Origin of the sequence: Pseudomonas cichorii, assembly GCF_015471405.1 — a bacterium.
GTDB lineage: Bacteria > Pseudomonadota > Gammaproteobacteria > Pseudomonadales > Pseudomonadaceae > Aquipseudomonas > Aquipseudomonas serbiensis.
The window spans coordinates 286,684-344,354 of sequence record NZ_BLVZ01000006.1 but is presented as its reverse complement, the minus strand read 5'-3'; the positions used below and the strand labels follow the sequence as shown (position 1 = coordinate 344,354).

The 57,671-nt window shown below is 58.7% G+C and carries 46 protein-coding genes and 4 pseudogenes (2 of these 50 only partly in view); 24 read left to right on the top strand and 26 right to left on the bottom strand.

Annotated features, from left to right (window positions below; genetic code table 11):
• Positions 1-119, top strand: the 3' end of a protein-coding gene (locus JL015_RS11635; protein ID WP_201002659.1) for an RNA polymerase factor sigma-70. It extends 412 nt beyond the left edge of the window; only the last 119 of its 531 coding nucleotides appear in the window; its start codon lies off the left edge, out of view; it ends in the stop codon at positions 117-119.
• A 76-nt stretch (positions 120-195) separates the two neighbouring features.
• Here the strand turns inward: JL015_RS11635 and JL015_RS11630 are convergent, their stop codons facing one another.
• On the bottom strand, positions 196-717 hold the full coding sequence (locus tag JL015_RS11630) for an SgcJ/EcaC family oxidoreductase (RefSeq protein ID WP_201002661.1): 522 nt from the start codon (positions 715-717) through the stop codon (positions 196-198).
• A 193-nt stretch (positions 718-910) separates the two neighbouring features.
• Between JL015_RS11630 and JL015_RS11625 the strand changes: the two genes are divergently transcribed.
• The 7 genes and pseudogenes from JL015_RS11625 to JL015_RS11605 all read left to right on the top strand — a co-directional run bounded on the left by JL015_RS11625 (position 911) and on the right by JL015_RS11605 (position 7,185).
• Positions 911-2,095 carry a sensor histidine kinase gene (locus JL015_RS11625; RefSeq protein WP_201018582.1) on the top strand — a complete coding sequence of 395 codons (1,185 nt, stop codon included), beginning with the start codon at positions 911-913 and terminating at the stop codon, positions 2,093-2,095.
• Complete coding sequence (locus JL015_RS11620) at positions 2,092-2,760, top strand: response regulator (protein WP_201002665.1); 669 nt, start codon at positions 2,092-2,094, stop codon at positions 2,758-2,760. The genes JL015_RS11625 and JL015_RS11620 overlap by 4 nt, the downstream gene beginning before the upstream one ends.
• 14 nt (positions 2,761-2,774) lie before the next feature.
• Positions 2,775-3,992, top strand: a pseudogene (locus JL015_RS11615) (PAS domain S-box protein); the annotation flags it as partial.
• Positions 3,990-4,400 (top strand): annotated as a pseudogene (locus JL015_RS27675) (LuxR C-terminal-related transcriptional regulator); the annotation flags it as partial. The pseudogenes JL015_RS11615 and JL015_RS27675, both read left to right, overlap by 3 nt.
• A 14-nt stretch (positions 4,401-4,414) precedes the next feature.
• Positions 4,415-6,269: pseudogene (locus JL015_RS11610) on the top strand (ATP-binding protein); the annotation flags it as partial.
• Between the two features lie 83 nt (positions 6,270-6,352).
• A pseudogene (locus tag JL015_RS28085) lies at positions 6,353-6,724 on the top strand (response regulator); the annotation flags it as partial.
• On the top strand, positions 6,721-7,185 hold the full coding sequence (locus JL015_RS11605; RefSeq protein ID WP_201002667.1) for a response regulator: 465 nt from the start codon (positions 6,721-6,723) through the stop codon (positions 7,183-7,185). The pseudogene JL015_RS28085 and the gene JL015_RS11605, both read left to right, overlap by 4 nt.
• Before the next feature lie 19 nt (positions 7,186-7,204).
• On the opposite strand, the gene JL015_RS11600 is transcribed toward JL015_RS11605, so the two are convergent.
• Both JL015_RS11600 and dusA read right to left on the bottom strand, forming a co-directional pair.
• Entirely contained in the window at positions 7,205-7,636 is a 432-nt protein-coding gene (locus tag JL015_RS11600) for a universal stress protein (protein ID WP_201018581.1), read from the bottom strand.
• A 179-nt stretch (positions 7,637-7,815) separates the two neighbouring features.
• Positions 7,816-8,793, bottom strand: a complete 978-nt coding sequence (gene dusA, locus JL015_RS11595) for a tRNA dihydrouridine(20/20a) synthase DusA (protein ID WP_201018603.1) — start codon at positions 8,791-8,793, stop codon at positions 7,816-7,818.
• A 526-nt stretch (positions 8,794-9,319) separates the two neighbouring features.
• On the opposite strand from dusA, the gene tal reads away from it, so the two are divergent.
• Positions 9,320-10,246, top strand: a complete 927-nt coding sequence (gene tal / locus JL015_RS11590) for a transaldolase (protein WP_201018580.1) — start codon at positions 9,320-9,322, stop codon at positions 10,244-10,246.
• 79 nt (positions 10,247-10,325) lie between these two features.
• Here tal and rssC read toward each other — a convergent pair whose 3' ends face one another.
• A complete protein-coding gene (gene rssC, locus JL015_RS11585) occupies positions 10,326-10,811 on the bottom strand; it encodes an anti-sigma factor antagonist RssC (protein ID WP_004881040.1) in 486 nt (161 codons plus the stop codon).
• The gene (gene rssB, locus JL015_RS11580; RefSeq protein WP_201002673.1) at positions 10,808-11,992 is read right to left on the bottom strand and encodes a two-component system response regulator RssB; all 1,185 of its coding nucleotides are present in this window, start codon (positions 11,990-11,992) and stop codon (positions 10,808-10,810) included. The genes rssC and rssB overlap by 4 nt, the downstream gene beginning before the upstream one ends.
• Before the next feature lie 265 nt (positions 11,993-12,257).
• Between rssB and JL015_RS11575 the strand changes: the two genes are divergently transcribed.
• Complete coding sequence (locus JL015_RS11575; protein ID WP_201002675.1) at positions 12,258-12,557, top strand: PilZ domain-containing protein; 300 nt, start codon at positions 12,258-12,260, stop codon at positions 12,555-12,557.
• 74 nt (positions 12,558-12,631) lie between these two features.
• Here the strand turns inward: JL015_RS11575 and JL015_RS11570 are convergent, their stop codons facing one another.
• Entirely contained in the window at positions 12,632-13,333 is a 702-nt protein-coding gene (locus tag JL015_RS11570; RefSeq protein ID WP_201002677.1) for an MlaA family lipoprotein, read from the bottom strand.
• Between the two features lie 189 nt (positions 13,334-13,522).
• Between JL015_RS11570 and JL015_RS11565 the strand changes: the two genes are divergently transcribed.
• Both JL015_RS11565 and JL015_RS11560 read left to right on the top strand, forming a co-directional pair.
• Entirely contained in the window at positions 13,523-14,128 is a 606-nt protein-coding gene (locus tag JL015_RS11565; protein ID WP_201018579.1) for an HAD family phosphatase, read from the top strand.
• A gap of 106 nt (positions 14,129-14,234) precedes the next feature.
• Complete coding sequence (locus JL015_RS11560; protein ID WP_201002681.1) at positions 14,235-14,498, top strand: DUF4404 family protein; 264 nt, start codon at positions 14,235-14,237, stop codon at positions 14,496-14,498.
• A gap of 66 nt (positions 14,499-14,564) precedes the next feature.
• On the opposite strand, the gene queF is transcribed toward JL015_RS11560, so the two are convergent.
• Positions 14,565-15,395 carry an NADPH-dependent 7-cyano-7-deazaguanine reductase QueF gene (gene queF / locus JL015_RS11555; protein WP_201018578.1) on the bottom strand — a complete coding sequence of 277 codons (831 nt, stop codon included), beginning with the start codon at positions 15,393-15,395 and terminating at the stop codon, positions 14,565-14,567.
• 164 nt (positions 15,396-15,559) lie between these two features.
• Here queF and JL015_RS11550 point away from each other — a divergent pair, with 164 nt between their 5' ends.
• Both JL015_RS11550 and JL015_RS11545 read left to right on the top strand, forming a co-directional pair.
• Positions 15,560-16,240, top strand: a complete 681-nt coding sequence (locus JL015_RS11550; RefSeq protein WP_201018577.1) for a heavy metal response regulator transcription factor — start codon at positions 15,560-15,562, stop codon at positions 16,238-16,240.
• The gene (locus JL015_RS11545) at positions 16,237-17,652 is read left to right on the top strand and encodes a heavy metal sensor histidine kinase (protein ID WP_201018576.1); all 1,416 of its coding nucleotides are present in this window, start codon (positions 16,237-16,239) and stop codon (positions 17,650-17,652) included. Before JL015_RS11550 ends, JL015_RS11545 begins: the two co-directional genes overlap by 4 nt.
• 21 nt (positions 17,653-17,673) lie before the next feature.
• Here the strand turns inward: JL015_RS11545 and JL015_RS11540 are convergent, their stop codons facing one another.
• The 3 genes from JL015_RS11540 to JL015_RS11530 all read right to left on the bottom strand — a co-directional run bounded on the left by JL015_RS11540 (position 17,674) and on the right by JL015_RS11530 (position 20,923).
• A complete protein-coding gene (locus JL015_RS11540; RefSeq protein ID WP_201018575.1) occupies positions 17,674-18,918 on the bottom strand; it encodes a lipoprotein-releasing ABC transporter permease subunit in 1,245 nt (414 codons plus the stop codon).
• A gap of 63 nt (positions 18,919-18,981) precedes the next feature.
• Positions 18,982-19,665 (bottom strand): lipoprotein-releasing ABC transporter ATP-binding protein LolD, encoded by a 684-nt coding sequence (gene lolD, locus JL015_RS11535; protein ID WP_201018574.1) that lies wholly within the window; start codon positions 19,663-19,665, stop codon positions 18,982-18,984.
• Positions 19,666-19,672: 7 nt separating this feature from the next.
• On the bottom strand, positions 19,673-20,923 hold the full coding sequence (locus JL015_RS11530) for a lipoprotein-releasing ABC transporter permease subunit (RefSeq protein ID WP_201002693.1): 1,251 nt from the start codon (positions 20,921-20,923) through the stop codon (positions 19,673-19,675).
• 102 nt (positions 20,924-21,025) lie between these two features.
• On the opposite strand from JL015_RS11530, the gene JL015_RS11525 reads away from it, so the two are divergent.
• Together JL015_RS11525 and JL015_RS11520 are read left to right on the top strand one after the other, a co-directional pair.
• Positions 21,026-21,613: a PilZ domain-containing protein gene (locus JL015_RS11525; protein WP_201002695.1), complete on the top strand. Its 588-nt coding sequence runs from the start codon at positions 21,026-21,028 to the stop codon at positions 21,611-21,613.
• A gap of 62 nt (positions 21,614-21,675) precedes the next feature.
• A complete protein-coding gene (locus JL015_RS11520) occupies positions 21,676-22,398 on the top strand; it encodes a glycerophosphodiester phosphodiesterase (protein ID WP_201018573.1) in 723 nt (240 codons plus the stop codon).
• A gap of 42 nt (positions 22,399-22,440) precedes the next feature.
• On the opposite strand, the gene sthA is transcribed toward JL015_RS11520, so the two are convergent.
• From sthA to JL015_RS11505, 3 genes are all read right to left on the bottom strand, one after another.
• Positions 22,441-23,835 carry a Si-specific NAD(P)(+) transhydrogenase gene (gene sthA / locus JL015_RS11515; RefSeq protein ID WP_201002699.1) on the bottom strand — a complete coding sequence of 465 codons (1,395 nt, stop codon included), beginning with the start codon at positions 23,833-23,835 and terminating at the stop codon, positions 22,441-22,443.
• A gap of 164 nt (positions 23,836-23,999) precedes the next feature.
• Complete coding sequence (locus JL015_RS11510; RefSeq protein ID WP_201018572.1) at positions 24,000-25,019, bottom strand: FAD:protein FMN transferase; 1,020 nt, start codon at positions 25,017-25,019, stop codon at positions 24,000-24,002.
• Positions 25,016-29,587, bottom strand: coding sequence for a dermonecrotic toxin domain-containing protein (locus JL015_RS11505; RefSeq protein ID WP_201018571.1), 4,572 nt, complete (start codon positions 29,585-29,587; stop codon positions 25,016-25,018). Before JL015_RS11505 ends, JL015_RS11510 begins: the two co-directional genes overlap by 4 nt.
• A gap of 294 nt (positions 29,588-29,881) precedes the next feature.
• Between JL015_RS11505 and JL015_RS11500 the strand changes: the two genes are divergently transcribed.
• Positions 29,882-31,174, top strand: a complete 1,293-nt coding sequence (locus JL015_RS11500) for an MFS transporter (protein ID WP_201002705.1) — start codon at positions 29,882-29,884, stop codon at positions 31,172-31,174.
• Between the two features lie 71 nt (positions 31,175-31,245).
• On the opposite strand, the gene JL015_RS11495 is transcribed toward JL015_RS11500, so the two are convergent.
• Together JL015_RS11495 and JL015_RS11490 are read right to left on the bottom strand one after the other, a co-directional pair.
• Positions 31,246-32,511 carry an MFS transporter gene (locus JL015_RS11495; RefSeq protein WP_201018570.1) on the bottom strand — a complete coding sequence of 422 codons (1,266 nt, stop codon included), beginning with the start codon at positions 32,509-32,511 and terminating at the stop codon, positions 31,246-31,248.
• Between the two features lie 95 nt (positions 32,512-32,606).
• Complete coding sequence (locus tag JL015_RS11490; RefSeq protein WP_201018569.1) at positions 32,607-34,070, bottom strand: glyceraldehyde-3-phosphate dehydrogenase; 1,464 nt, start codon at positions 34,068-34,070, stop codon at positions 32,607-32,609.
• A gap of 215 nt (positions 34,071-34,285) precedes the next feature.
• Here JL015_RS11490 and mfd point away from each other — a divergent pair, with 215 nt between their 5' ends.
• The 3 genes from mfd to JL015_RS11475 all read left to right on the top strand — a co-directional run bounded on the left by mfd (position 34,286) and on the right by JL015_RS11475 (position 41,077).
• Positions 34,286-37,738, top strand: a complete 3,453-nt coding sequence (gene mfd / locus JL015_RS11485) for a transcription-repair coupling factor (RefSeq protein WP_201018568.1) — start codon at positions 34,286-34,288, stop codon at positions 37,736-37,738.
• Positions 37,739-37,749: 11 nt separating this feature from the next.
• Positions 37,750-38,274: a CsiV family protein gene (locus tag JL015_RS11480; protein ID WP_201018567.1), complete on the top strand. Its 525-nt coding sequence runs from the start codon at positions 37,750-37,752 to the stop codon at positions 38,272-38,274.
• 67 nt (positions 38,275-38,341) lie between these two features.
• Positions 38,342-41,077: a DEAD/DEAH box helicase gene (locus JL015_RS11475; protein WP_201018566.1), complete on the top strand. Its 2,736-nt coding sequence runs from the start codon at positions 38,342-38,344 to the stop codon at positions 41,075-41,077.
• 126 nt (positions 41,078-41,203) lie between these two features.
• Here the strand turns inward: JL015_RS11475 and JL015_RS11470 are convergent, their stop codons facing one another.
• The 3 genes from JL015_RS11470 to psrA form a co-directional block, all read right to left on the bottom strand.
• On the bottom strand, positions 41,204-41,944 hold the full coding sequence (locus JL015_RS11470) for an S-methyl-5'-thioinosine phosphorylase (RefSeq protein WP_201002733.1): 741 nt from the start codon (positions 41,942-41,944) through the stop codon (positions 41,204-41,206).
• 9 nt (positions 41,945-41,953) lie between these two features.
• Positions 41,954-42,952, bottom strand: coding sequence for a beta-N-acetylhexosaminidase (nagZ, locus tag JL015_RS11465; protein ID WP_201002893.1), 999 nt, complete (start codon positions 42,950-42,952; stop codon positions 41,954-41,956).
• Between the two features lie 101 nt (positions 42,953-43,053).
• Positions 43,054-43,770 (bottom strand): transcriptional regulator PsrA, encoded by a 717-nt coding sequence (psrA, locus tag JL015_RS11460; RefSeq protein WP_201002735.1) that lies wholly within the window; start codon positions 43,768-43,770, stop codon positions 43,054-43,056.
• A 215-nt stretch (positions 43,771-43,985) separates the two neighbouring features.
• On the opposite strand from psrA, the gene lexA reads away from it, so the two are divergent.
• Both lexA and sulA read left to right on the top strand, forming a co-directional pair.
• A complete protein-coding gene (gene lexA, locus JL015_RS11455) occupies positions 43,986-44,594 on the top strand; it encodes a transcriptional repressor LexA (protein WP_025260736.1) in 609 nt (202 codons plus the stop codon).
• A gap of 9 nt (positions 44,595-44,603) precedes the next feature.
• Complete coding sequence (sulA, locus tag JL015_RS11450) at positions 44,604-45,074, top strand: SOS-induced cell division inhibitor SulA (RefSeq protein ID WP_201002737.1); 471 nt, start codon at positions 44,604-44,606, stop codon at positions 45,072-45,074.
• Positions 45,075-45,089: 15 nt separating this feature from the next.
• Here sulA and JL015_RS11445 read toward each other — a convergent pair whose 3' ends face one another.
• The 7 genes from JL015_RS11445 to JL015_RS11415 all read right to left on the bottom strand — a co-directional run bounded on the left by JL015_RS11445 (position 45,090) and on the right by JL015_RS11415 (position 53,496).
• Complete coding sequence (locus tag JL015_RS11445; protein WP_025260738.1) at positions 45,090-45,323, bottom strand: hypothetical protein; 234 nt, start codon at positions 45,321-45,323, stop codon at positions 45,090-45,092.
• Positions 45,324-45,386: 63 nt separating this feature from the next.
• Complete coding sequence (locus tag JL015_RS11440; RefSeq protein ID WP_201002739.1) at positions 45,387-45,908, bottom strand: DUF6586 family protein; 522 nt, start codon at positions 45,906-45,908, stop codon at positions 45,387-45,389.
• Between the two features lie 125 nt (positions 45,909-46,033).
• The gene (topA, locus tag JL015_RS11435; RefSeq protein ID WP_201018565.1) at positions 46,034-48,646 is read right to left on the bottom strand and encodes a type I DNA topoisomerase; all 2,613 of its coding nucleotides are present in this window, start codon (positions 48,644-48,646) and stop codon (positions 46,034-46,036) included.
• 113 nt (positions 48,647-48,759) lie between these two features.
• On the bottom strand, positions 48,760-48,996 hold the full coding sequence (locus JL015_RS11430) for a DUF1653 domain-containing protein (protein ID WP_201018564.1): 237 nt from the start codon (positions 48,994-48,996) through the stop codon (positions 48,760-48,762).
• Between the two features lie 131 nt (positions 48,997-49,127).
• Positions 49,128-50,303 (bottom strand): acetyl-CoA C-acyltransferase FadA, encoded by a 1,176-nt coding sequence (gene fadA / locus JL015_RS11425; protein ID WP_201002745.1) that lies wholly within the window; start codon positions 50,301-50,303, stop codon positions 49,128-49,130.
• Positions 50,304-50,325: 22 nt separating this feature from the next.
• Positions 50,326-52,473, bottom strand: a complete 2,148-nt coding sequence (gene fadB / locus JL015_RS11420) for a fatty acid oxidation complex subunit alpha FadB (protein WP_201018563.1) — start codon at positions 52,471-52,473, stop codon at positions 50,326-50,328.
• A 585-nt stretch (positions 52,474-53,058) separates the two neighbouring features.
• A complete protein-coding gene (locus JL015_RS11415; RefSeq protein WP_201018562.1) occupies positions 53,059-53,496 on the bottom strand; it encodes a hypothetical protein in 438 nt (145 codons plus the stop codon).
• A gap of 386 nt (positions 53,497-53,882) precedes the next feature.
• Here JL015_RS11415 and JL015_RS11410 point away from each other — a divergent pair, with 386 nt between their 5' ends.
• Positions 53,883-54,323 carry a universal stress protein gene (locus tag JL015_RS11410; RefSeq protein WP_201002751.1) on the top strand — a complete coding sequence of 147 codons (441 nt, stop codon included), beginning with the start codon at positions 53,883-53,885 and terminating at the stop codon, positions 54,321-54,323.
• 158 nt (positions 54,324-54,481) lie between these two features.
• On the opposite strand, the gene JL015_RS11405 is transcribed toward JL015_RS11410, so the two are convergent.
• Positions 54,482-56,392: an ATP-binding cassette domain-containing protein gene (locus JL015_RS11405; protein WP_201002753.1), complete on the bottom strand. Its 1,911-nt coding sequence runs from the start codon at positions 56,390-56,392 to the stop codon at positions 54,482-54,484.
• A 208-nt stretch (positions 56,393-56,600) separates the two neighbouring features.
• Between JL015_RS11405 and JL015_RS11400 the strand changes: the two genes are divergently transcribed.
• Positions 56,601-57,671 carry the 5' portion of a transglycosylase SLT domain-containing protein gene (locus JL015_RS11400; protein ID WP_201018561.1) on the top strand. The gene runs 858 nt beyond the window's last position, so 1,071 of the gene's 1,929 nt are visible here — the first part of the coding sequence; the start codon lies at positions 56,601-56,603; its stop codon lies beyond the right edge, outside the window.

Below are 57,671 nucleotides of genomic sequence, written 5' to 3'. Positions count from 1 at the left end.
TGCACGGCGTCCCGCAAAAGGACATCGCCAAGGAGCTGGGCGTCTCCCCTACCCTGGTGAACTTCATGATCCGCGATGCCCTGATTCACTGCCGCAAGGTCAGCGGCGTCAGAAACTGAATCCGGTTTCGAGAACGCAAAAAAGCACATCCGGAGCCAGAGCCCCGGATGTGCTTCAAACGTCAGACTTATCGAATCAACGGCTGACCTGATACTCAGGCTGCACTTCCGGCATGGCCGAGGAGTGGTGGTTGAGGATCTTCCACTGACCGCCTACACGCTCGTACAGGAAGGTGTAACGCGCCTGCACTTTGCTCTTCTTGCCATCGGCAGCGGTCAGGGTGAAGGTGTAGACACCGCTGTCCAGTGCCGCATCCGGGCCAAGGCGACGGATTTCGCGGTAGTTGATCTCACCTACCGGCTTGAGTGCCAGGAAGTGATCGAAGTAGTCCTTGATCTCTGCCGGAGTGGCTCGCACCTTGTTGGAAACCGTTGGCTGCAATACGGCATTTGGCGCATACAGGCTGACAACAGTTTGCGGGTTGCCGGTTTTCAGTGCGTTGTTCCAGCGATCAAACAAACCTGAAATTTCCTGGTCTTTCACATTGGATGGCTGCTCAGCCACCATGCGATAGGTATAAGGTGCTGTATCTGCTGCGTGGACCAGTGGAGCACTCAGAGCAAAAAGCATGACCAGGGCAGTTTTTTTCAGTTTCATCGCAACACTCCTACAAGGATCTGTTCAGGGATTCAGTGAGTGCTACTTTGCCGTTTCGGGTAATGTCCTCCATCGGCCAACCGGGGTTATTTATCTATGCCATTCGGCAGATAGGCACCCCGAGCCATGACAGGTTTTAATGACATCATGTTGTGCCCGCGCGGGCATGAACCCACGCAGGAGCACGCCGCAGATGCAAAGCCCTCCCCATGACCCGGCAAGTGCCCTGGCCATCCGCACGCAGTATCGACAGTCCCAAAGCCGTGCCGCACGCCTTCGTCTGCTGGTGGATACCGGACAGGAACTGACTCAACTGCCTCCCGAGGCCATGCGCCAGCGCGTACTGCAGAGAGCCTGCGCTTTCGTCGCCATGGATCATGGCCTGCTGCTGGAGTGGGACAACGATAATGTCGTGCGCACCACTGCCCTGCATGGCAGTGAAGAGCGTCTGCGCAGCCTGGAAATCGTGGCCGACGCCCTGGCCATCGGGCCGCAATGGCTGGAGCGTGAAAACGCCACTCTGCCCAACGTTCTGATGCTGCCGCTGCGCGGGGCCGATGACGGTTCCTTTGGCACGCTGGTGCTGGCCAACAGCGTGAATATCAGCGCTCCCGACAGCGAAGACATCGAATCTCTGCAACTGCTCGCCACCCTGCTGGCTGCACATCTGGAGAACAACCGCCTGCTCGAAGCACTGGTCGCACGGGAGCGCACCATGTCCGAACTGGTCAATCAGCTGTTCACCGCACAGGAAGATGAACGCAAGCGCATGGCCTACGACCTGCATGACGGACTGGCGCAAACCCTTGCCGGCCTGCATCAGCGCCTGCAAGGCTTTGCCGGTCGCTGCCCGGAGCTGCCTGAACCGCTGGATAACGACCTGCGGGCGATCCTGACCCTTGCCCAGCACTGCGTCGGCGAAGGTCGGCAATTGATCAGTGGCCTGCGTCCCAGCGTACTTGACGATTTCGGTCTGCTTCAGGCCGTCGACAAGGACGCCGACCGTCTACGCGAAGCCGGTATTAACGTACACTGGCGCTCACGCTCCATGACCCGCCTGCCCAGCCACCTGGAAATCGCCCTGTTTCGCATTGCCCAGGAAGGCATCAACAATATTCTCAAGCACGCCAATGCCGCCAACGTGCAGCTGGCGCTCGAGCTGCATGAAACCAATGCCTCGTTAATGATTGAGGACAACGGTTGTGGTTTCATCATTGACCAGCAATCCAGGAGCAACGGCGTTCAGAAGCTGGGACTGGTGGCGATGCAGGAACGAGCCAGCCTCCTGGGCGGCCGACTGACTTGCGTCAGCAGCCCGGAATGCGGCACTCGAATACGCGCTACCGTACCCTTCAACATAGATAAGGCAGCACCATGACGAACACCTTGCGACTGGTCCTGGCAGACGATCATGAAGTGACCCGGACCGGATTCGTCTCGCTTCTGGCCGGACATCCGGAATTCGAGGTGGTCGGCCAGGCCGCCGATGGTCAGCAGGCCATCGAGCTGTGCGAGCAGATGCAACCGGACATCGCGATCCTCGATATCCGCATGCCGGTGCTCAACGGCCTGGGTGCCGCACGAATCCTCCAGCAACGCATGCCGAAACTCAAAGTCGTGATGTTTACCATGGATGACAGCACCGACCACCTGGAGGCTGCCATCAGTGCCGGTGCGGTTGGTTATCTGCTCAAGGACGCCAGCCGCGACGAAGTGATCGCTGCCCTGCAACAGGTGGCGCGTGGCGAAGAAGCCCTCAACAGTGCCGTCAGCGCACGCCTGCTGCGGCGCATGACCGAACGCAACAACAGCCGCACCATCGCGACCGAGGCCCTGACGCCCCGTGAACGTCAGGTACTCGGGCTGGTGGCCAGCGGCTTCAGCAACCGGGAAATCGGCGAAAAGCTCGGTATCACCACCGGCACCGCCAAGGCTCACGTAGAGAAAGTCATCGCCAAGCTCGGTGCGGCTGACCGAACCCAGGCTGCCGTTCGCGGCCTGGCACTGGGCCTGGTAAGTCAGGCATCCGGCGACTGGAGGTGACCTTGCTCAACGTCATGCGCTGGGAAGACCTCCCGCTACGCGGCAAGGCACTGGTGGCTATTTCACTGCCGCTGGTGATTCTGATGCTGTCCCTGATGCTCATCTACGTTGCCGAGCGCCAGACTACGCAAGCCGAAGAAGATGTGCGCAGAGTGCTGCTGGTTCGCGGCGATATCCAGAACGTTCACACCCAGCTCGTCGAAGCGGCAGCCAGCGTACGCGGCTACCTGCAGACCCGGCATGAGGACTTTCTGCCGGCGTATCTGAACGCACAGGCGCAGATCGGAGCGGCACTGGATCGCCTCAATACCAATGTGCGTGACGAAAAGATGCGCGAACACCTCAAGGCCATTACGCTGCAGATCGAAAACAAGATCGATGGCCTGGAAACACTGCACAGCCTGAACAAGGAAGGAAAAGACACGATTGCGACCATCCTGATCGAGAACAAATACATTCTCGACGAGTTGCGTGACCAGATCCGCACCATGCGCGAACGCGAAGACATCCTGCTGGCGGAACGCACGGCTGCCGCCGCCGACAGTCGCGAACGCCTGTTCTGGGCGACACTGCTGGCAGCTGGCTCAGGCCTGATTGGCGCCATCCTTGCGGTATGGGTGCTGTCCACAAGCATAGTGAGCAGAGTGCAACGGGTACAAGGCAATGCACAGCGTCTGGTGCTGGGCCATCCGCTGCTACCACAACCCTCGGAAAACGATGAAGTCGGCCAGTTGGGCACTCGTCTGGTGGAAGCCAGTCAACTGCTCGCCGAACGCGAGCGGGCCTTGCGCGAAAACGAGGAACGTCTGCGACTGCTCATCGAGGGCGCCAGGGACTATGGCATCTTTGCTCTCGATACCAAGGGCCATGTCATCACCTGGAACGCCGGTGCCGAGCGCATCAAAGGCTATACCGAGCAGGAAGTTCTCGGGCAGCATTTCTCTTTGTTCTACCCTCCCGAAGAATGTCCGCAACACCCTGACATGGCCCTGCACGAGGCCTCACGCACCGGGCGCTATATGGAAGAAGGCTGGCGCTGCCGCAGGGATGGCAGCCGTTTCTGGGCCAGCGTGGTCATCACGGCGCAGTACGACAGCAACAATGCCTTGCGAGGCTTTTCCAAGATCACCCGTGACCTCACCGACCGCCGCACTGCCGAGATCGCCCTTGGCACCGCCCGCGAAGAAGTAGAACGCGCCAGCCTTGCCAGGAACGAGTTTCTTTCACGCATGAAAGTGATGGTCTTCACCATGGACGACAGTGCCGAGCAGATCAGTGCCGGTGCAGTCGGTCATCTGCTCAAGGACGCCAGCCGCGACGAAGCGATCGCGGGGCTGCAACATGTGGCCCATGACGAAAAAGTCCTCAACAACGCCCCGCAACGGCGTGTGACCGAACACAACAACAGCCGCACAATCCTGACCGAAACCCTGACGCCTCGTGAGTGCCAGGTGCTCGGGCTGGTGGCCAGCGGTTGTAGCAACCGGGAAATCGGCGAAAAACTCGGCATCACCACTGGCACCGCCAAGTCTCATGTCGAGAAAGTCATCGCCAAGCTCGGTGCCGCCGACCGGACCCAGGCTGCCGTTCGTGGCCTGGCGCTGGGCCTGGTCAATCAGACATCCGGCGACTGGAGGTGACCTTGTTCAACGTCATGCGCTGGGAAGACCTCCCGTTACGCGGCAAGGCGCTGGTCGCCATTTCCTTGCCAATGGTCATTCTGATGCTCTCCCTGACGCTCATCTACATTGCCGAGCGCCAGACCACCCAAGCCGAAGAAGATGTGCGCAGAGTGCTGCTGGTTCAGGGCGATATACAGAGCGTTCACACTCAACTCGCCGAAGCGGCAGCCAGCGTACGCGGTTACCTGCTGACCCGGCGAGAGGACTTTCTGCCGGGGTATCTGAACGCCCATGCGCAGATCGACGCCGCACTGGATCGACTCAACACCAATGTGCGCGACCAGCAGATGCGCGAACACCTCAAGGCCATTGCACCGCTGATCGAAGACAAGGTCGATGGCCTGGAAACCCTGCGCAGCATGAGCCTGGAAAGCAGAGAGTCGATTGCGACCATCCTGATCGAGAACAAGTACATTCTCGATGAGCTGCGTGATCGCATCCGCACCATGCGCGAACGTGAAGACACCTTGCTGGCGGAACGCACGGCTGCCGCCTCCGAGACTCGTGCCCGTCTATTGTGGGCAACGCTGCTGGCTGCGGGCTCAGGCCTGTTTGGTGCCATTCTTGCGGTCTTGATGCTGTCCAGAGGCATCGTGACCAGAGTTCAGCAAGTGCAAGGCAATGCCCAGCGCCTGGCGCTGGGCCATCCGCTGCTACCGCAGCCGCCGGAAAACGATGAGGTCGGCCAACTGGGCACTCGTCTGGTGGAAGCCGGCCAGTTGCTGGCCGAACGCGAGCGGGCCTTGCGCGAAAACGAGGAGCGCCTGCGGCTGATCATCGAAGGCGTGAAGGACTACGGTATCTTCGCTCTCGACGCCCAGGGTTATGTCACTACCTGGAACGCCGGTGCCGAACGTATCAAAGGCTATACCGAGCAGGAAATACTCGGGCAGCATTTCTCTTTGTTCTATCTGCCGGAAGAATGCCCGCAACACCCGGACATGGCTCTGCGCGAGGCCACTCTTCACGGGCGCTATATGGAAGAAGGCTGGCGCTGCCGCAAGGACGGCAGCCGCTTCTGGGCCAGCGTGGTCATCACCGCGCAGTACGACAGCAACAATGCCCTGCGGGGTTTTTCCAAGATCACCCGCGACATCACCGACCGCCGCGCTGCCGAAATCGCCCTTGGTAATGCGCGGGAAGAAGCAGAACGCGCCAGCCGTGCCAAGAGCGAGTTTCTGTCACGCATGAGCCACGAACTGCGCACGCCCCTGAACTCCATTCTGGGTTTCGCCCAGTTGCTGGACATGGACTCCACCAATCACCAGAAACCCCAAGTGGGTCATATCCTGCGGGCCGGACAGCACCTGCTGACCCTGATCAACGAGGTTCTGGATATTGCCCGTATCGAGGCAGGCCATCTGTCGATCAATCTGGAGCCCGTTCTCTTGCCCGAGGTCCTGCAAGAAGCGTTGAGCCTTGTGTGGCCCATGGCGGCGGATGGCGATATCCAGTTGGCAGAACTGCCAGCGCTGGCAAACGACAGCGGTGTCATTGCCGACCGCCAGCGCTTGATTCAGGTGCTGCTGAATCTGCTGTCCAACGCCATCAAGTACAACCGCCCGAAAGGGCTGGTGAAGATAGAGGTCCAGCAGCAGGACGATCGGGTCGCCATAAGCGTCATCGACACAGGCAAAGGGATTGCGCTGGATCGACTCGATCAATTGTTCAAGCCTTTTGAACGTCTCGAAGCCGACGCCAGTGTAGAAGGCACAGGCCTGGGTCTGGCATTGAGCAAAAGCCTGCTGGAAACCATGCATGGCAGCATGACCGTACACAGCACGCCAGGACAGGGCTGCCGGTTTACCTTGGAACTGCCTTATATTCAGGTGCAGAAAGCAGAAGAGGCACCGCTTCGCCGGATCAGTGCGATACCTGCCGAACCGCACCCTGCCCGTGCCGAGCACTACGGCAAAGTGCTGTGTATTGAAGACAACCTGTCGAGCATGGCCCTGATCGAAACCCTGCTGCAACGCAGGCCCGGCATTCAACTGCTGTCCAGCATGCAGGGGCAACTGGGGCTGGACCTGGCCCGTCAGCATGCGCCGCAATTGATTCTGCTGGATGTAAACCTGCCGGACATTACAGGTCGCGATGTATTACAGCGCCTGCGACAATCGCCCAGCACTGCAAACACCCCTGTACTGATGATAACTGCCGACGCCAGTGACGGAACCCACCGCGAGCTGCGGCAAGCCGGGGCTACGGCAATCCTGACCAAACCTATCCAGGTCCCGGCGTTTCTCGCCCATCTGGACCAATATCTACCGGAGCCTGAATGAGCGGCGACTTCCGCATCCTGATTATTGATGACCAGCGGCCCAACCTTGAGCTGATGGAGCAATTGCTCGCCCGGGAAGGCCTGACCAATGTGTTGAGCAGCACAGAGCCGCTGCGAACACTGGACCTGTTCAACAGCTTTGAGCCGGACCTGGTAATTCTCGACCTGCACATGCCGGAATTCGATGGTTTTGCAGTGCTGGAGCAACTGAACCGACGCATCCCGAGCAATGATTATTTGCCCATCATGGTGCTGACCGCCGATGCCACTCGCGACACCCGCCTGCGAGCTCTGGCGCTAGGCGCAAGGGACTTCATCAGCAAGCCGCTGGATGCTCTGGAAACCATGTTGCGGATCTGGAACCTGCTGGAAACCCGCGCGCTGTACAAGACCTTGCGCCAGCTGCTGCCACCGGAAAACATTGAACTGCTGCGCCAGTATCGGGCACCGGCGCAGCCTTGAGCTCAACAGGTGTCGGGCATTACTTGATGAGAATGACCGGCACCGACACTTCATGAATCACGCGATTGGCGACCGAACCCAGCAGAAAGCCACCGAAGCTGCTCAATCCGCGAGTGCCCATCACTACGGTGTCGCAGCCCAGTTGCTTCACAGCCGAACCGACCTGCTCGGCCACATTGCCCAGATCCACATGAGTCTGATGGGCAACATCCGCCGCTTTCAGCAACACCACGGCCTCTGCAAGGACTCGGTTGGCTTCGTTATACAGCCCTGCCTTGACGCCTTCGATCATGTCCGGCGCCAGATAGTCGCTATAAACGACCGGGCTGGCCTGCACGTTGAGCAAATGCACTTGCAGTGGTCGTGCAAGGCTGCCTGACAAGCCAATCACGTACTCCAGAGCATGTTTTGAAGGAACCGATCCGTCGTAAGGAATCAGAACTTTATGCATGACATCTCTCCTTGAATGGGTATGTATTCAACATAGTCCCCTCCAAGGCCAGCAACCATCGCAAAGGCGGCTTTGATTGATCCAGAGCAAATCAGGCGCGATTATTTTTAGCTGCACTTCACGAATGAATTCACTCCTACACCTGTGGGAGCGAATTCATTCGCGAATAAACCAGATTTCTAACGCCCAGCCAGAAACTCCGCAGCCTGATCCAGCAACAGCAACGGGTTTTCTGCCTTGTGGATGTCGACCGACAGCAATTGGCGAAAGCGTCGCGCACCTGGGAAGCCATGGGCCATCCCCAGGATATGCCGCGTGACATGGTGCATGGTGCCACCGCTCTCGATATGCGCGGCGATATAGGGCCGTAGCGCTTGCAGAGCGTCTGAACGACTGATGACCGGCGCGGTGCTACCGAACAGTTCGCGATCCACCTCAGCCAGCAGATAGGGGTTGTGATAAGCCTCACGCCCGAGCATCACACCATCGAAGGTCTGCAAATGCTCCTGGCACTGCTCAAGGGTCTTGATCCCGCCATTGAGAATGATCTCCAGACCAGGAAAATCCCTCTTCAACTGCGCAGCCACGTCATAGCGCAACGGCGGAATATCACGGTTTTCCTTGGGCGAGAGCCCTTCCAGAATCGCAATACGGGCATGCACCGTAAAGCTGTTGCAGCCAGCCTCATGAACCTTGCCGACGAAATCACACAACTCGGCGTAACTGTCACGGCCATTGATCCCGATCCGGTGCTTGACCGTCACCGGAATAGCAACGGCGTCCTGCATGGACTTCACACAATCGGCCACCAGCTCGGGATGCGCCATCAGACATGCGCCAATCATATTGTTCTGCACCCGATCACTCGGGCAGCCCACATTCAGATTGACCTCGTCGTACCCTACTTCCTCAGCCATCCGCGCACAGGTCGCCAGATCAGCAGGATTACTCCCGCCAAGCTGCAAGGCCAGAGGATGCTCGGCTTCGTCGTAACGCAGGAAACGCTCACGATCACCGTGGATCAATGCGCCGGTGGTGACCATCTCGGTGTACAGCAAGGCATTCTTCGACAGGAGGCGCAGGAAATACCGGCAATGGCGGTCAGTCCAGTCCATCATCGGCGCGACGGAGAAGCGGCGGGATGGCGTAGGCTTCATGGAGCGGGCAGTTGAAGCAGTATTCACAGGTATATTCATCGGACGACTGGAACAGGACAGCGAATTCGGTACACCGAGCAAATCATGCCCGAGCGCAAAGGTTGCATAGTCTATCAGGAAGCATCGAGACTGCGGACGAAGCTTGAGACACGCCAAGGGAACAACCAGCCCCAACCACGCTCCAACCCAGTCTGAACCGAGTAATGCCAGTCAGTTAAGAGGCTAATCTTGAAAAACGGGTGCGCCACAATCCGTGGGAGGGGCGTTGGCCGCGACAGCTTCAATGCAAGCGCTGAAAATGTGTTGCCTGTAAGCAGGTCGTCGCGGCCAAGGCCCCTCCCACAGTGACATGTACGCCTTAACTGATCGGTAATTAGTCTGAACCAAGCTTCCATACCTCCGAGCGTCATCTATTGCCTGCGAATGAGGAAAGCACGCCTTCAAACGCAGACATCATGGTCTGCGACCTTGAGTGGCAGGCAACGCTCGGGTAATGTCATCCAACCGCACAGGACAGAGCACGCTCATGACTTCCAAGCTGGATCAACTCAAGAAATTCACAACTGTTGTTGCCGATACCGGCGATTTCGATGCCATTGCCCGCCTCAAGCCGGTGGACGCCACAACCAACCCTTCTCTTCTGCTCAAGGCAGCTTCCAGCGAAAGCAACGCTGAGCTGCTGGCTGAGGCGTTCAGTGGCAGCAAGGGCGATATCGGTCTGGCTTCGGATCGCTTTGCGGTCGCCATTGGCCGCAAGATTCTCGATGTCGTGCCGGGCCGTGTTTCCACCGAGGTGGATGCCCGTCTGTCCTTCGATACCCATGCGATGATCGAGCGCGGCGAGCGTCTGGCCAGTCTGTACGATGCTGCCGGCATTGGTCGTGACCGGATCCTGATCAAGCTGGCTTCTACCTGGGAAGGCATCAGGGCCGCCGAGAAGCTGGAAAAGGACGGCATCCAGACCAACCTGACCCTTCTGTTCTCTTTCGCCCAGGCTGTGGCCTGTGCCGAAGCTGGCGTGTTTCTGATTTCGCCGTTCGTGGGCCGTATCTACGACTGGTACAAGAAGTCGTCGGGCCAGGAGTACACAGGTGCAGAAGATCCGGGCGTGCAGTCCGTGACCCGCATCTACAACTACTACAAGGCCAATGACTTCAAGACCGTGGTCATGGGTGCCAGCTTCCGTAACCTGAGCCAGATCGAGCAACTGGCTGGCTGCGACCGCCTGACCATCAGCCCGGACCTGCTCAAGCAACTGGCAGAAGACAACGGCAGCCTGGAGCAGAAACTGGCACCGGGCAACGCAGGCGAAGCCCGTCAGAGCCTGTCCGAGAAGGAATTCCGCTGGGCTTCCAACGAAGATGCAATGGCCACGGAAAAACTGGCCGAAGGCATTCGTCAGTTTGCTCGCGACCAGGAAAAGCTCGAAGCATTGCTCGCCGCCAAGGCCTGAATGCATTAAAGGGCGACCTCCTCGCGGGGGTCGCCCTTTTTATTGCCCGCCATTCAGCGCGGCAAGGTTGCAGCTCGGCTTATCGCTGCCCTTCGAGGGCATTGACCAGGTCATGGAAAGCTTCACGATTGGAGTCGTTCAACCCCATCAGGATCTTGTGCGCTTCCAGCACCTTGGCCTTGACCACCTCTTCGCACTGATCCTGCGACGGCAGGTCGGTCAGGCATTCAGGGCGCGGGATGGGACGATCGACGATGTTGAACACCTGATCGAAGCCCATCGACTGCAACAGCCGCGTGATGTCTTCATGGGTCGTCACGAGGGTTGGCAGCAACCCTACCTTTTGACGCGACAGGATCGACAGCTTGGCCAGGAGGCCCAGTGTCGTGCTGTCGATGCTGCGGGTTTCGGTCAAATCGATCACCACGGCCGAAAAATTCAGCGCGGTGAAGATTCTCTCGATCGTCGCATCCAAGGCCGAACACAGCGTCAAACGCACTTCGCCCACGAACTTCAGAACGAAGGTGCCTTCCTGCTCGGCGAACTGGATTCTACCGGTACTCATTCAAGATTCCTGCGTAACACTAACAAGGCGATATCATCCGGCATCTCCCCTAGCGTAGCCAATTCAAAAACCTCCTGCAGTCCTTCCAGGCTGCCACCAGCAGTCTTCACCATTTCAGGCAGGACCGCTTCTTTTTCCTTGAGTGTATCACCGGGCAGAAGATCCAGTATGCCATCAGACAACATCGTCAGACTGAAGGACGCTGGCAGTTCCAGTTCATGGTCCTGGTAGGTCGCCTCATTGAACAATCCGACAGGAAGGCCACGACCTTGCAGATAGCGCGCCTCCCCGTCCGTAAACAGCACAGGCAGCGGTAAATGGCCACCGACTGCATAGGTCAGGATGCCCGTGTCTTCGTCGATGACCCCACCGACCATGGTCACATGCTTGCCCAGCTTGCAACTGATCAGGCCACGGTTGATATGCCCCAGCACATCCGACGGCTTGAATTCAGGCAATGTGCCGCCGCGCTTGGACTCGAACAGCAAACGGGTGGTCATGAACTTCAACAACACCGTAATGAATGCAGAAGACGCGCCATGGCCCGATACATCGGCCAGATAGAACGCCACGCGCCGCTCATCGACACGGAAGTAGTCCACAAAGTCGCCGGACAGATACAGTGACGGGATGATCTGGTGGGCGAACTGGAACTCATCAATCGCCCAGGGGCTGATCGGCAGCATGTTCATCTGCACCTGACGACCGGCATCCTGGTCTTCCTGCAACAGATGAAGGCTCGCTTCCAGCTCGCGATTGGCCGTTTCGAGCTTTTCGCGATAGTTCTGGTTTTCCTGGAGCAGGCGGGCACGATCCAGTGCGCGATGCACGGAATGTTCGAGAACGGCCAGGTCTTCCAGCGGCTTGATCAGATAATCGGCAGCTCCAAGGCGCAAGGCCTCGACGGCATCGCTCATGACACCCGCGCCAGAAACGACAATGACCGGCGTCTGAGGAGAAAGGCCTGTCACCTGACGAATCAGCTCAAGCCCTCCCATCTGGGGCATGCGTAGATCGCAAATGACCAGATCAGGCTTTTGCTGCTCGAATATCTGTATTCCCTGCAGGCCATTACTCGCCTGGAGGACGCTGAAGCCACTATCTTCAAGATAGGCGGCAAGACTCGCACGCACTACGTCGTCGTCATCGATAATCAGCAGCGTGGCACTGGTTTTTGGCATGTGGGCAAACGGCGCCAGATCAGGTTGTGTAGGCGGCCCGGCCGTGCCGGAACCTGCTTACTGGATTCGCTTCTAGCCTCTCTGCAACGGCAGGTCCGCAGTCGGACCGGCGATCAAGTTTCAGAGGTGCCCTTCAAGGCGCAGACGGTACTCCCATCCGACGGGCGTTTCAAGCGTACTACCCTGCTCACTTTGCGTCTTTACATCGCAAATCGCCGGGAGTTATAAGAACCTACAAATCAGCAACCAAAACGAAGGGCTAGACATGGGTCAAAATGATCGCAGCTACGAGGAGAAACGAGACTACATTCGCATGCGTATCGATGCAGATATCAACCTGCTTCACGCTGGTCAGGTGATTCCGGCTGTGTGCATCGACCTGTCCAGCAGCGGAATGCAGGTCGAGGCGCCACGCTCCTTCAAGATAGGAGACAAGCTCAGCGTCAGCATCGATTCGGATCATCCGGCGCTCAAGGGGCTGTCGGCCCAGACAGAGGTTGTCTGGCTGACGGATATCGAAGGCGGCGGGCAAAAGCTGGGGCTTTCCATCATTTCAATGAATTGATTGCAAAAACGTTTCCAGAAAAGACAAAGGCGACCAAGGTCGCCTTCATTTATGGGATCAACATTCGGTAACGATTAAAAATCGTCTTCGACCTGTCCATCCTTGACCTTGAATTCGCGGTTCTGCAAATAGGCGTTGCGGATGAAGGTGTATTTGTCACCGCTGACCATGCGCTCTGCCGACAGCAGGCTGGCGCGCATATCGATCAGGTCCGCTGCTCGCAGAGTATTGCGGGTTGGCACATGGTCGATGTAACGGTACGGTTCGGTGTAGGTATCCGGATATTTAGCGATGGCATCACGCACAGTGCTTGGGCCGAAGAACGGCAACACAACGTAAGGACCACTGCTTACACCCCAATACCCCAAGGTCTGGCCGAAATCTTCATCATTGCGCTGCAAGCCCATGTGGGTACCGACGTCAATGACGCCCAGCAGACCGAACGTGGTGTTGACGATAAGACGCGCAGTATCGACACCGGCAGCCGCTGGCTTGGCCTGCAGGATGTTGTTGGCCAGGTTGCTCACGTCACCGATGTTGTTGAAGAAGTTGTGTACGCCATCCTCGACGAACTGCGGTGCTATGTATTGATAGCCCTGCGCAATAGGCTTGAGAGTGTAGGTGTCGACAGTGTCGTTGAAGCGGAAAATGACGCGGTTGACGCCCTCCCACGGATCGTCCTCGGCAGCTTGTGCCACCACCGGAAGCGTGGCCAAACCCACACATACACACAACCGAGCCAGACGCTCGGCAAAGCCTGCACCAATCACGGGCATAGCTGAAACTCCTGATCAAGATTATGACGCGCTACTGCGAGCCCACACGCAAGGACGGGCAGTATAAAGCGTTCCGTTACAAATAAGTCAGATCTGTCAGTGCGCTGACAGTTTAAACGCAGTCACCACATAGTCATCTCAATGTCATAAAACCTCAGTAGCGTGCATGAGTATTTCAGAGAGATCACCATGCTCGCGCCGGTCGCCAACTCCCTGCCAGCCTTCCCTGCCCTGCTTTTCGGCCTTAGCGGCTGCCTGGTGGACTTTGGTGCGCAGGCAGGAATCAGAGCCCAGGAGCCGGACCTGGCTCTCGCCACTCCCGGCGCACTGGAGATTCTGCAAATACTGAGCAGCCAGGGCATGCCTTGCGCCTGGATCGATGAGTTACCCGAAAACCTGAGCCATGCGCTGGCCGAGACCGTCAGCGAATGGATCATTCCCGCCCCCCGACCCACCGCCAAGTGGCCTGCCCCCGACGCCTGCTGGCTGGCCCTGATGGCGCTGAAAGTGGACCAACTGGACGGTTGCGTCTTGATAAGCGGCGACCCGCGCCTGTTGCAATCAGGCCTCAATGCCGGGCTCTGGACCATAGGCCTGGCATCCTGCGGCCCATTGTGCGGCCTGTCTCCCACGCAATGGCAGGCCTTGAGCGATATCGAACGTGAACAACGCCGCGCCCACGCGACACTCAAGCTCTATGCCCAAGGCGTGCATTCGGTCATTGATCATCTGGGCGAACTGGAGTCCTGCCTTGCGGATATCGCCTTGCGCCGCAGCAAAGGCGAAAAGCCCTGATACACATCATGCAGGCAGCTCTGGAGTGGATTAGTCTTAAGCTGTCATGGACCTTTCAGTCGCTATAACAGTCCATGAAACAGACTTATCAACGAAGGAGCACGCCATGCCTGCCCGCGAACTGCAAGAACAACTCAATACCCTGCGCGAGCAACTGGAGCATAATCCGCCGCTGTCCGAAGCCGAGCGTGTCAATCTGCATGAGCTGATGGAACAGATTGAAACAAAAATCCAGCTGGAAAGCGTCACTCAGGACGCAAGCCTGGCAGATGGCGTCAATCTCGCAGTGGAGCGCTTCGAGCTGGAGCACCCGGCCATTGCAGGAACCCTGCGCAATATCGTGCAGACTCTGGGCAATATCGGGATCTGATCTGTAAATTCATTCGCGAAAATACCCGTTCGCGAATGAATTCTCTCCCACAGCGGTTTGTACAGGTTATTGCCGGGCCAGTCGGCGGTTGTCGACCTGCAATGCTTCAGTGCTGCGATAGGGGTTGATATCCAGCCCGCCACGGCGCACATAACGCGCATAGACCGTCAGTTTTTCCGGCTTGAGCAAACGCTGCAGGTCGAGAAAGATTCGCTCCACGCACTGCTCGTGGAAGTCCGAGTGCTGGCGGAAACTGACGATGTAAGCCAGCAGGCTCGCATGATCCAGCGCCGCGCCACGATATTCCACCACCACACTGCCCCAGTCCGGCTGACTGGTCACAGGGCAGTTGGACTTGAGCAAATGGCTGTGCAGGCTTTCCTCGATGACACGGGAATCGTCGCAGCGCAGCAACTCGGGTTGCGGGTGGTCATAACTGGCGATGCTCACATCCAGATCGTCGATGCAGGCACCCGGTAACGTCGCCACACCTTCGCTCTCGATTTCCGCCAGGCTGCTGATGCGCACACCCACTGGTTTGCCTGCGGCTGCCGACAGATCCTTTTCAAGCGTCGCCCGCAACTGGTCACGACTCTCGAACGAGGTCTGGTTCAGCGAATTGAGGTAGAGCTTGAAGGACTTGGACTCGATGATATTGGGCGAGTCGGCCGGAATGCTGAACTCGGCAATGGCCACGACCGGTTTCCCCGAAGGCAACAGCCAGGACAACTCATAGCAATTCCAGAAATCGACACCCTGATAAGGCAACGTCTGAGCCGTCAGCCCCAGCTCGGCCCACTTCGCGGTGCGCGGAATCGGGAACAACAGGGATGGCGTATAAGTGGCGATGTACTCACTGGACTTGCCCAGCGGTGAGTGTTCGGCTGCGGGATGCATGGCGATACCTGGAATCTCATGAATTAACCCGGCGAGTTTATAGGGTTTGCACCGGGCTTTCAGCGACAATATCCGCCGCTGGCTGGATTACAAGGCTGTCAGCTTCAACACCTGCACAGGCCGACGGGCTATAAAGCACGCATTGCAATGCACATGAGATCCCCATGAAATTACTGATCGTCGAAGATCAAGCCAGGACCGGCCACTATCTGCATCAGGGTTTGAGCGAAGCCGGATTCGAGGCGGAGCTGGCAAGCGACGGCACCCTCGGCCAGCAATTGGCCCTGAGCGGTGACTACGCACTGCTGATTCTCGACGTGATGCTGCCGGGGCGCGATGGCTGGCAGATTCTTGAAGCCGTACGCGCTGCCGGGCTGGAGACCCCCGTGTTGTTCTTGAGCGCACGCGATGCGATTGAAGACCGGGTTCATGGCCTGGAGCTGGGTGCCGATGATTATCTGGTCAAGCCCTTCGCGTTTTCCGAATTGCTCGCCAGGGTTCGCAGCCTGTTGCGCAGAGGCACCAGCAGCCCGGCGCAAACCCACCTGCAGGTGGCCGATCTGCGCCTGGACCTGATGCGACGCCAGGTGGAGCGCAGTGGCAAGCGTATCGACCTGACCGCCAAGGAATTCACCCTGCTGGAATTATTGCTGCGGCGCCAGGGCGAAATTCTGCCCAAGTCGCTGCTGGCCTCACAGGTCTGGGACATGCACTTCGACAGCGATACCAATGTGATCGAAGTCGCCATACGCCGATTGCGCCTGAAAATCGATGATGATTTCCCCGACAAGCTGATCCATACCGTACGCGGCATGGGCTACGTGCTTGAAGAACGCGAATCATGACAATGCGCCTGTCCTTTGACCGACTGTCATTGCGCAGCCGTCTGGCGCTGCTGTTCGCCGCCTGCACCGCAGTTGTTTCACTGACCGCCGGGATCGTGTTCAACCATGCCAGCGCCACGCACTTTGTCGAACTGGATCAACAGTTGCTGGATGCCCGGCTGGCCAACCTGCGCGGCACGCTGCACGGCGTTGAAACCCTCGAAGCATTCACACAGCGTAAAGAACACCTGCTCGCCGACCTGAACCATCAACCGGACCTGACAGTTCGCATCAGCGGCTCCGACGGCCAGACATGGTTTGACAATACGCCGCCGTCATCACAGGCCCCGCCCCAGAGCTCAGGCCTGCACACGCTGCACAGCGATCAGGCGTCCTATCGCAGCTTTACGGCGAAGCTACAACCCGGCTCGACACACTCGCCACAGGTTACGCTGCTGCTGGATATCACTCACCATCAGCACTTTTTGCAACGCATGCAGCATTTGATCTGGCTGACCGTCGGGCTTTCGGCACTGGCCACGGCCCTGCTGGGTGCCTGGGCCACACGCAGCGGGCTGAAGCCGCTGCACAGGATGAGCGCCGTTGCCGCTGGTGTGTCGGCCAGCTCATTGACCACTCGCCTGCCCGAAGCAAACATGCCCCGCGAACTGGCAGAGCTGACTCGTGCGTTCAATGCGATGCTGGCCCGTCTGGACGATGGCTTTCAGCGTCTGTCGGCCTTTTCCGCCGATATTGCCCATGAGCTGCGCACACCTCTGTCAAACCTGTTGACCCACACTCAGGTCACCCTGACCCGAACGCGCTCGCTGGAAGATTATCGCGACGCGCTGGCGGGCAACCTCGAAGAGCTGCAAGGCATGGCGCAAATGGTCAATGACATGCTGTTTCTGGCCAAGGCCGAACACGGCCTGCTCATTCCTGCTCGCGAGAGGCTGGCTCTGGAGGATGAGGTCGATGCCGTACTGGAGTTTTTTGCAGCGCTGGCGGAAGACAAGAACATCAACCTGTCCAGGCAAGGCCATGCGAACGTGACCGGTGATCGGACAATGCTGCGTCGTGTGCTTTCCAACCTGCTGGATAACGCCTTGCGCTTCACTCATTCAGGCGGCTACATCAGGATCGACCTGCACGAATCGCCAACCGGCATTGCGCTGAGCGTGGAAAACAATGGCATCTGTATAGAACCCGACGCCCTGCCCCGGCTTTTCGACCGTTTCTATCGAGCTGACCCGGCACGTCAGGAAAGCAGCGAACATGTCGGGCTGGGGTTGGCGATTAGCCAATCGATCATCCGGGCGCATGGAGGGTCGATCAAGTGTGAATCCGCAGAGGGAATAACACGCTTTCGGGTGGAGTTTAACTCTCACACTGTAGGAGCGAATTCATTCGCGAAAATGGCTATTCGCGAATGAATTCGCTCCTACGGGGATTGATTATTCGTAGCGTAGCGCATGCGCTGGCTGCACCTGTGCAGCACGCCAGGCCGGGTAGATGGTGGCCAGGAAACTCAGGATGAATCCGGCACTGCAGATCAGCATCACATCGCCGCCCTGCAACTCCGAAGGCAGGTTGCTGATGAAATACACATCGGAGCTGAAGACGTGCTGGCCGCTGACCCGCTCGAACCAGCCCACCAGACTGCTGACGTTCAGCGCGGCAATCACACCCAGCACGCCGCCGATCAGGGTGCCGACGATACCGATCACCGTGCCCTGAACCATGAAGATCGCCATGATCTGCCGTGGTGTAGCGCCAATGGTGCGCAGGATTGCGATATCCGCACCCTTGTCGTTCACCACCATGATCAGGGTCGCGATGATATTGAACGCCGCTACGGCAACGATCATCAGCAGCAACAGGCCGATCATGGTCTTTTCCATTTTCATGGCACTGAACAGGCTGCCCTGGGTGTGGGTCCAGTCATCGGCACGATAATCGGCGCCCAGGCCCGAGGCGATGGCGGTTGAAACCTGCGGCGCCTTGTACAGATCCTTCAACGCCAGACGCACGCCCTGCACCTGACCGGGCTGCCAGCGTTGCATCTGGGCGGCGTCGGCAATGTTGATCAGCGCCATGGAGCCATCCAGCTCGGCCCCGACCTTGAACACGCCCACCACGGTCAGGCGCTGCAGGCGCGGAGTGATGCCGCCCGGCGCGCTGCTGACTTCAGGCACGATCAGGGTCAGCTTGTCGCCCACGCTCAAGCGAAAGCGGCGAGCGGTGATATCGCCCAGCACTACGCCGAACTCGCCGGGTTTCAGGTCCTGCAGGTTGCCGCGAGTAATGTGTTTGGTGACGATGGAAACCTGATGCTCAAGCGCAGGGTCGATACCGCTGACCTGGATCGGCTGCATGGAGCCCTTGTAGGACAGCATGCCTTCCATCTCGGTGAGCGGCACGGCTGCCGTGACTTCAGGGTTCCTCAGGGCCGCGTCGGCCAGTGGCTTCCAGTCGTCCACCGGCTTGACGCCAGCGATCATCGCATGGGGCACCATGCCGAGAATCCGTGAACTCATTTCACGCTGGAAACCGTTCATGACCGACAGCACCACGATCATTGCCAGCACGCCCAGCGCCAGACCGATCATCGAGGTCATCGAGATGAACGAGATAAAGCTTTTACGGCGTTTTGCGCGGGTATAGCGCGCGCCGATGAAGATGGATAACGGTCTGAACATTCGCGGAGCACCGTAGAAAAAAGTGAAGGCCCCGACGCGATGACTTGCGTCGGGGCGGGTGAATCAGCCAGCGACGAGACGACCGTCTTCCAGGCGCAGGACACGATCCATCTGCCGGGCCAGGTTCATGTCGTGGGTCACCACCAGAAACGCCGTACGCGACGAAGTGCTCAGTTCGCGCATCAGGTCCTGAATACCCTGAGCCGTGTGATGGTCGAGGTTGCCGGTCGGCTCATCGAGCATCACAAGCCCTGGCTGGTTGACCAGCGCACGGGCAATCGCCACACGCTGACGCTCACCACCGGACAACTCCGATGGCTTGTGCGCCAGCCGATGCCCCAGGCCTACGCGCTCCAAGAGTGCCGTAGCTCGCTGACGGGCTTCGGGAATCGGTGTGCTGCCAATCAACAACGGCATGCACACGTTCTCCAGCGCGGTGAACTCGGGTAACAGGTGGTGGAACTGGTAGACGAAACCCAGAGCCCGGTTACGTAACAGGCCGCGGGCCTTTTCATTAAGTGCCGACAGCTCTTCCCCGGCCAGCCAGACGCTGCCCTCGGTAGGCGTGTCCAGGCCACCAAGCAGGTTGAGCAAGGTACTTTTCCCCGAGCCCGAGCTGCCGACAATCGCCACACGCTCACCCGGATGCAGCTCAAGCTGCAGGCCGGACAGCACCACAACAGACTCAGGACCTTCCTCGTAGGACTTACCCAGGTTTCGGCAACTCAATACAGCTTTATCTAACATGCCCGACTCACTCATAACGTAACGCCTCCGCAGGCTGGGTGCGCGCCGCACGCCAGGCTGGATACAGGGTGGCGAGGAAACTCAGGGCCAACGCGGCACCGCAGACCTGGAACACATCCTGGGCCATCAGTTGCGAAGGCAGGTAATCGATGAAGTACACGTCGGCGTTGAGAAACTTGTGGCCGATCAGGCCTTCAAGCGCCGAGATCGCCGAACTGACATTGAGCGCCGCCAGAATGCCCACCGCCGCGCCGATCAAGGTACCGACCACGCCGATTACAGAACCCTGCACCATGAAGATGGCCATGATCTGCCGTGGCGTGGCGCCCAATGTGCGCAGGATGGCGATATCGCCTTTCTTGTCGTTGACCACCATGACCAGCGTGGAAATGATGTTGAACGCCGCCACCGCAACGATCAGCAGCAACAGCAGGCCGATCATGGCTTTTTCCATACGGATCGCCTGATACAGGTTGCCGTGGGTGCGGGTCCAGTCACGGGAGTAGAAATTGTTCTCGCCCAGCTTCTGGGCGATTTCCCAGGAAGTGCGCGGCGCGGCAAACAGGTCATCGAACTTCAGGCGCAAGCCCTGGACCTGCTCAGGCTTCCAGCGATGCAGACGCCCCAGATCCTCAAGGTTGGTCAGACCCAGGTAGCCGTCCAGCTCTCCGGCGCCGACATGGAAGATGCCGACCACTTCAAAACGCTTCATGCGCGGGAACATGCCGGCAGGCGTGACCGTGACTTCCGGGGCCACGAAGGTCAGCTTGTCACCGATGCCGACACCCAGTTTGGTCGCCGCCTTGTCGCCGATCACAATGCCGAAACTGCCGGGTGCCAGACTGTCGAGCTTCCCCTGTTTCACAAAGTTGTCGATGATCGAAACCTTGCGCTCCTGAGCCGGGTCAATACCGTTGAGCAGCACTTTCTGGACCTTGCCGTCATTGGTCAGCAAACCCTGCATCTGGGTGAATGGCGCAACCGCCAGCACCTGCGGGTTTTCCTGGACCCTGGCAGCCAGGCCTTGCCAGTTGCCGATCGGCTCACCCGATTCGATGGTGGCGTGAGGCACCATGCCCAGCACGCGGGTACGCATTTCGTGATCGAAGCCGTTCATGACCGATAACACGACTATCATCACCACTACGCCAAGCGCGAGGCCGATGATGGACGTCAGGGAAATGAAGGAAACAAAATGATTACGTCGTTTTGCACGGGTGTAGCGCGTGCCGATAAATACAAAAAGAGGTCTGAACATTTAGGGAATTGTTCGCAGGAATGGGGACGTCCGTGTGGCGGGCCTTGATGTGCAGCTTTACACTCGAAACTCTCTGACCACAGCAGCTACCATGGGTTCGCCATGTCGACATTAGATGAAGAAGAACGCCGCGAATACTACCGTATCGAAGACAGCGTCGCACTGGAAATTAACCCTCTGTCACAGGCAGACCAGGCGAGCCAGGAAGCCATACGCGAGACTTCGGCCCTGTTCGATCTGCTCAGCGAACTGCATGTGAACGAGTTCGAATCACAGCATCTGCTGCGTCAGCTCGACGAGCGTGACCGGGTGCTCAACAGTTTTCTCAAATCGCTGAACAAGCGTATCGACCTGCTGGGCCGGGTTGTAGCGCATACGGCACTGGGCAGGCTTGGCGCACCGCAACCGGTGAATATCTCCGAAGGCGGCCTGCGTTTCACCTCCAGCCAGCGTTATACCCCTGGCGAAGAGCTGTCGATCAAGATGGTGTTGATGCCCCAGGCTGCGGGCCTGATGATGAATGCCACTGTCATTCACTGTAACACTCTGGAAAACGGCGAATACGAGACAGGCACCAAGTTCATGGACCTGCCCGACGCCCAGCGCCAGTTGCTCGCACGCCATATCCTGCAACGCCAGGCCCAACAACGTCGCCAGGCACTGGAACAAAGCGTTCCACCCAAGACCTGAGCATGTTCATGCTGCAAATAGCACATTCAATGTAATTGGCGCCTTTGAGGCCAGGAGTAAATGTGACCCTTATCTACGGCCACCGCGGCGCCAAGGGCGAAGCACCGGAAAACACCCTGACCAGCTTTCAGGAATGCCTCAAGCACGGCGTACGCCGTTGTGAGCTGGACCTGCACTTGTCTCGCGACGGGGAACTGATGGTCATCCACGACCCGACCCTGAAACGCACCACAGACCGACGCGGCAAGGTCAACGAACATCTGGCCGCCGACCTTGTGACCTACGACGCCCGCAAGGGCGGTCCTGGCTGGGTCACGCCCTGCCCTATCCCGCATCTGGAAGAACTGTTCGAGAAATGCGACTTCGAGCACTGGCAGCTAGAAGTCAAAAGCGCTTCACGCACCCGCGCCGCCAACACAGTGCTGGCGATTCGTGAACTGGTTCAGCGCCATGGCTTGCTGGATAAAGTGACCATCACCTCAAGCTCTCGGGAAGTACTGCGCGCCGCAGTGGAGCTGACGCCGGACATCAGCCGCGGGCTTGTCGCCGAATATGCCTGGCTCGACCCGTTGAAGGTCGCCCAGAGCTATGGCTGCGAGATTCTGGCATTGAACTGGACGCTGTGTACCCCGGAACGCTTGGAGAAGGCCCAGCGTCAGGGTTTGCATGTGTCGGTATGGACCGTCAACGAACCTGCGCTGATGCGCAGGCTCGCCGACTTCGGCGTAGACAGCCTGATTACAGACTTTCCCGGTTTGGCCAGCGCCACCCTCGAGAATCGCTGAAATCGGTCTCCCCGGCCGGCTCAGGCCACCGGCCGGAGCCGCTTAAAAAAGCCGGTTCAGACCATCGTAGGCTGCTACCCGATAGGCTTCTGCCATGGTCGGGTAGTTGAAGGTGGTGTTGACGAAATACTTGATCGTATTCGCAGCGCCTTCCTGGTTCATGATCGCCTGACCGATGTGCACAATCTCCGAAGCCTGGTCACCAAAGCAATGCACGCCCAGGACTTCCAGGGTTTCGCGGTGGAACAGGATCTTCAGCATGCCGACCCGCTCACCGGAAATCTGCGCACGGGCCATGCCCTTGAAGAACGCCTTGCCGACTTCGTAAGGCACCTTGGCCTGGGTCAGCTCATGCTCGTTCTTGCCGATCGAGCTGATCTCGGGGATCGTGTAGATCCCGGTCGGCACGTCGTTGACATAACGCCAGCTGCCGTTGTCCACCAGGCTGCCCGCCGCCGAACGCCCCTGGTCATAGGCAGCACTGGCAAGGCTCGGCCAGCCGATGACATCGCCTGCACCGTAGATATTGGGAACGCTGGTGCGATAGTTTTCGTCGACTTCGATCTGGCCGCGGCCGTTGGCCTTGAGGCCAATGTTTTCCAGCCCCAGCTTGTCGGTGTTGCCCGTACGGCCGTTGCACCAGAGCAAGGCGTCGGCCTTGATCTTCTTGCCGGACTTGAGGTGCAGGATCACACCGTTATCCAGACCCTCGACCTTCTCGTACTCTTCGTTATGGCGAACCATCACGTTGTTGTTGCTGAAGTGATAACTCAGCGCCTGGGAAATTTCCGAATCCAGGAAGCTCAGCAACTGATCGCGGTTATCCACCAGTTCGACCAGTACCCCCAGACCACTGAAGATCGAGGCGTATTCGCAGCCGATCACGCCGGCACCATAGATGATCAGCTTGCGCGGGGTATGGCCCAGGCTGAGGATGGTGTCGCTGTCATAGATACGCTTGTGGCTGAAATCGATATCGGCAGGACGATAAGGACGCGAACCGGTCGCGACGATGACCTGATTGGCCACCAGCTTTTCGACGACGCCGTTGGCGCACACTACATCGATGCTGTTCTCATCGGAGAAGCTGCCGGTGCCGAAGAACACATCGACACGGTTGCGCGCATAGTAGCCAGTACGCGAGGCCACTTGCTTGGAGATGACGATTTCAGCGTTTTTCAGTACATCCGGAAACGAAAACCAGCGCGGCTCGCCAATGGCCCGGAACATCGGGTTGGTGTTGAAGTGGATGATCTGTTTGACAGCATGACGCAATGCCTTGGAAGGAATTGTGCCCAGGTGAGTGCAGTTACCACCGACTTGCCGACGGCTGTCGACCATCGCAACCTTGCGCCCCGCCTTGGCGGCATTCATTGCCGCGCCTTCTCCGGCTGGGCCGGAACCCAGTACCACTACGTCGTAGTTGTAGACAGCCATGCGTACTCCTTTAGAACATACCGAGGCGCCACTCTGGCATCTCTGGCTAAATCACTGGCGCAGTCTAGCGCTGCACTAAGGGGGCGAACATTACCCCTTGGTCGCGTTGAAGGCCACTTTTGTCTGCTCGGCCTCATCGCAATCCCTCACTTTCAATCATGAATTCATTGCGATTGCACGGTACACAGCTGATCGAACGCCGGGTTGCTGCGAATGATAAAACGCTTATCGGCGCGAATCACAAAAAAAGCAGCGATTTGATGCTGCTGTGCGTAATCCCACCCCCGCTCCGGCCCCAGAATCAGTAACAGCGTAGACAAGCCATCGGCCATGAGCGCCGAAGGATGAATCACCGTCACCGATGCCAGATCATGATCGATGGGCGCACCGGTCAGGGCATTGAGGGTATGGGAATAGCGCCGTCCCTCACGCTCGAAGTAGTGCCGATAGTCCCCGGAGGTCGAGACGCCACAACCGTCCAGGGCAAAGATTTTCTGCGCGATCCGTTGATCGTCGCGAGGCGCTTCAAGGGCAACCCGCCACGCCGAACCGTCGGGCTTGCGCCCTTTGGTCTTCAACTCGCCGGTGACCTGCACCAGATAGTCATGTACGCCCAGCTCATCCAGCCGGGCGGCGATACGATCCACCGTATGGCCGGCAGCCATGCTGCTCAGATCCACTTCCACGGCAGCATCCTTGCACAGACGCCGGTCATCGACGCTCAGGTGTCGATAGCCCACGCGCTCCAGAGTCCGGGCCAATTGACGGGGTGTCGGCACCTGTTCAGCCCTGGACTGGGGGCCGAAGCCCCAAAGGTTCATCAGGGGCAGGACTGTCAGATCAAAGCCCCCGTTCGTTTCACGGGACAGATGCTCACCGACACGAATCAGTTCCAGCACCGCAGGCGGCATAAGCTGACAGTGATTGGCCGGCTGGACATTGAAGCGTTCGATATCCGAGTCGCTGCGCCAGGTGGACATCTGTTGATCGACCTCGGCCAGTATCGCTTCGACTTCAGGCCGAACCACACCCACATCCGGCTGACCAGCGTGACGCACATAGCTGACCGAATAACCGCTGCCCATCGTCGGCCCACCAAAGCTCTGCAAGACAGAGCCTGAATCACAGCCAGTCATGAACCCCGCAAACAGTGAAAGCCCAAGCATGCGCAGCAACAGGCTCATGGAGCCAGCACCAGAAACAGACGCTGGGCGATCTCCTTGCCGATGGCGCTGCGATAGATATTGACCACGTCCTTTGCTCCTCCAGAGGCTTTGATCAGCGATTTGTAGCCCAACAGGCGCTGCTCGGGCAGTTTCAGATGAGCCGCCGTGAATGCCTGAGCAGCATCGGTTTCGTTTCTGTAGTGAAAATGCGCCCACCATAGCAAGCGGTTGTCCTTGTCACGAATCGCATACTCTTGCAGGAAGTCATCAAGCCTGGCGCCCGACATGTTTTTCCTGCCTTCGAAAGATGAAATGTTTATTTCGCCCTGGCGGTGCAGATAGCTGATCCGAGCGGCTGTCGGTGGCTGAGCCTTGATCATCGAGATACGCAGGCTGCGCCCCTCGGCAGTCAAGCGGGTGGCGGCATCGCGCAACTGTGCCGCGCTTGCGCTCAATTGCTGAGGCAGGTTTTCAGATATCCCTGCGCTATCGGTCATTTGCTCGGCAAGCGCCGTCAACTTGCCCGCCTTCAAGACAAGGATATCTTCGATGTCTTCAGGCTCGTACCCACGTATCGATTGCTGACGAGCCTTTTCGAGCGCCGGTTCTACCTCCAGCAGAAGTGTCCGGGCACGCCTTTGCAGCTCACCTGCCGACGTCGGCCGTGCAGTGGGCGTCGGTTTCTTGGGGGTTACGGTTTGAATTTCCACCCATTGGCCATCGGCATGCCGGTGCCACGAGCTGATGACCTGGCCCGTCTGCGCATTCTTGATATCGGCAACTTCGCCGGGAAAACTCCTTTCACCCTGACGGACATGCCCGACAAAGGAGCGATGATTGCGCGTCCTGATGACTTTTTTGTAGAGCTGCTCGACCCGTGGCACATACTCGACCAGCGCAGGCGAAGGCTCGATATTTTCCTGGATCAACTTCGCAAGCTGGGCCTGGGTCGTCTCGCACAGCGCATTCAACTCGGCCTTGAAGTTCTCCAGGTACTGGACTTGAACACCCGTAAACTGCGCGGCATCGACATCGTCAGCGATGCCCCTGGCTTTCTGGTACTCGCGCAAGACACTTTCCAGAACGTCAATCCGCTCGCTCAGTGAATAGTCGTTGGGCCTTTCAAGCTCGGCATGGGAAGCGAACGCACCATTCAGATCCATGTCGGTACGCAATGCCTTGAAAGGACGAAACTCCTCATTATCGGCAATGTGCTCTCTACTGAAACACAGCTCCAGGAACGACATCATGTGCTGGATTCGCCACTCCAGGCCGGAGAACAATTTTCCCTCATACAACGTCGTGACCTGCTTGCGCCAGAACTCTTCGCCAACTTTAGGCACTGCGCGCAACCGCTCCCAGAACGCTTCACGGATCTGCGACCAGCGCATGCCTTTTTCCTGCCGGCTCAGCAGCGACTTGAACATGTTCAGGTAGATCTCGACGTCCTGATCCGAAACGATACCTCCGGGCCTGGCCATTTTCGCGAGTTCGGTGTTGGCCACAACGCCGTTTTCAGCCGCCAGCCGGCCTTCCAGAAACTCCAGGTAGATCGTGACCCGCGCGATATCCTGTGCCATATGCCGCTCAGGCGGTCGATCTCCGACTCTCAATTGCTCCCAAAGGCTCATCCGCTGCTTCAACAACTCGACTTCTTCGCCCATCACCTCTTCGAGGCGGTCGAGAAAAAGCTGTCGCACCTCACCGGTGGCCGTATTCAAGTGCGTGTTGTAACCCATGATCCTGTTCACCAGATCCGTCTCGCGGCGATCAAGCTCTGCGAGGCTCTGATTGATACGGGTCAGGTTTTCTGCGTTCTCCCGGGCAAGCTTGCGAATGTTTTTCTTCGGCGCGCCACCCCGTAGGTGCAGTGACAAATCCAGGTGCCAGCCTTGGCCATCATGCCTGAGCCACGGCCCCGCCATCGCGGGGTCATCGGGCCGCACGACCCGGACTTCATCGCCTTCGACCATGACCCGGAACAGGTCGCTACCGACCCTGGCCAACCAGAGCCCATTGAAGTCATAGAGACCGGCATAGGGCCCGGAAGCAAGCGGCTTGCCGGTAACCGTTGCAGGCCAGATCTTGAATTTTTCCAGTTCCAGACGTTGCGCCCCGCTGAGCCGGCTGCCGGGTTGCGACCAGGAAAAGTCGAGCACCGTCCGGGGTTCCTCCAGCAGACGGTCGGCAACCAGAGGGGCCTGAACGACCACCAAATCGGCCTCAACCGGCTCTGCCAGCATCCGATGGCCTGCAAGCATGTTCACGGATGCAAGGTTATGAGAGGAAATCCCGGAATGGAGCAAGACCAGTGAGATATCGAGCAGCAGCCCGGCAAGCTGTGCCGAGTTCCCTTCGTCCGCAGAGACGGGGCTGGCAAGCTGCTGGTTGATTCCGGACAGCAATTGCGCGAGCCACAAGGCATTGGCAACAGGTCCGCTGAACAGAGGCAACACGGTATTGAGCAACAGCCAGCCGCCTTCCTTGAACAGCGCCCAGCGACTTTCGGCATTGGAAACGGCATTGCGGTCGGCCAGTTCGATCAACGCCCGGGCATTGGCACTGAACAGGCCAGACATGATGTCTCCCTTGAGTACATCACTCCCCAGCACAGCTGGCTGAGGCTTTTCCAGCGGCGCGAAATCCGAGCCCAGGCCAAAACGGGTGACATGCGGTTCCTCAAAACCGCCATTGGCATACACGGGGCGGGCACTGTCGCTCAGCCAGACCAGTATGTCGTTCTGCAATGCGCCGGGTTGCCTGACCGCCGCAAGCAGCGCCGACCAACTGGCAAACTCGATCAGTGACTTACGGGCAAAGGGCCGATAGAGCACATGCGGCCCGAAAGCCGTGTCCAGCGGTCCGATCACGAACATATTGCCTACGGCATCGGCCCGGTGCCCCGGCTGACGAACGAAAGCCAGTGGCCGCAGGACTATTGGCTGAATGCCCACGCGCCGCTCGGCCACGACCGTTTGCATGATCGCGCAGACAGATCGATAGCCCTTCAGGCTCAGTTCGCCCTTGATCTTCTGCTCCAGTGCCTGCAAAGGCAGTTGTAGACGCAATTGATCGGCAAACAGTCTCTGACGCCGTTGCGCCTCGGCGGTGTCTGTCACCAGGTAGCGCTTGAGCAGATCCGGATAGACCTGGCCAATATCAACGCGCACGGTGAGTGCTTTCAGATAATCCGCCGTCATCCAGTGCGGCAGTGTTTTTCCATCCGTGCGATGGACCGTGATTTCTCCTGCGGGCAGGCCGGAGAGATTCTCCAGGGCAAACTCGGGAAATGTCATGAGCACCGGCTCAACGCTTCCCGTTGCAAAGGGCTGACCTCCTCCTGACACCGTTGCAGCGGTAACCTTGTCGATTCGTATCTGAATCTGATGGGGCAGAAAGTCCACTCCGTCAAGGTGATCCTGAGCGATGGCAATGGCCAGGGATCGGGATGCGAACTCAAGAATCGGTGGCAGCCCGTCATTGAATGACTTCCCACGAGAGCGCTTCTGCGTCACTGCCAGAGCACTCATCAGGCGACTGTACTGGTTGCGGTCCGCCTCCTGCGCGTTTTTCATCCATAGAGGCAAACGCTCGATGCCCAGTACGGAGGGCTGACCGGATGTCAGATCATCCCCATCGAAGAGTGCGCAAACGTCGGTCAGTGCCGCCAGAGCATGCTCCAGACGATCAAGATCATAGGCCGGCTCACTCGCGAGCCCTTGCACCCCCATCAACTGGTTTTCCAGAAGCGCCATCGCCAGAACGCTGAAAATATCATCTTCAGGTTCATGAGCCGCCCACTGCACCTCTGCTTCATTACCCTGATCGGCAAGCAGATGCCCCAGGCTTCGCTCCCAGGCACTCAACGACGACCAGCTCTGGCAAAGGCCTGACAATTGATACATCAGAACCTGCTCATGGCCTTCGCGAATGCCGAAAACGACCAGAGCCGGGAGTATCACTGACCCGCTATCAACGCCTTTGATTCGCAGACGAACAATACAGGCGCGTGGCAACGGCTTTTGTACGGCCAAGCGTTCGCGCTCGGCCTTTTCTGGAAACAGGGCGATATCTCGCAGCCACTCCCGAACGCCCGACGCCTGCGGACGCGAAGGCATTGCGCCCAGGCCATCGAGTAATGCCTGCCTGATCAGCCTCGCAAGCCAGTCCCAGCGACTGTTGCAATCGACATGCTCACCGCTGCATTCGCTCCAGTAATTGACCAGTGCCTGTTTCACGTTCTCGAACAACCCGAGCGCCAGTCGATTCACCAGCGCGCCAAGACCGGGCATGTCCACAGGCAATGCGCCTGAAGCACCCATCAGGGTATTTTGCTCGTTGGTCCACTTCACGCTGGACTGGGCAGCGAAATGCTCCAGCAGACAATCGAGGAGTGTTTTCGCCTCGCCCGACGCAGGCAATGAAGCGTCTGCGGCGGTTGAAACACGGGAAACGACAGCAACCCGCGGGTCGATATGCAGTGTCGGGTATAGCTCGCGCAGTTCCTGGTGCAAGGTGGTAGCAGCGACCCCGCGCAAGGTGGGACGCGCGGCAAATTGTTCTGCAACATCGAATGCAATAGTCATATGAAATCCAGCTCACTTGTTTGAATGGCTGCCCTTCAAGCTAAAAGCCTGGGCGCTATTTCAATGAGCTAAAGCCATATGCCCCCTCCCCCGGACATAAACAAATACCGCATGCAGCCATGGCCCAACGCCCTCTGAAAAACGGCTGTCACGTGACATAAAGTTGTTTTCGGACTAATTTACACATATGGTTACAATTATGCTTCGTGCGCAGGCTTGAGCCTTCGCCGCTGCAAAGCAGGACATAAATACAACGATTTCCCCCTAGCTAGACAGCCTAAGTGAGTATTTCCAATGGCCTCAAACACAGGCAAGGGCAAGGCGATTTTTCGCGTTGTCAGCGGTAACTTTCTTGAAATGTTCGACTTCATGGTCTACGGCTTTTACGCCACGGCCATTGCCAAAACCTTCTTCCCTGCCGACAGCGCATTCGCGTCCCTGATGCTTTCGCTGGCCACTTTCGGTGCCGGCTTCCTGATGCGTCCGCTGGGTGCGATTTTCCTGGGTGCCTACATTGACCGTCACGGTCGTCGCAAAGGGCTGATCATCACCCTGGCGCTGATGGCGCTTGGCACAGTGTTGATCGCCTGCGTACCGGGTTACGCAACGCTGGGCGTTGCCGCGCCCCTGCTGGTTCTGCTGGGCCGCCTGTTGCAGGGTTTCTCCGCTGGCGTTGAGCTGGGTGGCGTTTCGGTGTATCTGGCGGAAATTTCCACGCCGGGCCGCAAGGGTTTCTTCGTCAGCTGGCAGTCCGCAAGCCAACAGGCAGCCGTGGTTTTCGCCGGCCTGCTGGGTGTTGGCCTCAACCACTGGCTCAGCCCGGATCAGATGGGTGAATGGGGCTGGCGCGTGCCGTTCCTGGTGGGCTGCCTGATCGTGCCGGCCATCTTCATCATTCGCCGTTCGCTGGAAGAGTCGCCGGAGTTCGAAGCTCGCACACATCGTCCGAACCTGAGCGAAGTCATGCGCTCCATCAGCCAGAACTTCGGGCTGGTGCTGGGTGGTATGGCGCTGGTTGTCATGACCACTGTTTCGTTCTATCTGATCACGGCCTATACGCCGACCTTCGGCAAGAACGAATTGCACCTCTCGGACATCGACAGCCTGCTGGTGACCGTTTGTGTGGGTGTATCCAACTTTATCTGGCTGCCGATCATGGGTTCGTTTTCCGACCGCATCGGCCGCAAGCCTCTGCTGATCGCGGCAACCGTGCTGGCCATCGCCACGGCCTACCCTGCCCTGTCGTGGCTGGTCGCTCACCCGAGCTTCGGTAACCTGCTGATGGTCGAGCTGTGGTTCTCGTTCTTGTATGGCTCGTACAACGGCGCCATGGTTGTGGCCCTGACCGAAATAATGCCTGTAGACGTTCGCACCACCGGTTTCTCCCTGGCCTACAGCCTGGCGACCGCGACTTTCGGTGGTTTCACGCCAGCGGCATGCACCTACCTGATCCATGTGCTGGATAACAAGGCCGCGCCAGGTATCTGGCTGACCGGCGCCGCCATCCTGGGTCTGGTTGCAACGCTGGTGTTGTTCCGCAAAGGCGGACATAAACTGCAAGCCCCGGGCGCTGCGACCACTGCCTGATCCAATGCCTCACACAACATAGCTTCAAGCAATAGAGAAATGCCCCGACCCTGTGCCGGGGCATTTCATTTTCAGGCCTTCAACTTCCACGGCTTGAAACTCAGCCACAACAAGACACCCGGCAGTTGCAAGGCAATCATGAGGCCCAGTGACCACTGATACGCCTCGATCGGATGCGCTGCGCCCTCGGCCACCAGCCATAGATTCAGCACGATCCCCATCAGCCATTGCAGGAAAAACGCGAGTACGAACACCACCAGGTTGAAGGACGAGCTCACGCGCCCCGCCAACTCGGGTGAAACCGACTGGGCAACGATGGCGTAGTTCATGGTGGTGGACGTGCCAAAGAAGCTGAAACCCATGGCAATCAGGTACGGCGAAACCGGCAAGCCGCTGGCCATGAGCATCTGGAAGACAATAAAGATCACCATCCCGGCACCACAGACCATGATCGGCTGCACCCCGAAACGGCGCAGATAGTCAGTGATCGTGCCAAACGCCAGAGAACCGGCAACCATGGCAACAGTGCCGAACAGCAACACACTGGCCATGCCCGAATCACTCAGACCGGCCATATCACGCAACCATGGTCCCATCCACAACGACAGCACCGACATGTAAATGGCATGGGCGAATACCGAGTACAGAGCCAGGCGCCAGAAGGTCCATGACGAATAGAGCTTGCCCACGGCAGCGAACATGTCGGAGTAACGTGCGCTCTTGGCTTCGTAAGTGCGGGGAACGCTGAGGTGAATGATCACGGCGACACAAAAAGTCAGCAACGCCAGAATCAGAAATGCTTCACGCCAGGTGAACCAGTTGAGCAACACATGCAAGGGCGTCGTGGAAGCCATGGCCCCTAGCCCGCCAATCGACAGCAGGCAAGCCGTACTCAAGGGCAGACGCTCAGGTGGCAACCAGATGGCGCAGGCCTTGATGGCGCTCATCAGCGACCCCGCCACACCCAGACCGATCAGACCACGGCCAATCAGCAGGCCAGCCTCGGTACTGGAGACGCTGAAGATGATCGAGCCCAGCACCGCGAACAGCAGCATCGGAGCCTGCACACTGCGAGGGCCGTAACGATCGAGCATGACCCCCAACGGAATCTGAGCCGCCGCGAAAGTCAGGAAATAAGCCCCCGTCAACAATCCCAGGCTACTCGCTGGCAAGCTCAGGTCAGCTTGCAGGTCGACATAGATCACCGCATTGACCGTACGGAACATGTACGAAACGAAATGGCCCAGGCCAAAAGGGATAAAAATCGTCAGAAACAACAGGAAGAAACTGCTTTTGAGCTGTTTCTGCGAACGTTCCATCGTCGAACCACCGCTCATCAAGCGACTCTCCATAAACAAAACGGGCCGAAACCTGTAGATACAGGATTCGGCCCGTTAGAGGAACTGCCCGGCAGAACCGGGCAATTACATCATTACTGTGGAAACGCTGGCGGGTTGACGCCGGCAATATCTTCCATGACGCGGACAACCTGGCAGCTGTAACCGAATTCGTTGTCGTACCAGACGTACAGAACAACGCGGTTATCGTTGACGATGGTTGCTTCGCCATCCACAACACCGGCGTGGCGTGAGCCGACGAAGTCGGTGGAAACCACTTCCTGCGAGTTGACGAAATCGATCTGCTTGTGCAGATCCGAGTGCAGCGCCATGTGACGCAGGTACTCGTTCATTTCTTCGCGGCTGGTGGCTTTCTCAAGGTTGAGGTTGAGAATGGCCATGGAAACGTTCGGCGTCGGTACGCGGATAGCGTTGCCGGTCAGCTTGCCAGCCAGTTCAGGCAGGGCCTTGGCAGCAGCAGTGGCAGCACCGGTTTCGGTGATGACCATGTTCAGCGCAGCGCTACGGCCACGACGATCGCCCTTGTGGAAGTTGTCGATCAGGTTCTGGTCGTTGGTGTACGAGTGAACCGTTTCAACGTGACCGTTGACGATACCGAACTTGTCGTTGACGGCCTTGAGCACCGGCACGATGGCGTTGGTGGTGCAGGACGCAGCGGACACGATCTTGTCGTCGGCAGTGATTTCACCGTGGTTGATACCGTGCACGATGTTCTTCAGCTTGCCTTTGCCTGGTGCAGTCAGAACGACGCGGTCGATGCCAGGGCAGGCCAGATGCTGGCCCAGGCCGTCGGCATCGCGCCATACACCGGTGTTGTCCACCAGCAGAGCGTCCTTGATACCGTACTGGGTGTAGTCCACCTCGGCAGGGTTCTTGGCGTAGATGATCTGGATCAGGTTGCCGTTGGCAGTCAGGGTGCTGTTGGCTTCGTCGATGGTGATGGTGCCGTCGAACGGACCATGTACCGAGTCACGACGCAGCAGGCTGGCACGCTTGACCAGATCGTTTTCCGCGCCTTTGCGGACAACGATGGCGCGCAGGCGCAGGCCTTCGCCGCCACCGGTCTTCTCGATCAGGATACGGGCCAGCAGACGACCGATACGGCCGAAACCGTAAAGCACGACGTCGGTGCCTTTGGTCGGAGTGGCGTTTTTCTTGCCAACCACACTGGCCAGCTCTTCACGCACGAACTGCTCGGCGGAACGGCCATTGCCTTCGGCCTTGAATTTCACGGCCAGCTTGCCCAGGTCCACCGAAGCGGCGCCCAGCTCAAGCTCGCTCATCGCCTTGACGAGCGGGAAAGTCTCGTGCACGGACAACTCAAGTGCGTCGGACTGGCGATGACGCGCAAAGCGGTGAGCTTTGAGAATCGCGATGACTGAACGGTTGATCAGGCTGCGGCCATAGATCGAACTCACCACATTGTTATTGCGGTAGAGCTGGCCGATAAGCGGAATCATCGCCTCGGCGAGCGCTTCACGATCGATCCATTCACCAAGACACTGGTCGGGCTTCTGAGTCACGGGAACCTTCCACATGTAGGGGCTGAAAAAAGGGGCTACATTATGCCGCCGCCTTTGTTTATGAGCAATGCGCCGTTGTCAGATCGATGCGCACTACATTTGTTCCCCATACACGCAGGAAATTGCCGGGCCAGGCTTTTTATGCTTCAAGCTGAGCTGAAAACTGACAGCCACCACCTTCCCCCGGTACAATCGCCGCCCCTGTCGCAACGCCTGGAGTCCGACCTTCCGTGCCCGTTCTGCGTCTACCGCTTCTTCCTGCCGCCGCAGGCAAACAACACTGGGGCAACCTTCCCGGTGCCGCACTGAGCCTGGCTATTGCCGAGGCCGCCAGCGCCGCCAAGCGCTTCACCCTGCTTCTGACCGCCGACAGCCAGAGCGCCGAGCGGCTGGAACAGGAGCTGAGGTTCTTCGCTCCGACGCTGCCGGTCCTGCACTTTCCGGACTGGGAAACCCTGCCCTACGATCTGTTCTCGCCGCACCAGGACATCATTTCCCAGCGCATCTCCAGCCTCTATAGCCTGCCGGAACTGGATCATGGTGTATTGGTAGTCCCTATCACCACGGCCCTACATCGACTGGCACCGACCCGCTTCCTGCTGGGCAGCAGCCTGGTGCTGGATGTCGGTCAGAAGCTTGATGTCGAGGCCATGCGCACGCGCCTGGAAGCCAGCGGTTATCGCTACGTCGACACGGTGTATGAGCATGGCGAGTTCACGGTGCGCGGTGCGCTGATCGATCTGTTCCCGATGGGCAGCAAGGTGCCGTACCGAATCGACCTGTTCGACGACGAAATCGAAACCCTGCGCACCTTCGACCCGGACACCCAGCGCTCCATAGACAAGGTCGATTCGGTACGCCTGCTGCCGGCCCGCGAATTTCCGCTACAGAAAGAAGAAGTCACGCGCTTCAAGGCCCGCTTCCGCGAGCGCTTCGATGTGGACTTCCGGCGCAGCACGATCTTCCAGGACCTGAGCAGCGGTATCACGCCAGCCGGTATCGAGTACTACATTCCGCTGTTCTTCGAAGAAACGTCGACCCTGTTCGATTACCTGCCTCAGGACACACAAGTGTTCTCGCTACCCGGCATCGAACAGGCCGCCGAGAATTTCTGGAACGATGTGCGCAACCGCTATGAAGAGCGCCGCATCGACCCGGATCGCCCGCTGCTGCCGCCTGCCGAGCTGTTCCTGCCGGTGGAAGACTGTTTTTCACGCCTCAAAAGCTGGCCGCGAGTCGTTGCCAGCCAGCAGGATGTCGAGCCCGGCGTCGGTCGCGAACGCTTCCCGGCCCAGGGCCTGCCGGATCTGGCCATCGAAGCCAAGGCCAGCCAGCCGCTTGCCGCGCTGTCGACCTTTCTCGACGAGTTCCCCGGCCGCGTACTGTTCACTGCCGAATCCGCAGGACGCCGCGAGGTGCTGCTGGAGCTGCTGGACCGCCTGAAACTAAGGCCCAGGACTGTCGATAACTGGCTGGACTTCGTCAACGGCAAGGACCGGCTGGCAATCACCATTGCACCTCTGGACGAAGGCCTGCTGCTTGAGCAGCCGGCACTGGCACTGGTCGCTGAAAGCCCTTTGTTCGGGCAACGGGTCATGCAGCGTCGACGTCGCGAAAAGCGCAACGACGGCGGCAACAACGATGCAGTGATCAAGAACCTGACCGAGTTGCGCGAAGGCGCGCCGGTGGTGCATATCGATCACGGCGTTGGTCGCTACCTTGGTCTGGCGACGCTGGAAGTCGAAAACCAGGTTGCCGAGTTCCTGATGCTGGCCTATGCCGAAGACGCCAAGCTTTACGTTCCGGTCGCCAACCTGCACCTGATTGCCCGCTACACCGGCAGCGACGACGACAACGCGCCGCTGCACCGCCTGGGCTCGGAAACCTGGCAGAAAGCCAAGCGCAAGGCCGCCGAACAAGTACGCGACGTTGCCGCCGAACTGCTGGATATCTACGCACGCCGGGCCGCCCGCGAAGGCTATGCCTTCCAGGACCCGAAGGCCGATTACGCCACCTTCAGCGCCGGGCTCCCGTTCGAGGAAACGCCGGACCAGCAAACCACCATCGAAGCCGTACGCGCCGACATGCTGGCGCCCAAGCCCATGGACCGGCTGGTCTGTGGCGATGTGGGTTTCGGCAAGACCGAAGTGGCGATGCGCGCCGCGTTCATTGCCGTACACGGCGGACGTCAGGTAGCAATTCTGGTGCCTACCACCCTGCTCGCCCAGCAACACTACAACAGCTTCCGTGACCGCTTTGCAGACTGGCCGGTCCGGGTCGAGGTCATGAGCCGTTTCAAGTCCGCCAAGGAAGTGAGCGCTGCCGTGGCCGATCTGGCCGAAGGCAAGATCGACATCGTCATCGGCACCCACAAGCTGTTGCAGGACGATGTGAAAATCAAGAATCTGGGGCTGGTGATCATTGACGAAGAGCACCGTTTCGGAGTTCGTCAGAAGGAACAGCTCAAGGCCCTGCGCAGTGAGGTCGACATCCTGACCCTGACCGCAACACCGATCCCGCGGACCTTGAACATGGCGGTGTCGGGCATGCGCGACCTGTCGATCATCGCCACACCACCTGCCCGCAGGCTTTCGGTGCGCACTTTCGTCATGGAGCAGAACAAGCCGACCATCAAGGAAGCGCTGTTGCGCGAGTTGCTGCGCGGCGGTCAGGTCTATTACCTGCACAACGACGTCAAGACCATCGAAAAATGCGCCGCCGACCTGGCTGAACTGGTCCCCGAGGCACGCATCGGTATCGGCCACGGCCAGATGCGCGAACGCGAACTCGAACAGGTGATGAGCGACTTCTATCACAAGCGCTTCAACGTACTGATCGCCTCGACCATCATCGAGACCGGCATCGACGTGCCAAGCGCCAATACCATCATCATCGAGCGCGCCGACAAGTTCGGTCTGGCTCAGTTGCACCAGTTGCGCGGCCGGGTCGGGCGCAGCCACCACCAGGCCTACGCCTACCTGCTGACACCGCCACGCAAGCAGATCACGCCGGATGCGGAAAAGCGCCTGGAAGCCATCGCCAACACCCAGGACCTGGGCGCAGGCTTTGTACTGGCCACCAACGACCTGGAAATCCGTGGTGCCGGCGAACTGCTGGGCGACGGCCAGAGCGGCCAGATCCAGGCCGTCGGTTTCACGCTGTACATGGAAATGCTCGAACGCGCCGTCAAGTCGATCCGCAAGGGCGAACAGCCGAACCTCGACCAGCCTCTGGGTGGCGGTCCGGAAATCAACCTGCGGGTCCCGGCATTGATTCCAGAGTCCTATCTGCCGGACGTGCATACCCGGCTGATTCTCTACAAGCGCATTGCCAATGCCGCCGACGAGGATGGTCTCAAGGATCTGCAAGTGGAGATGATCGACCGCTTCGGCCTGCTGCCCGAACCCACCAAGAGCCTGATACGCATCACGCTGCTCAAGCTGCATGCCGAGCAACTGGGCATACGCAAGATCGATGCCGGGCCTCAGGGTGGACGTCTGGAATTCGCAGCCGATACACCGGTTGACCCGCTGACACTGATCAAACTGATCCAGAGCCAGCCCAACCGCTACAAATTCGAAGGTGCCACACTCTTCAAATTCATGGTCCCCATGGAGCGTCCCGAAGAGCGCTTCAATACGATCGAAGCGCTGCTTGAGCGCCTGACCCCGAAAACTGCTTGAAGGATTCATCCATGCGTCTGTTTCGTTCATTGATCCTGCTGCTGACGCTTGTCGCCCCGACAGCCTTTGCCGACAGCCTGTATCAGGTGGAAATGATCCTGTTTCGCCAGCTCGGCGAGCCTGCCGCAACATTGCAGTTCGCCCCCGAAGACTGGAGCGCCGGAGCCAGCCGGATCGACTCCAGCAACCAGCGCAGCCCTGCATTGAACGATATGGCCAAAAAACTTCAGGACAGCGGCACTTATCAAGTGCTGCTGCAGAAGGCCTGGCAACAGAGCATCGGCACCGAAAAAAGCAAAATGGCCGTTACCAGCGGCCAGGAACAGCTCGGCCACTTCCCGATAGAGGGCACCGTCAGCCTGGCCATCGCACGCTTTACCGATATCTCTGCGGACTTCTGGATCAACCAGCTTGATCCCCATGGCATATTGATCAGCAGTGAGCGCATGAAACAGAGCGCCAGGGTCAAGAACGGCGAGCTGATCTATCTGGATAACAGCAATCTGGCCCTGCTGATAAAAGTTTCTCCCCTTTGAGCATTCAGGAGCGCGACTGCGCTCCCTTTCTTTTGAGCATCGCTACGGCGTAGGGCTTTTTAAAACTGTGTCGTCCATTCTCGAAAAAGTCCTTGCCTCTGCATGGACACAGCTATTCAAACCCCAGACTCTTGAGCGGGGGTACAGCTACGCCCTGCAAAAACGCATCGCACTCGAAGAGTCCAGCCCGCAGATCATTCGTACCACCTGCCGGGGCTCAGGGTTCGAGCTCTACACCCAGACCCTGCTGTTCAAGGACCCGGATCGCTACAAGAATTTCCTGGTCTGCAAATGCACCTGCCCTGTACACAATGACTGCAAGCACTGCGTAGCAGCCATGCACTTCCTGCAGGACCCGGCAAACAAGCCTGCCATTGCAGCCGCCATGGCCTCGCATACTCCAGAGGTCGTCGAGCCCAAGGCCACTCTGCCCGAACGCCTGATCGACGATATGAAACCCGTACCACGCCTGATTCTGGCCAGTGTCGAGTTCAGCGCCTATGAACCGCGCAACGGGCGCATGCAGCGTCATATCCAGCATCGGGCAGCGCTGGCCTTCGCCTATGGCAAGCACTATGCCGTTGGCACGACCAACGTCAGCATTCTGGTCAGCTCCCTGGGCAGCGATCTGGTCAACCAGAAGAGCGACATCATCGAGCACACCGAAACCGAAACCCTGCGCATACGCCGCCAGGGCGAGCAGGAGCGGCAATATCGCCAGCAACTGAACGACATCGGTTTCAAGGTCGCCACCCGGCAAAGCAAGGCCCTGCCCGACAGCGCCGGCGACATGTATGAACTGCCCACCGACAAGGCGTGGCTGCATTTTGTGCTGGACGATCTGCCAAGGCTGCGCGAGCAAGGCTGGGAAATCGAGATACGCGATGACTTCGGCTTTGATGTCACTCCCGCGGATGACTGGTATGCGGTCATCGATGAAGAAACCGAACGCGACTGGTTCGATCTGGAACTGGGCATCATCGTCAACGGCGAGCGCCTGAGCCTGCTGCCGATTCTGATCAACCTGCTGCGCAGCCACCCGGAACTGATGAGCCCTTCGGCCGTTGCCAAGCGCGGCGATGAAGAGCAATTGCTGGTCCAGCTCAACCACTTCACCCAGAGTGGCGGCGGGCCGGTGCAGGTTGCACTGCCCTATGGCCGCCTCAAGCCAGTGCTGGCAACCCTCGGTGATTTCTACTGGCGCGAGGAAGACAGCAACACCCTGCGCATGAGCCGGGCCGATGCTGCGCGCCTGACCGAACTCGATGATATGCCGCTGGTCTGGCAAGGCGGCGACCGGCTGCGACAGTTCGCCGAACGACTGGTGAATATCAAGGATGCGCCGGTCAGCCTGCCCGAAGGCCTGAACGCCACGCTACGCCCTTACCAACTGGAAGGCCTGAGCTGGATGCAGTCCTTGCGCGAGCTGGAAGTCGGCGGTGTTCTGGCCGATGACATGGGCCTGGGCAAGACCCTGCAAACCCTGACGCATCTGTTGATGGAGAAGCAGGCCGGGCGCCTGGATCGCCCTGCCCTGGCCGTCATGCCCACCAGCCTGATCCCCAACTGGCTGGACGAAGCCGAAAACTTCACACCGCAACTCAAGGTCCTGGCCCTGTATGGCGCCAATCGTCATCAGGAAGCCAGCAACCTCCAGGACTACGACCTGATCCTGACCACCTACGCCCTGCTGCCACGAGATCTTGAACTGCTGGAGAAACTGCCGCTACACGTGCTGATTCTCGATGAAGCGCAATACATCAAGAACCCCAACAGCAAGGCAGCCCAGGCAGCCCGCAACCTCAATGCCCGCCAGCGCCTTTGCCTGAGTGGCACGCCGCTGGAAAACCACCTGGGCGAGCTGTGGTCGCTGTTCCACTTCCTGATGCCCGGCTGGCTGGGCAGCAGCAAGGAATTCAACAGCAACTACCGAACGGCCATCGAGAAACACGGCAATGTGGATCGGCTGCACCACCTCAACGCCCGCATCAAACCGTTCCTGCTGCGCCGCACCAAGGAACAGGTCGCGACCGAACTGCCCCCCAAGACCGAGATCATTCACTGGGTCGAACTCAATGACGCGCAACGCGACGTCTACGAGACCGTGCGCCTGGCCATGGACAAGAAGGTTCGCGACGAGATCACCCGCAAGGGCGTGGCCCGCAGCCAGATCATCATTCTTGAAGCCCTGCTCAAGCTGCGTCAGGTCTGCTGCGACCTGCGACTGGTCAACGACGACATGCCGGTCAACGCCAAACAAGGCAGCTCGGCCAAGCTGCAAAGCCTGATGGAGATGTTCGAGGAACTGCTGGCCGAGGGTCGCAAGATCCTGCTGTTCTCGCAGTTCACTTCGATGCTGACCCTGATCGAGCAAGAGCTTGAACAGCGCGGCATTCCCTACGCCCTGCTCACGGGCTCGACCCGCGACCGCCGCACACCGATCCACGACTTCCAGAACGGCAAGCTGCCGGTATTCCTGATCAGCCTGAAAGCAGGAGGCACCGGCTTGAACCTGACCGCTGCCGACACCGTGATTCACTATGATCCGTGGTGGAACCCGGCAGCCGAAAATCAGGCCACCGACCGCGCTTATCGCATCGGTCAGGACAAGCCGGTATTCGTCTACAAGATGATTGCCCGTGGCACCGTGGAAGAGAAGATCCAGCGCTTGCAGCAAGAGAAATCGGCACTGGCGGCAGGCGTTCTGGATGGGCGCTCGGCGGGTGACTGGAAGCTACGGGACGAAGACCTGCAGGCGCTGTTCGCGCCGCTGCCGGCTGCGCCGAAGAAAGGCAGGAAATAAGAGGCCAGGTGGCTCAAAACTCGTGGGAGGGGCCTTGGCCGCGACAGCTTCATCATCAACGCTGAAAATGTGTTGCCTGTAAGCTGGTCGTCGCGGCCAAGGCCCCTCCCACAAGTGATATGTACGCTACTGCGCCGAAAGCACCCGCGCCAGGGTCGCTTTCACTTTGCCCATGCCATCACGCAGCGCCTGCTCGATCTCGGCCATGGTGATGATTGCCGTGGACTTGCCCGCCGCCGGATTGACCACCAGCGCCAGACAGGCGTAATCCAGCTCCAGCTCGCGAGCCAGCGCTGCTTCGGGCATCCCGGTCATGCCGACGATGTCGCATCCGTCACGCTCAAGGCGAACGATCTCGGCCACCGTCTCCAGACGCGGCCCCTGGGTGCAGGCATACACACCACGATCACTGAACTCGCAACCCTCTGCCGCCAGAGCGGCAATCAGCCGGGCACGCAGCGCTTCGCTGTAGGGGTAGCTGAAGTCGATATGGGTGACCTGCTCCAGATCGTCGGCAAAGAAGGTGTGCTGACGACCACTGGTGTAATCCACCAGATCATGGGGCACGCAGAAATGGCCGGTACCCATGGCCGGATGGATACCGCCCACGGCGTTCACTGCCAGGATCGCCTGCGCACCAGCCTGCTTCAAGGCCCAGATATTGGCGCGGTAATTGACCTGATGCGGCGGCAGACGATGAGGATGACCGTGGCGGGCCAGAAACATCACTTCGCGACCGGCATAATCCCCGATCTGGATTTCGCCGGACGGCGCACCATAAGGCGTATTCATGGGCAAGGACTGGCGAATGTTCAGCCCTTCAAGCTGGGTCAGGCCTGTACCACCGATAATCGCGTAAACCGTCATTGCAAATCCTTAATCGATCAATTGTGCATTGCGCAGCGCTTGAAGCGCCGTCAGCCAACGCGGGTGCTGGCGATAATCAGTCGAGGCATGTGCCTGACCCCGCATGCGGGCAATGCGCGCAGAAGGCTTGACCTTCAGGCGTTGTGCCGCACTCAAGGCCAGCTCGGCAGCAGCCCGGTCATTACAGACCAGCCCCATGTCACAACCGGCCGTCAGAGCGGCCTCGATGCGACTGGCCGCATCGCCCACCACATGAGCACCCGCCATGGACAGGTCGTCACTGAAGATAACACCGTCAAATTGCAGTTCGCCGCGCAGGATCTCCTGCAACCAGCGACGGGAGAACCCGGCAGGCTGCGAATCGACCTGCGGGTAGATGACATGGGCAGGCATCACAGCGGCCAGTTGCTTGCTCAGGCGCGCAAAAGGCACGAGGTCCTTGCTGCGGATTTCGTCCAGGCTGCGCTCATCATTGGGGATTGCCACATGGGAATCGGCTTCCGCCCAGCCATGCCCGGGGAAATGCTTGCCAGTGGCCGCCATGCCGGCAGCCTGCATGCCACGGATAAAGGCACCGGCCAGCAAGGCCGCACGCTCGGGATCGCCTTCGAAGGAACGGGTTCCGACCACCGCGCTGCGCTGGAAATCGAGGTCCAGTACCGGCGCGAAACTCAGGTCCAGGCCGACAGCCAGTACCTCTGTCGCCATCAGCCAGCCACAGTGCTCAGCCAGCAACTCGGCATCGGGTTTATCGGCAATGGCGCGCATTGCAGGCAAACGCACGAAGCCTTGTCGCAGGCGTTGCACCCTGCCACCTTCCTGATCCACCGCCAGCAGCAAATCAGGGCGAACCGCGCGAATCGCCGCGCTCAACTCGCGTACCTGACGTGGATGCTCGATGTTACGGGCAAAGATAATCAAACCGCCCACTTCGGGCTGACGCAGAAACTGACGGTCTTCGGCGGTCAACCAGGTACCGGCGACATCGACCATCAGGGAGCCTTGCAGGCCAGAACTCATAGAAAAACCCTTAACACACCATTGCCAATCAATCCGGGCATGGTGCTTGATCCTGGAGCCTCGCGCAATGCGAGCGCATCCAGGAATCGTCAGGCCTTGGCAGTTGCGGGGGCGCTTGAAGAGCTTTTGGTGCGCGGCTTGAGCTGCGCAGCGATCATTGCGGCATCCGTCACGCCGGTTTCCGCACGCATGCCGGCCGCCAGGAACGGCACCATCAGGCGCATGACCTGCTCGATGGAGGTGTTGACGCCGAAATCGGTCTCGGCAATGGCGCGCAAGGCCTTGATACCGGACATGCTGAAGGCTGCGGCACCCAGCATGAAATGCACACGCCAGAACAGCTCGATAGGAGGAATACGCGGGGCAGCTTCATTGACCAGAGTCATGTAGCGGCGAAACACCTTGCCGTACATGTCTTCAAGATAGCGACGCAAATGGCCCTGGCTCTGGCTGAACGCAAGCCCCAGCAGGCGCATGAAGATCGACAGGTCATTGCCGCTGCGCGGCTGAACGACCAGAGCCTGCTCGACGAGCATTTCCAGCAGCTCTTCAAGGGTTGGCTTTTGCTCGGGCCTGGCCTGGCGACGCTCCAGCTCGCGTTCGAGACTGATGCAGAACGGCCCCAGAAAACGCGAGAACACAGCCTGGATCAAGGCCTTCTTGGAGCCGAAGTGATAGTTCACTGCAGCCAGATTGACCGACGCCTTGCTGGTAATCAGACGCAAGGAGGTTTCAGCAAAGCCTTTTTCTGCGAACAATTGCTCGGCAGCATCAAGAATGCGTTCAACGGTTTCCGACTGGGCCATGGCTCTCTGCCTAACAAACGAACGTTTGAAACATACGTATCAGCCGGGCCTCTTGTCAAGCGCGGGCGTTCATATTGTGGCCGAACAGTCACGTATCGAGCCTCCAGGCGACGGACTGTAGCGACCGTCCGGCGACGAAAATAAAAAGGACGATTGCCAACACGCTTTCACTGTATATAATCCCAGTCACTGTATAAAAAGACAGAGCGCTCGCCATGATCAAACTGACGCCACGCCAAGCCGAGATTCTGGGCTTTATCAAACGCTGCCTCGAAGACAATGGCTACCCGCCTACCCGCGCCGAAATCGCTCAGGAACTGGGTTTCAAATCTCCCAACGCGGCCGAAGAACACCTCAAGGCACTGGCCCGCAAGGGCGCCATTGAAATGACTCCGGGCGCATCACGCGGCATCCGCATTCCGGGCTTTGAAGCCAAGCCCGACGAAAACAGCCTGCCCATCATCGGTCGCGTTGCTGCCGGCGCCCCGATCCTGGCCCAGCAACATATCGAAGAGTCCTGCAACATCAACCCGACCTTCTTCCACCCAAGTGCCGATTACCTGCTTCGGGTACACGGCATGAGCATGAAGGACATCGGCATTCTGGACGGCGACCTGCTGGCCGTGCATACCACTCGCGAGGCCCGCAACGGCCAGATCGTCGTGGCACGGATCGGCGACGAGGTCACGGTAAAACGCTTCAAACGTGAAGGCAGCAAGGTCTGGCTCATTGCTGAAAACCCGGAGTTCGCACCCATCGAGGTCGATCTCAAGGATCAGGAGCTGGTGATCGAAGGCCTGAGTGTCGGCGTCATTCGCCGCTAAGGAGACGTTATGCAGTTCCATCAAGCACCGCACACGCAATTACCACTGTTCGAGGCGTTCCTGGCCCAGCCACTCGCCCCGATGATTGCCGAAGATACCGAAAAGGCCTGGGGCAGCGAGCCAGAAGCCTTCAGTGAACTGACGTTGCGTGGTGCAGCCGGGAGCTGCCTCAGTCTTATGGCACCCATCCTTCGGGAACTGAGCCAGGACACCAACGACCGCTGGCTGACTCTGATTGCACCGCCCCCAAGCCTTACCCAGACATGGCTGAGGGATGCAGGGCTCAACAGAGAGCGAATCCTGCTATTGCAACCTCGGGGAAATCAAAGCGCACTGGAGTTGACTCGCGAAGCGCTCAGACTGGGACGCAGTCACACGGTAGTCAGCTGGATAAACCCGCTGGGCTCCGCTGCTCGTCAGCAACTGGTGAAGGCGGCGCGGATCGGGGATGCGCAGAGTTTGAATATTCGACTGGGCTGATTGATTGCCCAGCCGTCAATGAAGGACCCGAGGCCCCGAGTCCTTCTCAAGCTCACCTTCAGCCAATCGTCCAGCCATCTGCACACCTACGCTCAGCATTGCCTTGGCAATCTCGACATGCTGACCCTGCATGAAAGACTTGGCATCCGCCGAGAAATCAAGGGTAACCAGCGCCCCTTCATCATCAGCACGACGCAACTCTATGCGGCCGTCAGGTAGTTCGACAATTTCAAGAAAAGAGGTAGGCATCAGGACAAATACTCCGCGAAAGGCCGACATTGTACCAGTCTGCCAGCTTGTAGATCATTGGTTTTAGCACTCGCTCAAGCCTTCACGAAAACGAATGGCCAGACTCTTTAGTTGTTGCCGCCAGCCTTCCAGTTCCTCACGACCCAACTCATATGCAGGCTCATCATCCAGATTTACCGCGACAATCATCGGCTGGGTCACGTCTCCCTTCGGGGCCTTGGGTGCGCGAGGCGGCTCGAACAAGGCGTTGTAGGCCGCAAGAAGCTGCGCCAGCCAGGTTTCCCGATGCCGCGCCAGCTCGACCAGTTCAGCCATCTCCGGGATCGCCACGGCATCCAGCACTTCCTGAGTCAGCAGCAGTTCGGCACGAGGCGCATTGGCCTGAGGCAAGCGGTAGAAACCGGCAATCTCATGACACAACCCCAGCAGCGCGCCATACAAATGAAACAGGACAGCTTCACGCTCGGCCTGAAGCAGCGCCTGGGCATTGATGGCCTGCCCTTTTTCAGCCTTGCCCAGCGCTTCAAGCGCAAGCCCGGCAAAGTAGATCTTCTGGTTGGTGCGGGTATAGAGCTCATGAGCCATGGCAGCATTCTCCATAACGGTCAGATAAAAAGAACATAGCCACAAGCGCCAAAGCTCCCGACAGGACAACCCCGCCAAGAGCCTCTCTGGACAACCTGTGCCCGACTGACGCCGGGCAACTTCGGTCAGCGCTTGTCTTCGACCTTCCAGACACCACCATCATAGAAAGCACGCCAGCCGGTCGGCTTGCCTTCCACTTCGGTCTGGACATATTGCTCTTTGGTTTTGCGGCTGTAACGGATTACCGCCGGACGGCCATCGGGGTCTTTCTTCGGCGCTTCGCAGAGGAAGTGATACTTGGGATCGATTTCATCCTTGTGCGGCACAATCTCAATGACCAACGGCGCACGGGTTTCGCGGTTCTTCGGGAACTGGCTTGCGGCCAGGAACAGGCCGGAAGCACCGTCGCGCAGGATGTAGGTGTCATCAACCTTGTCGCACTTGAGCTCAGGCATCTTCACCGGGTCCATCTTCGGTGGTGCGGCATCACCGCTCTTGAGCAGCTTGCGGGTGTTCTTGCACTCGGCATTGGTACAGCCGAAGAACTTGCCGAAACGCCCGGTCTTGAGCTGCATCTCACTGCCGCACTTGTCGCACTCAAGGCTCGGACCTTCGTAGCCCTTGATCCGGTAAGTACCCTCTTCGATCTCGTAACCCGAGCAATCCGGGTTGTTGCCGCAGATATGCAGCTTGTGTTTCTCATCCAGCAGATAGGCATCCATGGCCGTGCTGCAGACCGGGCAGCGATGCTTGCCACGCAATACGCGGGATTCGGACTCACCTTCGTCATCCTCGGCGATCTCGTCACCGGGCGTCAGGTTGACCGTTGCCTTGCAGCGCTCCTTCGGCGGCAGGCTGTAGCCCGAGCAACCGAGGAATACACCAGTCGACGCGGTACGGATCTGCATCGGGCGACCACACACCTTGCACGGAATGTCGGTCATTACCGGCTGGTTGGCGCGCATGCCGCTGTCGGGAGCCTCGGCCACTTCGAGCTTCTTGCGGAAGTCGCCGTAGAACTCGTCCAGCACATTCTTCCAGTCACGCTGACCCTGGGCCACATCGTCGAGGTTCTCTTCCATCCCGGCGGTAAAGCCGTAGTCCATCAGATTGGAAAAGCTCTCGGACAGGCGACCGGTCACGATATCGCCCATTTTTTCCGAGTAGAAACGGCGATTATGCAATGCAACGTAGCCACGGTCCTGAATGGTCGAAATGATCGCCGCATAGGTCGAAGGACGACCGATACCGCGCTTTTCCATTTCCTTGACCAGGCTTGCTTCGGAGTAACGCGCTGGCGGCTTGGTGAAGTGCTGGCTCGGGTCCAGTGTCACCAGTTTCAGGGTTTCGCCCTGAGCCATGTCCGGCAACACGCCGTCATCGCCCGGTTTGGATATCTGCGGCAATACGCGGGTGTAACCGTCGAACTTCAGGATGCGGCCCTTGGCACGCAGCTCGAAATCACCGGCAGCAACGCTGACCGTGGTCGACAGGTACTGAGCCGGAGGCATCTGGCAGGCCACGAACTGGCGCCAGATCAACTCGTAAAGGCGCTCGGCATCACGCTCCATGCCTGTCAGCTTGCTTGGATGGGTATTGACGTCGGACGGACGAATCGCTTCGTGAGCCTCTTGTGCGCCTTCCTTGCTGCTGTAGACGTTCGGTGATTCCGGCAGGTATTTCTTGCCGAACTCAGTCTCGATGTAGGTGCGCGCCATACTGACGGCATCGGCCGACAGGTTGGTGGAGTCGGTACGCATGTAGGTGATGTAGCCCGCTTCATACAAGCGCTGGGCCATCATCATGGTTTTCTTCACGCCAAAGCCCAGGCGGTTACTGGCAGCCTGCTGCAGAGTGGAGGTGATGAACGGTGCCGACGGCTTGCTGCTGGTCGGCTTGTCTTCGCGCTTGACGATGCTGTAGCTGGAAGCCTTGAGCTTTTCCAGAGCCGCCATGGCCTGGGCTTCGTTGAGCGGCTTGAAGGCCTCACCGCTTTCCCTGGCGACCTCAAAGCGCACATTGGCGCCCTTGGCAGTGCCCAGGTCGGCATGGATTTCCCAATACTCTTCAGGATTGAACGCGCGAATCTCACGCTCACGCTCAACCACCAGCTTCACGGCAACCGATTGCACACGCCCGGCAGACAGGCCACGAGCGACCTTTTGCCAGAGCAGCGGCGAAACCATATAGCCCACGACGCGATCGAGGAAGCGACGGGCCTGCTGGGCGTTCACACGGGCGATATCCAGCTCGCCTGGCTTTGAAAAGGCTTCCTGAATGGCTTTCTTGGTGATTTCGTTGAACACCACGCGCTTGAAGCGGCTGTCATCTCCACCGATGGCTTCGCGCAGGTGCCAGGCAATGGCTTCCCCTTCGCGGTCCAAGTCCGTTGCGAGATAGATGGTGTCGGCATCCTTGGCGAGCTTGCGCAGCTCTTCGATCACCTTTTCCTTGCCGGGAAGGATTTCGTATTTGGCCTTCCAGCCGTGTTCGGGGTCGACGCCCATGCGCGACACCAACTGGCGCCGGGCCTTCTCCTTGGGACTCAGTGCGGGCGCTTCGCTCGCAGTTGCCTTGCCACGCTTTGCGGCAGGTTCCTTGGCGGCACTAGCCGAACCGCTGGTGGGCAGGTCTCGGATATGGCCGATACTCGACTTCACCACGTACTGGTTGCCCAAATACTTGTTGATGGTCTTGGCCTTAGCCGGGGATTCCACGATGACCAGCGATTTGCCCATGGATCAGAAAATTCCTGAAAACTAGATGAAAGACGGAGTGCAGCTTATAAAGGCCACGCTATATATAGTGGCAACAGAGTGAGGTCAAGCACAGGCTGTTGTGCGATCCCGACTCACGGACGGGTAAAGAGACTTGGCTCAACCTGAACCAAAGCAAAGCGTGGCACTTGCTCGCCGTCAACCTCGACGGACTCCTGGAACATGCTCAAAGGACGTACCCACATCCCGAAATCACCGTAAAGAGCCTGATAGAACACCACTTCTTCCTCGGTCTCGGAATGCCGCGCAACGCTGAACACCCGGTACTCCGGGCCTTTGTAATGGCGGTAGAGCCCTGGCTGTAATTGCATGCTGTTGCCCTCGTGAAACATGACTGAAACAACGGGTAAAAAAATTGCTTTTTCCAAAATACAAAAGCCGGGGACCCGGCCCCGGCTCGCATCATTTCAAGGCCTGTTGACAACAACAGGCCCCGAAAAACTCAGATGCGTTCAAAAACAGTGGAAATGCCCTGCCCCAGACCAATGCACATGGTCGAGACACCGAGATTGCCGCCATTCTGCTTCATTACATTGAGCAAAGTACCCGAAATACGCGCACCGGAACATCCAAACGGATGGCCCAAGGCGATAGCACCGCCGTTCAGATTAACCTTCTCGTTCATCTTGTCGAGCACTTTCAAATCCTTGAGCACTGGCAAGGCCTGTGCAGCGAAGGCTTCATTGAGCTCGAAGAAGTCGATATCGGCAATGCTCAGACCTGCGCGCTTGAGGGCTTTCTGAGTTGCCGGCACAGGACCGTAACCCATGATTGCCGGGTCAACGCCCGCCACAGCCATGGAGCGGATCACTGCCATCGGCTGGATACCCAGGTCCTTGGCACGCTGGGCGGACATGACGATCATGCACGACGCACCATCGGTGATCTGCGATGACGTACCCGCCGTCACAGTACCGCCCTTGGGGTTGAATGCAGGCTTGAGCGCCGCAAGACTTTCAAGGGTGGTATCGGGACGGATGGTTTCGTCATAGTCGAAAACCTTGAGGAAACCGTCTTCGTCATAACCCTGCATCGGGATGATCTCGTCCTTGAACTTGCCCTCAAGCGTTGCCTTGTGGGCAAGCTGGTGGGAGCGCAGACCGAAGGCGTCCTGTTGCTCACGGGTAATGCCGTGCATCTTGCCGAGCATTTCGGCAGTCAGGCCCATCATGCCCGACGCCTTGGCGGCGTACAGGGACATGTGCGGGTTCGGGTCGACGCCATGCATCATCCCGACGTGGCCCATATGCTCGACACCACCGATCACGAATACATCGCCGTTGCCGGTCATGATTGCCTGTGCCGCGGTATGCAGCGCGCTCATGGACGAACCACACAGGCGGCTCACGGTCTGGGCCGCCGAGGTGTGCGGGATCTGGGTCAGCAACGACGCCATGCGCGCGATGTTCCAGCCTTGCTCCAGGGTCTGGTTGACGCAGCCCCAGATGACATCTTCCACCTCGGCCGGGTCGATCTTCGCGTTGCGCTCCAGCAGCTTGCTGATCAGGTGCGCCGACATGTCTTCAGCGCGGGTGTTGCGGTGCATGCCGCCCTTGGAGCGGCCCATCGGGGTGCGACCGAAGTCGACAATCACGACGTCTCTTGGATTCAAGCTCATACGTTCATTCCTCAGAAGGCGCTTAACCGAAGAAGCTCTGGCCTTTACTGGCCATTTCACGCAGCTTCGCGGTCGGTTGATACAAGGCACCCAGCTCGGCATATTGGTCAGCGAGGGCAACGAATTGGGCGACGCCGATGGAGTCGATGTAACGCAGCGCACCACCACGGAACGGAGGGAAACCGATGCCGTAGATCAAGCCCATGTCGGCTTCAGCGGCGGTTTCAACGATGCCGTCTTCCAGGCAGCGCACGGTTTCCATGCACAGCGGGATCATCATCCAGTTGATGATGTCTTCATCGCTCACTTCACGCTGCTCGTAGACAATCGGCTTGAGAACGTCCAGTACGGCAGGATCGCTGACCTTTTTAGGCTTGCCCTTCTTGTCTGTCTCGTAGGCATAGAAGCCCTTGCCGTTCTTCTGGCCAAGGCGCCTGGCCTCATACAGCACATCCACGGCAGAACGACGGTCGTCCTTCATGCGATCCGGGAAACCTTCGGCCATGACGTCACGACCATGGTGACCGGTGTCGATACCGACCACGTCCATCAGGTACGCAGGCCCCATGGGCCAACCGAACTTCTCCATGACCTTGTCGATGCGTACGAAGTCCACACCGGCGCTGATCAGCTTGGCGAAACCACCGAAGTACGGGAACAGGACACGGTTGACCAGGAAGCCCGGGCAGTCGTTGACCACAATCGGGTTCTTGCCCATTTTCTTGGCGTAGGCAACGGTGGTTGCCACGGCTTCTTCGCTGGACTTCTCGCCCCGGATGACTTCGACCAGCGGCATCATGTGTACCGGGTTGAAGAAGTGCATACCGACGAAGTTTTCCGGACGCTTGAGGGCCTGAGCCAGCAAGCTGATGGAAATGGTCGAGGTGTTGGAGGCCAGAATGGTGTTTTCAGCCACATTGGCTTCAACTTCAGCCAGCACGGCCTGCTTGACCTTGGGATTCTCGACCACGGCTTCGACCACCAGATCGACGTTGCCGAAATCGCCATAGGACAGGGTCGGGCGAATCGCATTGAGGGCTTCAGCCATCTTGGCAGGTGTCAGACGGCCTTTGTCGACACGGCCGCCCAGCAGCTTGGAAGCTTCATTGAGGCCCAACTGGATGGCTTCTTCGCGGATATCCTTCATCAGGATCGGCGTGCCTTTCACCGCCGACTGATAAGCGATACCGCCGCCCATGATCCCGGCGCCCAGTACGGCCGCCTGTTTCACGTCCTTGGCGAGCGCATCGTAAGCCTTGGATTTCTTTTTCAGTTCCTGATCGTTCAGGAACAGGCCGATCAGACTCTGCGCGGCAGAAGTCTTGGCCATTTTCACGAAACCGGCAGCTTCGACTTCCAGAGCCTTGTCGCGACCGAAGTTGGCGGCTTTCTGGATGGTCTTGATTGCTTCTACGGGAGCCGGATAATTCGGTCCGGCTTGACCTGCGACAAAACCCTTGGCTGTTTCGAATGCCATCATCTGTTCAATGGCATTGAGCTTGAGCTTGTCCAGCTTCGGCTGACGCTTGGCCTTGTAATCGAACTCGCCGCTGATGGCGCGCTTGATCAGGTCCAGGGCTGCGGCCTGAAGTTTTTCAGGGATGACCACGGCATCGACAGCGCCGACCTTGAGCGCGTCGTCAGCAGTGTTTTCCTTGCCGGAGGCGATCCATTCGATGGCGTTGTCGGCCCCGATGATGCGCGGCAGACGAACCGTGCCGCCAAATCCGGGGTAAATGCCCAGCTTGACCTCTGGCAGACCAATCTTCGCCGTGCTGGCGATGACACGGTAATCCGCTGCCAGACACATCTCCAGGCCACCGCCCAGTGCGATGCCATTGATGGCAACCACCGTAGGAACTCCCAGGTCCTCGAAGTCACTGAAGATCTTGTTGGCCTCAAGGTTGCCGGCAACCAGCTCGCTTTCCGGCAGCTTGAAGTTGTCAACGAACTCGGTGATGTCGGCGCCGACAATGAACACGTCCTTGCCGCTGGTGACAATCACACCTTTGACAGAAGCGTCGGCCTTGAGGACATCCACCACCTGACGCAGCTCGTTCAGGGTCAGGCGATTGAACTTGTTGACGGACTCACCCTTGAGGTCGAATTTCAACTCGACGATGCCACTTTCAAGAGCCTTAACCGTGATGGCTTTACCTTCGTAAATCATCAACTGATCTCCACAATAGGGAAGCTGAACAATACTCGCCGAACGTTAACGTTCGACGAGACTACGACGTCGCCGTCGATGAACACGCCAAATCAAGCACACCCGCCGACGTGGTAGTCAGAGTTCTGTCAGAGCCGTCTGACGACCAAACGATCAATTCATACGCCCGTTTGATTTGGGTATGCACACCATCAGGCAAAACCCGATAATTGTCAATTCGACGAAACATCAATAAAAACGGCGGATTGGCCAGATTGCAGACCGGATCGTCACCCAGGCCCCAAGTTTGATTTGGGCCCATTCAAAAAAGTGATAATGCAAAGCTCGCAGCAAAGCCCGCATGGCCTTTTTTGCACCGTTGATGCTCACAGACGAAAAAGACTCAGGAAAAACGCGACAAAACAGAGCGGAAGGTCTACAGTCAGCGCACTGCATGAGAAGCCGTTCATCGCGAAATGAACCGCATACGAGCAGATCGGTGATCTACGGCATTGCACCGTAGCACCCAGAATTATCGGCCTGCCTGGCCAACCCCCAGCCCGATGCTGTTATCGGGCTTTTTAATGCCTGCAAATCAATCGTTTCTCAGGCCAGCGCCTTGAGAACGGCATCAATTTTCAGCAAGACCTGCGGCTCTCCCCTCTCCCCCCAGTACAGCGCAATCATCTGCCCGTCAGCCTCCACCTTGAACACGTCCGCCGGCAACGTATTGAAATGATTTAGCAGCCCGGCGTCCTCACAGGGCTCGCGCCAGCGATTGAGCCAGACACCCGGTTCGCTCTGCCAGTAGGCCCAACATGCCATCTGCGCTCCCGAACGAGGCCGGTGATATTGAGCGCAAGGGCTTGGCGGCTCCTTGGCAAGCCAGTGCGGCCATTCCTGAGGTGCCAATTGCATGGCCATCCCCAGACGCCGGGCCTCCAGGCGCAAAGCCATTCTGCCGCTCTGCTGACGTGAGGGCCGCAGCCATACGAGCGGGCTCAACATCACACAAATGATTGACAGAACCACCAAGGTCGTCATATTTCTTGTCCCCGCCCAATCAGGCTCAGTACGAAAAGTCGCCGCATCCGGAAATACCCGGCATCAAATGCGCGTCGAAAAGGAGATCACCCGAAAGAACCGCAGAGCGGATAGCGCCCTTGCTCGCCAGCTTTCGCATCACTAGGTTCTGTACGAAAAGTCGGCGAGCGAAGGTCAGGCAAGGCAAAAACAGGCAAGGAAGCGGAGTTTACGTGTTGTAAATGAGCATTCCGAGCCTGTTTTTAACGCAGCATCACCGAGCACAGCCACTTTTCGTACAAAGCCTAAAAACAATCACAAGAACAATGGCTTGCAAAAGGGTCTGCCCATAAGCGTGCGAAGAAGCCATACTCACCATTATCGCAATCCTCTCGGAGGACCTCCTCATGTCGTATCAACACATCCTGGTTGCCATTGACCTCACTGAAGAGTGCGATCCAGTCATTCGTCGCGCCCGTGTACTGGCCCAGGCCAGCGACGCAACCCTGTCAATGGTGCATATTGTCGAACCCATGGCGATGGCCTTCGGGGGCGACGTTCCGATGGATCTGTCGCAACTGCAACAGCAGCAGTTCGATCAAGCCAAGGAAAAGCTGGAAAAACTGAAGGAAAAGTACCCGGACATCAAGGCAGGCGAAAGCCATCTGGTTTACGGACAGCCTCGTCAGGAAATCCATCAACTGGCCAAGAACCAGAAGTGCGACCTGATCGTCGTTGGCAGCCATGGCCGCCACGGCCTGGCGCTGCTACTGGGCTCGACCGCCAATGACGTCCTGCATGGCGCACCTTGCGATGTGCTGGCTGTACGCCTCAAGAAGCCTGAGTAAACATATTTACCAGCGAAAAGCCCGGGCATCTGTCCCGGGCTTTTTTGCATCAAACTACCGGCGTAGGAGCGAATTCATTCGCGAAAGGCCGATACATCCGAAAAACGTATCGCCCTCAATGACGTCTCGCGAATAAATTCGCTCCTACCGGGTTCGGCTCACTCGTCCAGTTCGGCCCAGCGCTCCAGCAACGCATCGAGCTGCGCCTGCATGCTCTCGACCTGCGCCAGCACGGCAGTGGTCTGCTCGGAAGAGCGCTGATAGAAACCCGGCTCGGCCATTTCTGCAGTCAGAGCGGCAATCGCCCCTTCCACTTCATCGATCTGCCCCGGCAAGGCTTCCAGCTCACGTTGCTGCTTGTAGCTGAGCTTCTTTTTGGCAACAGGCATTTCCTGAGCCGCTACAGGCGCAGCCTGCACCACGGCAGTGTTCAGCTCGGCCTTGCCTGACTTGGTGTCGGTGACACCCAGCAAGCGCGGCGAACCGCCCTGACGCAACCAGTCCTGATAGCCGCCGACGTACTCACGAACCTTGCCCTCACCCTCGAAGACCAGAGTACTGGTGACCACGTTGTCCAGGAATGCACGGTCGTGGCTGACCATCAGCACCGTGCCCTTGAAGGTCAGCAGCACTTCTTCGAGCAACTCCAGGGTTTCCACGTCCAGGTCGTTGGTCGGTTCGTCGAGCACCAGCAGGTTGGCCGGCTTGCTGAACAGCTTGGCCAGCAACAGACGGGCACGCTCGCCACCGGACAACGCCTTGACCGGCGTACGCGCACGCTGCGGGCTGAACAGGAAATCGCCCAGGTAGCTCAGGACGTGACGGCTCTGACCATCGATATCGATGAAGTCACGGCCTTCGGCCACGTTATCGATAACGGTCTTTTCCAGGTCGAGCTGGTGACGCAACTGGTCGAAGTAGGCAACGTCCAGGCGAGTGCCGACCTCCACCTTGCCTTCGGTAGGCTGCAGGTTGTCCAGCATCAGCTTGAGCAATGTGGTCTTGCCGGTACCGTTGGCACCCAGCAGGCCGATACGATCCTCGCGCTGCAGGACCATGGAGAAATCCTTGATCAGCGTCGGGCCACCCGGATGCGCGAAGCTGACGTTTTCCAGCACCATCACCTGCTTGCCGGATTTCTCGGCAGTATCGAGCTGGATATTGGCCTTGCCGGTGCGCTCACGACGCTCGCTACGTTCGACGCGCAAGGCCTTGAGGGCGCGCACGCGACCTTCGTTACGGGTGCGACGGGCCTTGATCCCCTGACGAATCCAGACTTCTTCCTGGGCCAGACGCTTGTCGAACAGGGCATTGGCCGTTTCTTCGGCAGCCAGCGCGGCTTCCTTGTGAACCAGGAAGCTGGCGTAGTCGCCATTCCAGTCGATCAGGCCACCACGGTCGAGCTCCAGAATACGGGTCGCCAGGTTTTGCAGGAATGCCCGGTCGTGGGTGATGAACAACACAGCACCCTGGAAATCCTTGAGGGCTTCTTCCAGCCAGGCGATTGCGCCGATATCCAGGTGGTTGGTCGGTTCGTCGAGCAGCAGCAGATCCGGCTCGGAAACCAGCGCCTGGGCCAGCAGCACACGACGACGCCAGCCACCGGACAACTCGGCCAGGGTCTTGTCGGCGGGCAGTTGCAGACGGCTCAAGGTACTGTCGACCAGTTGCTGCAGGCGCCAGCCGTCACGGGCTTCGAGTTCCTGCTGGACATGCATGAGCTTGTTGAGGTCGTCCTCGGTCACGCAGTTCTGGGCAAGGTGGTGGTATTGGGCGAGCAAGGCACCCACGCCATCCAGACCTTCGGCAACCACGTCGAAGACCGTCCGGTCATCGGCCACGGGCAATTCCTGTGGCAACTCGCCGATCTTGAGGCCAGGCGCACGCCAGACAGCGCCGTCATCGGGCTTCTGCACGCCCTTGACCAACTTCAACATGCTGGATTTGCCTGTACCGTTACGGCCGATGATGCACACCCGCTCACCACGGGCGATCTGCCAGGACACCTTGTCCAACAACGGCATGGCGCCGAAAGCAAGGGACACATCGCTGAATTTGAGCAGGGTCATGATCTTCTCCAAAAACCGGGCGCGCATTCTACCTGAGATAACCGACAGATGTCGGCATTCATGCCACCCTGCACCGGGCAACCCGCAACGTCCTTATAACATCTGGTTTCATTCGCATTCATTACAGCCTTCGGCAATGCTTTCACCCGAGGCTGGCAAAAGGCTAAGCTAGCGACACTTTTCACGATTCACTCTGCTCGGAAGTCTCATGCGCAGTCGTTTGTTCAGTTTCTTATCCTGCCTGTTGCTGTCTGCCACTGCGGCACAGAACGCTCACGCGGCAGATCTCGGCCAACAACGCAAATATTACGACGAAGCAAAACGGGCACTGGCCAAAGGCGACTCAGGCCCTTATCAGATGTACAAGTCAGCGCTGGCCACCTACCCGCTGGAGCCTTATCTCGAATACGACGAACTGACTGCGCGCCTCAAGACTGCAAGCAATCAGGAGATCGAAAGATTCCTGGCCGAGCACGACGACCTGCCCCAGGCCAACTGGATGAAACTGCGCTGGTTACGCTGGCTGGCCGAACGTGGCGACTGGCAGACCTTCGTCAAGTACTACAGCCCCAAGATGAACTTTGTCGAACTGGACTGCCTGTATGGCCAATACCAGTTGAACAACAATCTGCGCGCCGAAGGCTATGCCAACGCCGAAAAGCTGTGGATGACCGGCAAGACTCAGCCAGACGCCTGCGACGCACTCTTCAGCCAGTGGGCAGCCGCCGGCCAGTTGACCGAGCAAAAACGCTGGCAACGCGCCAAGCTGGCAGCACAGGCTCGCAACTACACGCTGGCAAACACTCTGGTCAACAGCCTCAACTCCCTCGCCCCCCAAGGCAAGTTGCTGCTGGCCGTGGCCCAGAAGCCGGAAATGCTCAATAACCCGGCGCAGTTCACGCCGGTGGATGAGGCCATGTCGGATGTCGTAGGCCTTGGCTTGCGCCGCCTGGCCAGACAGGACCCGCAAAAAGCCATGGCCATGCTCGACGGCTATGCCGCGACCATGCACTTCTCCCGTGAAGAACAGGTGGAGATCGCCAAGGAAATCGGCTTGACCCTGGCCCGTCGCTACGACGATCGCGCTCTGGAGGTCATGACCAAATATGACCCCGAACTGCGCGACAACACCGTGACCGAATGGCGTCTGCGCCTGCTGTTGCGCCTGGGACGCTGGGAGGATGCCTACGAACTTGCACGCCGACTGCCCAAGGATCTGGCCAGCACCAACCGCTGGCGCTATTGGGAAGCTCGCGCACTGGAGCTTGCCCAGCCGAAC

Bases quoted from the DNA above. Each gene is read 5' to 3' on its own strand.
- JL015_RS11605 (WP_201002667.1), top strand. From the start codon at position 6,721: ATGAGCGGCGACTTCCGCATCCTGATTATTGATGACCAGCGGCCCAAC.
- tal (WP_201018580.1), top strand. From the start codon at position 9,320: ATGACTTCCAAGCTGGATCAACTCAAGAAATTCACAACTGTTGTTGCC.
- JL015_RS11505 (WP_201018571.1), bottom strand. From the start codon at position 29,587: ATGACTATTGCATTCGATGTTGCAGAACAATTTGCCGCGCGTCCCACC.
- rssC (WP_004881040.1), bottom strand. From the start codon at position 10,811: ATGAGTACCGGTAGAATCCAGTTCGCCGAGCAGGAAGGCACCTTCGTT.
- JL015_RS11570 (WP_201002677.1), bottom strand. From the start codon at position 13,333: ATGCCCGTGATTGGTGCAGGCTTTGCCGAGCGTCTGGCTCGGTTGTGT.
- JL015_RS11405 (WP_201002753.1), bottom strand. From the start codon at position 56,392: ATGACCCTGCTCAAATTCAGCGATGTGTCCCTTGCTTTCGGCGCCATG.
- topA (WP_201018565.1), bottom strand. From the start codon at position 48,646: ATGGGCAAATCGCTGGTCATCGTGGAATCCCCGGCTAAGGCCAAGACC.
- psrA (WP_201002735.1), bottom strand. From the start codon at position 43,770: ATGGCCCAGTCGGAAACCGTTGAACGCATTCTTGATGCTGCCGAGCAA.
- JL015_RS11630 (WP_201002661.1), bottom strand. From the start codon at position 717: ATGAAACTGAAAAAAACTGCCCTGGTCATGCTTTTTGCTCTGAGTGCT.
- JL015_RS11410 (WP_201002751.1), top strand. From the start codon at position 53,883: ATGTCGTATCAACACATCCTGGTTGCCATTGACCTCACTGAAGAGTGC.
- JL015_RS11480 (WP_201018567.1), top strand. From the start codon at position 37,750: ATGCGTCTGTTTCGTTCATTGATCCTGCTGCTGACGCTTGTCGCCCCG.
- JL015_RS11490 (WP_201018569.1), bottom strand. From the start codon at position 34,070: ATGTGGAAGGTTCCCGTGACTCAGAAGCCCGACCAGTGTCTTGGTGAA.
- JL015_RS11525 (WP_201002695.1), top strand. From the start codon at position 21,026: ATGTCGACATTAGATGAAGAAGAACGCCGCGAATACTACCGTATCGAA.
- JL015_RS11540 (WP_201018575.1), bottom strand. From the start codon at position 18,918: ATGTTCAGACCGTTATCCATCTTCATCGGCGCGCGCTATACCCGCGCA.
- JL015_RS11550 (WP_201018577.1), top strand. From the start codon at position 15,560: ATGAAATTACTGATCGTCGAAGATCAAGCCAGGACCGGCCACTATCTG.
- JL015_RS11495 (WP_201018570.1), bottom strand. From the start codon at position 32,511: ATGAGCGGTGGTTCGACGATGGAACGTTCGCAGAAACAGCTCAAAAGC.
- lexA (WP_025260736.1), top strand. From the start codon at position 43,986: ATGATCAAACTGACGCCACGCCAAGCCGAGATTCTGGGCTTTATCAAA.
- JL015_RS11620 (WP_201002665.1), top strand. From the start codon at position 2,092: ATGACGAACACCTTGCGACTGGTCCTGGCAGACGATCATGAAGTGACC.
- JL015_RS11600 (WP_201018581.1), bottom strand. From the start codon at position 7,636: ATGCATAAAGTTCTGATTCCTTACGACGGATCGGTTCCTTCAAAACAT.
- JL015_RS11565 (WP_201018579.1), top strand. From the start codon at position 13,523: ATGCTCGCGCCGGTCGCCAACTCCCTGCCAGCCTTCCCTGCCCTGCTT.
- JL015_RS11510 (WP_201018572.1), bottom strand. From the start codon at position 25,019: ATGAGCCTGTTGCTGCGCATGCTTGGGCTTTCACTGTTTGCGGGGTTC.
- JL015_RS11625 (WP_201018582.1), top strand. From the start codon at position 911: ATGCAAAGCCCTCCCCATGACCCGGCAAGTGCCCTGGCCATCCGCACG.
- queF (WP_201018578.1), bottom strand. From the start codon at position 15,395: ATGCATCCCGCAGCCGAACACTCACCGCTGGGCAAGTCCAGTGAGTAC.
- fadB (WP_201018563.1), bottom strand. From the start codon at position 52,473: ATGATTTACGAAGGTAAAGCCATCACGGTTAAGGCTCTTGAAAGTGGC.
- rssB (WP_201002673.1), bottom strand. From the start codon at position 11,992: ATGCCAAAAACCAGTGCCACGCTGCTGATTATCGATGACGACGACGTA.
- JL015_RS11445 (WP_025260738.1), bottom strand. From the start codon at position 45,323: ATGCCTACCTCTTTTCTTGAAATTGTCGAACTACCTGACGGCCGCATA.
- JL015_RS11560 (WP_201002681.1), top strand. From the start codon at position 14,235: ATGCCTGCCCGCGAACTGCAAGAACAACTCAATACCCTGCGCGAGCAA.
- fadA (WP_201002745.1), bottom strand. From the start codon at position 50,303: ATGAGCTTGAATCCAAGAGACGTCGTGATTGTCGACTTCGGTCGCACC.
- JL015_RS11500 (WP_201002705.1), top strand. From the start codon at position 29,882: ATGGCCTCAAACACAGGCAAGGGCAAGGCGATTTTTCGCGTTGTCAGC.
- JL015_RS11545 (WP_201018576.1), top strand. From the start codon at position 16,237: ATGACAATGCGCCTGTCCTTTGACCGACTGTCATTGCGCAGCCGTCTG.
- sulA (WP_201002737.1), top strand. From the start codon at position 44,604: ATGCAGTTCCATCAAGCACCGCACACGCAATTACCACTGTTCGAGGCG.
- JL015_RS11575 (WP_201002675.1), top strand. From the start codon at position 12,258: ATGGGTCAAAATGATCGCAGCTACGAGGAGAAACGAGACTACATTCGC.
- sthA (WP_201002699.1), bottom strand. From the start codon at position 23,835: ATGGCTGTCTACAACTACGACGTAGTGGTACTGGGTTCCGGCCCAGCC.
- lolD (WP_201018574.1), bottom strand. From the start codon at position 19,665: ATGTTAGATAAAGCTGTATTGAGTTGCCGAAACCTGGGTAAGTCCTAC.
- JL015_RS11530 (WP_201002693.1), bottom strand. From the start codon at position 20,923: ATGTTCAGACCTCTTTTTGTATTTATCGGCACGCGCTACACCCGTGCA.
- JL015_RS11440 (WP_201002739.1), bottom strand. From the start codon at position 45,908: ATGGCTCATGAGCTCTATACCCGCACCAACCAGAAGATCTACTTTGCC.
- JL015_RS11430 (WP_201018564.1), bottom strand. From the start codon at position 48,996: ATGCAATTACAGCCAGGGCTCTACCGCCATTACAAAGGCCCGGAGTAC.
- dusA (WP_201018603.1), bottom strand. From the start codon at position 8,793: ATGAAGCCTACGCCATCCCGCCGCTTCTCCGTCGCGCCGATGATGGAC.
- JL015_RS11415 (WP_201018562.1), bottom strand. From the start codon at position 53,496: ATGACGACCTTGGTGGTTCTGTCAATCATTTGTGTGATGTTGAGCCCG.
- JL015_RS11470 (WP_201002733.1), bottom strand. From the start codon at position 41,944: ATGACGGTTTACGCGATTATCGGTGGTACAGGCCTGACCCAGCTTGAA.